The following is a 47072-nucleotide window of genomic DNA, read 5'->3' as shown; positions in this document are numbered from 1 at the left end:
CCCGCATCGGTCTCGGGGTCAGGCCTTCGGGCGTCCCATCGCCCGGTACGTCCAGCCGGCCTCGCGCCACACCGCGGGGTCCAGTGCGTTGCGGCCGTCCAGGATGATCCGCCGTCCCGCGACCTCGCCCAGCGCCGTCACGTCCAGCTCCCGGAATTCGCGCCACTCCGTCAGGTGCAGCACGACGTCCGCCCCGCGCACCGCGTCCAGCGCCGTGTCCGCGTAGCCGAGGGTCGGGAAGAGCCGTCGGGCGTTGTCCATGCCCTTCGGGTCGAAGACCGTGACCTGGCCGCCCTGCAGATGGATCTGCCCGGCCACGTTCAGCGCCGGCGAGTCGCGTACGTCGTCGGAGTCCGGCTTGAAGGTGGCGCCGAGCACGGCGACGCGCGTGCCGAGGAACGAGCCCCCGCCCACCGCCTCGCGGGCCAGCTCCACCATGTGGCCGCGCCGGCGCATGTTGATGGAGTCGACCTCACGGAGGAAGGTCAGCGCCTGGTCGGCGCCCAGCTCGCCGGCGCGTGCCATGAAGGCGCGGATGTCCTTGGGCAGACAGCCCCCGCCGAAGCCGATCCCGGCCCGCAGGAACTTCTTCCCGATGCGCTCGTCGTGGCCGATCGCCTCGGCGAGCTTCACGACGTCGCCGTCGGCCGCCTCGCAGACCTCGGCCATCGCGTTGATGAAGGAGATCTTGGTGGCGAGGAAGGAGTTGGCGGAGGTCTTCACCAGCTCGGCGGTCGGGAAGTCCGTCACCACGAAGGGGGACCCCTCGGCGATCGGCCCGGCGTACACCTCGCGCAGCAGTTTCTCGGCCCGCTCGCTCTCCACCCCGATCACGAGCCGGTCCGGGTGCAGCGTGTCCTTCACCGCGAAGCCCTCGCGCAGGAACTCCGGGTTCCAGGCCAGCTCCGCGTCCGTGCCCACCGGCGCCAGCTCCGCCAGCCGGGCCGCCAGCCGGGCGGCGGAGCCCACCGGGACGGTGGACTTGCCCACGACCAGGGCGGGACGGGTCAGCTGCGGGGCCAGGGACTCGAAGGCGCTGTCCACGTAGCTCATGTCGCAGGCGTACTCGCCGTGCTTCTGGGGAGTGTTCACGCAGACGAAGTGCACATCGCCGAAGGCGCCGATCTCCTCCCAGGAGGTGGTGAACCGCAGCCGCCCCGTGGATCCCTCGATGCCCGCGACATGCTTCTGAAGGATCTCCTCGAGACCCGGCTCGTACATCGGCACCCGGCCGGCCGAGAGCATCTCGATCTTCTCGGGCACGACGTCGAGTCCGAGGACTTCGAAGCCCAGCTCCGCCATGGCCGCAGCATGGGTGGCGCCGAGGTAGCCGGTGCCGATCACGGTGATCCTGAGGGCCATGGGTGCTCCTGAACGATGCGGACAGACGTGCGGAGCCGAGCATATCCGTGGCGTGCGGAGCGCTGTTTTCCGGTCGCCTCCGGTCTGTCGGCAAGCTCACGTGCCCGGCCCGTATGCCTCGGCTCGGACGGGCCACTAAAATTGGGTTACTTAACGGTAGTTAGCATCCTTGGGGAGTGAACATCTTGGCGGGTTCGACCGATTTCGACCTGTACCGTCCGGCCGAGGAGCACGACATGCTCCGCGAGACGATCCGTTCGCTGGCCGAGGCGAAGATCGCTCCGCACGCCGCCGCGGTCGACGAGGAGGGCCGCTTCCCGAGGGAGGCGCTGGACGCGCTGGTCGCCTCGGACCTGCACGCGGTCCACGTCCCGGAGGAGTACGGCGGTGCGGGCGCCGACGCGCTCGCCACCGTGATCGTGATCGAGGAGGTGGCCCGCGTCTGCGCGTCCTCCTCCCTGATTCCGGCCGTGAACAAGCTGGGTTCGCTCCCGGTCATCCTCTCCGGCTCCGAGGACCTCAAGAAGAAGTACCTGGGCCCGCTGGCCAAGGGCGACGCGATGTTCTCGTACGCCCTCTCCGAGCCGGACGCCGGCTCCGACGCGGCGGGCATGAAGACCAAGGCCGTGCGCGACGGCGACTTCTGGGTCCTCAACGGCGTGAAGCGCTGGATCACCAACGCGGGCGAGTCCGAGTACTACACGGTCATGGCCGTCACCGACCCGGCCAAGCGCTCCAAGGGCATCTCGGCGTTCGTCGTCGAGAAGTCGGACGAGGGCGTCTCCTTCGGCGCCCCGGAGAAGAAGCTCGGCATCAAGGGCTCCCCGACGCGCGAGGTCTACCTCGACAACGTCCGCATCCCCGCCGACCGCATGATCGGCGAGGAGGGCACCGGCTTCGCCACCGCGATGAAGACCCTGGACCACACCCGCATCACGATCGCGGCCCAGGCACTCGGCATCGCGCAGGGCGCCCTGGACTACGCCAAGGGCTACGTCCAGGAGCGCAAGCAGTTCGGCAAGCCGATCGGCGACTTCCAGGGCATCCAGTTCATGCTGGCCGACATGGCGATGAAGCTGGAGGCGGCCCGCCAGCTCACCTACAGCGCCGCCGCCAAGTCCGAGCGCCTCGACGGCGACCTGACCTTCTTCGGCGCCGCGGCCAAGTGCTTCGCCTCCGACGTCGCCATGGAGGTCACCACGGACGCCGTCCAGCTCCTCGGCGGCTACGGCTACACCCGTGACTACCCGGTCGAGCGCATGATGCGCGACGCCAAGATCACCCAGATCTACGAGGGCACCAACCAGGTCCAGCGGATCGTCATGGCCCGCAACCTGCCGTAGCCTCACGCGCGCCGCAGCGCACCGAGGCCCCCCGGCGGACGCCGGGGGGCCTCGGTGCGTCGGGCGTCAGCAGTGCTTGGTCGCCCCGTTGTCGTTCAGGTTGCCGTCGTAGATCCACCCGTTGATCTGCGTGCCGTCGATGCGCGCGTGGGTCCAGGTGTTGCCCGCGGAGTTGACTACGTAGCAGTGGTAGTAGAGCTTCGCGCCGTAGACGGTGGCCGTCGTGGGGCAGCCCTCGTTCGGGCCGGTGCGCAGCGGCGCGGAGCTGCCGGACACGTATCCGTAGCCGGCGTCCTGGTTGGACCACGACGGGTGCGTGCACGCGTCGGCACCGGCGACCGCCGCGCCCGCGGTCGGAGCGGAGACGAGGGTCGCCGAGGCTGCCAGGAGGGGCAGGGCGAGTGCGGTCCACATCTTGCGTCTCATCGTGTTCCCCGTTCGGTGACCGGCCGCCGGGTTGCGGCCTTCGGTTCTGGACAGGACGTGACGCTAGAGGCCGGCGTGACGAAGGTGACAGGTCCATACCAGCCAGCAGGTTCCCGGGAGCTGAACACGGCGGAAAGGCGGCGCAACCTTCGCGGGCGGATGCTTGCGGTCTGCACGTATGTGCGGAGCCGGCTGTGCCGTCCGACCGGATCTGTTCCCTGCCCGCAGCCCGTGCGAGGGAGGAAGGCCGGCCTCCGCCGGGGCCCGCGGCCGAGAACGCCGCATGCGCAAGCGGAAGGGCGTCCTCATCCCGCGGAAGAGCTGCGGGCCGGCCCGTCCGCCGGAAAGGCCGTCGAACGGACGGCGCACCTCTCGCGCGGCCTCCGTGCGGGGCGGTGACACCTTCCCCCTGGCGCACCCTCCACGGGTGCGCCCGTACAGGCGGAGAGGGCGGGCCGGGGATCGACCCCCGGCCCGCCCTCTTTGCCTGTGCTCCCGGTCAACTGCCCTTGACCGTGACCTTCTCGTCGTTCTTCAGCTGCTCCACGAGCTGCTTGACCTTGTCCTTGTCCCAGACGAGGTTGCCGTTCACGCTCTGGCCCGTGAGCGGGATGTTCATCGACGTGCCCTCGCCGCCGGTGACGCCCTTCATCGCGAAGAACATGTTGCCGAGCGACCAGAGGGACATGTCCTTGTCCACGACCAGGGTGTCCAGGCCCGCGCCCATCGTCGGGTAGAGCTTGAACGGGTTGAGGATCGTCGACGGGGTCGCCGTCTGGGAGGCCAGGGCCGCGAGGAACTTCTGCTGGTTCTTCGTGCGGTCCAGGTCGCTGCCCGCGAAGGCGTACCGGGTGCGGACGAAGGCGAGGGACTGCTCGCCGTTCAGTGTCTGCTTGCCGGCCTGGAAGTCGGCGCCGGACTTCTTGTCCTTGAACGCCTTGGGGATGTCCATCTCGACGCCGCCGATGGCGTCCACGATGTTGGCGAAGCCGCCGAAGCCGATCTCGACGTAGTGGTCGATGCGCAGCCCGGTGTTGAACTCGACCGTGCGGACGAGCAGCTCAGGGCCGTCCTCCGCGTAGGCGGCGTTCAGCTTGGTCGTACGGCCGGTCCCCTCGAACTTCTTGCCGGACTCGGAGCCGACGAAGCTGGGGATCTCGACGTTCGAGTCACGGGGCAGCGAGATCAGCGTCGGGCCGCCGGAGCCGTCGTGCAGGATCATCATCGAGTCGGTCCGCTTGCCCTCGGCGGAGCCGGTGTGCAGCTTCTTCTTGTCCTCGGCCGTCATGCCCTCGCGGCTGTCGGAGCCCACGACCAGGTAGTTCGTGCCGTCGCCCTCGGAGGGACGGTCGATGACCTTGGAGAGGTCGACCTCACGCTTGAGCTTGCCGTCGGCCCAGAAGTACGTGCCGACGGAGACGGCGAGCACGACGACCACCAGGGTCAGGACGCCGACCTTGATCCTGCGGCCCCAGTCCGGGGCGGCGCGGGGCTGGACGTAGCCGCTGTCACCGCCGCGGCGGCCACCACCGCCCTGTCCGCCGCCCTGGCCGCCCCCGTAGACCTGGCCCGTGTTGTAACCGCTGTCGTAGCCGGGGGTCTCCCCGTAGCCGTCGTGGCCCTGACTCGGCTGCGGCGGGATCCGGGGAGGGGACTGCGGAGGCGCGGGGCGCCGCCGGACGTGCGGCATGGCGCGGGCGCTCTCGGGCTGCGGGCTCGCACTGCCCCGCCCGTAGCGCTCGTCGGGTCCGCCGTTGCGTCCTTCGGGCCAATCGCTCATGCGGTCCAGTGTGCCGTCTCGCCCTGTGGCTCTTACAGGGTGTGCGGGAGATCGGGTCACGGCTGTTGCGAAGCTGATGCAATGCAACCGGGTGCAAGCCCCCGCATAAGGTGGACGGCATGACAGATCAGCCCCAGCCACCGGAGGGCGATATTCCGGCCAAGCCGACCTCGGCCTCCCGCACCACCCTCAGCCACATCATGACCGGCAACGACACCAACCTCCTGGGTACGGTGCACGGCGGTGTGATCATGAAGCTGGTCGACGACGCCGCCGGAGCGGTCGCGGGTCGGCACTCCGGCGGTCCGGCCGTGACGGCCTCGATGGACGAGATGGTCTTCCTGGAGCCGGTTCGCGTGGGTGACCTCGTCCACGTCCGTGCCCAGGTGAACTGGACCGGCCGCTCCTCGATGGAGGTCGGCGTCCGTGTCATGGCCGAGCGGTGGAACGAGTCGACCCCCGCGCAGCAGGTCGGCAGCGCCTACCTGGTGTTCGCCGCCGTCGACGAGGAGGGCAAGCCCCGCGCCGTACCGCAGGTGGCGCCGGAGACGGAGCGTGACAAGCGGCGCTACCAGGAGGCCCAGATCCGCCGCACGCACCGCCTCGCGCGGCGCCGCGCGATCAAGGAGCTGAGGGAGCGGCGCGCCGCCGAGGGCATCGACGACTGATCTCTCCTCTCCTTCCGGTGGCTCCAGGGCGGCTCAAGGCTGACTCCCGGGCGGTGGACGCTCCGGCGGGGCCGGTGGCCGACGCCGGGTGTATCGATGCTTGATTGACTAGCGGTGCTAGGATCTGTTCATGTCGCTACGCGAACGCAAGGAACGTGAGCGGGCCGCCCGCAACGAGCTGATCGTGACCACCGCCCGGGAGCTCGCCGAGGCGCACGGGTGGGACGCCGTCACGACGCGCCGGCTCGCCGAGCAGATCGAGTACAGCCAGCCGGTCCTCTACAGCCACTTCCGCGGCAAGAAGGAGATCGTGGGCGCGGTCGCGCTGGAGGGGGTCGCCGAACTGACGGCGGCTCTGCGCGCCGCGGTGCACCCGGAGCCCACGGCCCGGGAGTCGGTGGTGGCACTGGCCCGCGCCTACACCGACTACGCCCTGCGCCATCCCGCCGTGTACGACGCGATCTTCAGCCTCGACAACGGACTCCTGTACGCCGACGAGGCCACGCCCGCGCCGTTGCGCGAGGCGTTCCAGGCGATGCTGGACCCGCTCGCCGGCCATGCCGGTCCCGACGAGCCCGGGCTCTTCGTCGAGACGTTCTGGGCCGCGCTGCACGGGCTGGTCGCCCTCACCCGCGCGGGGCGGCTGCCCGCGGACCGGGTCCAGGACCGCCTCACGATCCTGGTCGACCGCTTCGTCCCCCGCTGAGAATGCCGGGGCAGGCAGGCAGGCAGGCAGGCAGGCAGGCAGGCAGCCCGCCCCGGTCACGGGCGGACCGACCGCGCCGGCCCCGGTCACGGGCAGACCACCTGGTCGCCCGTGACCGAGCCGAACTCGCCCCGCTGCGGATCCTCGGCCTTCACCCGCTTCACCTTGGTGAAGTCCGAGCCCGCCGTGACCTCCATCGTCGCGCCCTGTCCCTTCACCGCCCTCAGCTCGCAGCCGGGCAGTGCCGTGGCCAGGGACTTCGCCGACCGGTCCCACCGCGGGTCGTAGGTGACCTGGGTGCGGGTCAGGTTGCTCGGTCCGCCGTTCAGCGGGGCTCGGGTGGTGTTGAATCCGGTGGCGCGCAGGGCCGCGTCGACGTCCTGGCCCAGCCCGTCCTTGGGCGTCCCGTTGTAGACCTGCACCCGGATCTGTTCCGGGGCCACGTCGACGAGCGTCGCCCTGGGCTGCTTCGGCACGTGCGGGGCGAGCGGCCGGTCCTCGCGCAGGGCCTGGAACATCTTCTTCGACTCCGCGGCGTCCCACTTCACGGTGGAGCCGATGCCCTTGACCGGGAAGCCCTTCTCCTCGAGGGGGACGGAGGCGAATTCGGACGAGGCCGGGGTGAAGCCGCGCATGGCCTTGCCGAGCTCCAGCATCTGCTCCGTACCGAAGCCCTTGTCGGCGCGGACCGACTCGAGCATCGACGCGGCGACCTGCTGGAACTTCATCGGGTTCATCAGCACACCGCTGCTGGTCGTCTGCTTGATCAGCGCGGCCATGAACTTCTGCTGGCGCTGCATCCGGCCCAGGTCGGCCGCTCCGTCGAGGTGCCGGGAGCGCACGTACTGGAGGGACCGGCCGCCGTCGAGCCGGTGGGTGCCGGCGGTCAGGTCCAGCCCGGTGTAGGAGTCCTTGAGCGGCTTGGCGGTGCAGATCTCCACCCCGCCCAGGGTGTCGACCGTCTTCATGAAACTGGTGAAGTCGACCTCCAGATAATGGTCGATCTTGACACCCGTCATCTGCTCGACCGTCCGCACCGTGAGGTGGGGTCCGCCCTCGGCGTAGGCGGCGTTCAGCTTCACCGGATGGGCGGAGTGTTCCTTGCCCGTGGTGCCGTCGGTGTGGGCCGGGAGCTCGGCGTAGCTGTCGCGCGGAAGACTGACGACGCTGGCCCGCTGCTTGTCCGCCGAGACGTGGACGAGCATGAGGGTGTCGGTGCAGTGGCAGGGGGCACCGCCCAGCCTGTACTTCTTCTTCTCCGCCGGGGTGATCTTGTCGCGGCCGTCGGTGCCGACGAGCAGGAAGTTCATCCCGTGGCCGCCCTGAGGGCGGTTCTTCATGTCCTTGAACGGGTCCACCCGGTCGATCCCCGTCTCCAGGCCGCTCACCACGGCATGGCCGATCCCGCCGGCGCCGAGCACCAGCACGGAGAGTCCGGTGGCGACCCGCATGCCCCACCGGGGCGGCGGCTTCCGCGCGCCGGCCCGCTTCCGTGGCGTGGCGCGGCCGCCGGGCTTCGTCGAGGTCCTGCGCTGCGGTGAATCGGTGCGGGGGTGCGGTGGACGGGGCGATCGGTGCGGTGTGGGCACGAGGGACACCTCCGCGGTGCGAGTGGGACTTTCGCACGGTAGGCCCATACGATCTGCGGACCGGGGAGAGACCCGGCGGCGCGCGCCGCTGTCCCCCGTTCGCGGTAACGTGGCGGCCGAGTCACGCCGCCTCCTGGGGTGCGAAACCCCCCGGAACCCTGGCACCCCCGAGGACCCCCCGAGGACCACATGTCTGCCGCGCAGTACCCCGCCGTCTCCGTGATCATGCCGGTGCTCAACGAGGAACGCCATCTCCGGAACTCGGTCCGGCACATCCTGGAGCAGGAGTACGCCGGCGAGATGGAGGTGGTGATCGCACTCGGCCCCTCGGACGACCGTACGGACGAGATCGCCGCCGAGCTGGTCCGGGAGGACTCCCGGGTCCACACCGTCCCCAACCCGACGGGTCGCACCCCGGCCGCGCTCAACGCCGCGATCAAGGCGTCACATCACCCGATCGTGGTACGGGTGGACGGCCACGGCATGCTCTCGCCGAACTACATCGCGACGGCGGTCCGGCTCCTGGAGGAGACCGGCGCGCAGAACGTCGGCGGCATCATGCACGCCGAGGGCGAGAACGCCTGGGAGGAGGCCGTCGCCGCGGCGATGACCTCGAAGATCGGCGTCGGCAACGCGGCCTTCCACACCGGCGGGAGCGCGGGCCCGGCCGAGACCGTGTATCTGGGTGTGTTCCGCAGGGAGGCGCTGGAGCGGGCCGACGGCTACAACGTGGAGTTCATCCGCGCCCAGGACTGGGAGCTGAACTTCCGCATCCGCGAGGCGGGCGGCCTGATCTGGTTCTCGCCCGAGCTGAAGGTGCAGTACCGCCCGAGGCCCAGCGTGCGCGCCCTCTCCAAGCAGTACAAGGAGTACGGCCGCTGGCGCCACGTCGTGGCCCGCTACCACTCCGGCTCGATCAACCTGCGCTACCTCGCCCCGCCGGCCGCCGTCTGCGCGATAGCGGCCGGCATCGTCGTGGGCGCCGCCGTCACCCCGTGGGCGTTCGTCGTGCCCGCCGGATACGCCGCGGCCATCGTCGCCGGGTCGCTGCCCGCCGGGAAGGGCCTGTCCCTGAAGGCGCGGGCGCAGATCCCGGTGGCCCTGGCCACCATGCACATGTCGTGGGGGTACGGCTTCCTGACCAGTCCCCGCTCGCTCGCGAAGAAGGTCATCGCCAGCCGCCGCCCGGCCGTCCGGGAGCAGCCGGTCTGACCGCCTGGACCTGCGAGAAGGGCCCCGCCGGCGGCGCCGGCGGGGCCCTTCTCGCACCTACGGCGTCACCAGGTGTAGTTCGGGTTGACGTGCATGCACGCCTCCTCGTCCGCGCCGTTGAGGGGGTTCGCCGAGTCCGGCGTCTTCTCCTCGGCGGCCTTGGCCGGGTACGCCTCGTCCTTGCGCCAGTCGGCGCCCACGGCCAGGACGATGCCCGAGACGTCGGTCGACTTCTTCACCTGGGAGACCGGGATACCGAGCGCCTTGGCGGCCGCCTGGGCGTCGCCTTCCAGGTCCGCGCTGGGATAGAGGAGGCCGGTCCTGGCGGCGGGCTCGACGTTCTGCGAGTCGACCGACGCCTTGGCGAAGCCCGCCTCCGTGAGCAGGTCCTTGACCGTGCTCGCACGGCCCTGGGCGGGCCCGAGGGTGTCCGTGCCGGTGGCGTTGCGCACGCTGACCGCGATCTCGTCGGCGGGGGCCGCCGCATCCTCGGTGACGGGCGTCTTGCGCTTGGACGCCTTGCCGTCCAGCGGGATGTCCTCACGGATCATCCGGAACACCTGCTCGGCCTCGTCGGCCTTCGGGTACACGCGCCCGGCGAAGTTCCCCGTGCCGTAGACGTTGGGCATGGTGGTCATCGTGATGCGGTCGGTCGGTGCCTTCTTGAGCTCCCCGGCCAGGTCGTAGAGCTTCTTGACCGTGTCGAGGCCCTTGTCGACCGTCAGCGCGCTGGTGGCCGCCTCGGCGAGGTCCATCAGCTTTCCGGGGTCGGTGAGCTTGGTGCCCGTGCGCAGCTCGCGGACCATCGAGTTCAGGTACTGGTGCTGGGCCTTGGTCCGGCCGAGGTCCGTGTTGTCCTCGAAGCCGTAGCGGGTACGCAGCCACTGGAGGGCCTGCTCGCCCTTGACCGACGTGGTGCCCTCCTCCAACTTCAGCCCCGATCCCTTCCCGTCGCTGCTGCGCGAGTGCACGTTGGCGTCGACACAGACGGGGACACCGCCGACCGCGTCGGCCATGGAGACCACACCGGCGAAGTCGATCATCATGAAGTGGTCGATGGTGATGCCGGTCAGCTCGTACCAGGTGGCCACCGCGCAGCCGGGGCCGCCGCGGCCGAGGCTCTCGTTGGTCTGGACGTCGAGCGTGCTGGCCGCGTAGACCTTGCCCGAATCGGGGTCGGTGCACTTGGGCATCTTCAGCATGGTGTCGCGCGGCATGCTGACGACCGAGATGTTGCTGCGGTCCGCGGAGAGGTGGAGCAGCATCTGCACGTCGGCGAGCGGCGTGCCGCCGAAGGTCTCCTTCGCGCCGCCCAGCTTCTGGTTGGCCTCGGAGTCACGGGCGTCGGACCCGATGAGCAGGATGTTCAGAGGGGTCTGTCCGGCGGCGTTGGCCTTGTGGTCGGCCATGTCCTTGTCGCCGAGCGTCAGATCCGCCTTCTTGATGTTCCCGTTGAGGTGCTTGTAGTACACGTAACCGGCGCCGCCGGTGCCGAGTATCAGCAGCGCGAGGACGGACGCCACCCAGCGCAGTACGCGCCGCTTACCGCTCTTGGGGGCTCGGCGGTCGGGCCGTACCGGTGATCCGTGCTCCGGCGGGGCGGAGCTGCCGCGCCGGCCGTGGCCGCTCCGTCCGGCCCGGCCTGCGGGGGTGTCCGCCCCGTCGCGACGGCCACGCGGCCGTGTCTCCTTCCCGCGCACACTGCTCCGTCCCACCAGGACCCCCCTGCTTCTCAGAATTCCGCTGTGGCGCGAGGACTGTCGTCACCTCGCGCATTCCGCCGTGTCGGCACTGGCCCTCTGGATGTCTTCCGGCGCCTTTGCCGGTCCGGTGAGGGGGACTCCCGCGCCCTTGAAGTCGGCGCCCAGGGTCAGCACCATCGCCTGAAGGCCCTCGGCGTCGGCCGTTCCCTGCTTGAGCGCGGTGGCGGGCAGGCCCATGATGTCCGCGAGCGCGCGGGCCTGGTCCGCCTGGTCCGGCGCGTACGCCAGCGTCGTCCTGTCGATCTTCGCCGGGGCGTTCGCCTTGTTCGTGGACTGCGGTACGCCCTGCTCGTTCTGCAGCCAGGCGACGGTCGCGCTCGCCGCACCCACGATCCGGCCGCCGTTGAGGACGTCGACACGGACGTCGGCCGGCTCGGCCCGGCTGCCCTTGAGGACGGCTTCCTGCTTGCTCTTCGCCGCCTGCTCCTTCTTCTTCACCTCGGTGAGCGAGGTGTCGGAACGCATCATCGCGAAGAGCTGTTCGGCCTTCTCCGGTTCCTCGACCACGGTGACGGGCGTCGGCTCCGCCGGGTTGTCCTTCACCGGCATCGTGACGAAGGTGATGTTCTTCGTGTCGATCCTGCCGAGTTCCCGGGCGAGCGAGGTCAGCTTCTTGATGGAGCCGATCCCGGAGTCGACGGTGAGCGCCTTGGTCGCCGCGTCCGCGAGCTTGTAGAGCTTGCCCGGGTCGGTGAGGGTGTCGTCGGACTTCATCTGCCGGATCATGGAGCCGATGAACTGCTGCTGGGCCTTGATCCGGTCCAGGTCGCTCTGGTTCTCGAAGGCGTGCCGGGTACGGACGAAGGCCAGCGCGTCCTCGCCCTCGATCGTGGACTCGCCCTTCGGCAGGTCGAGGTGCGAGTCGGGGTCCTTGACGGCCTGGGCCACGCAGACCTTGACGCCGCCGACGGCGGTGGAGAGCGTCTTGACCGCGTTGAAGTCGACCATCATGAAGTGGTCGACCGCCAGGCCGGTGATCTCCTTGACGGTGCGCATCGTGCAGCCGGGGTCGCGTCCCTCCTGCCCGAGGCTCTCGTTGAAGCGCACGGACCCCGAGCCGGGTATGACCTTCTGCGAACCGTCCTCCTGCTTGGTGCTGCAGTCGGGGACGTCCGTGATCAGGTCCCGGGGGATGCTCATCGCCGTCGCGTTCGTGCGGTCCGCGGAGACGTGGAAGAGGATGTTGGTGTCGGCGTGGCCCGTGCTGCCCTTGTCGCCGTATCCCTCGTTCCCCGTGCCGGTCCGCTTGTCCGTGCCGATGATCAGGATGTTGAGCGGGCCCTCGCCGGAGACGCTCTTGTTGCCGGCGTCACCGACGTCGACGGTGTCCAGGTTGCCGTTGAACTTCTCGTAGAGGGCGTACGCCCCCGCCGATCCCGCGACCACGACGAAGGCCAGCACGCCGCCGGTCCACAGCAGGGCCTTCCTGCGCCGCGACTTCGGGGGCCTGCGATCGCGGCGGCCGGACGGCGGCCGGCCGCCGCGATCGTCACCCGCCGGGCGGCGGTTCCGCTGGGCGGGCACCTCGCCGCGGGAGGCCGTGGACTCACGTCGGCCTCCGGACCTCTCCGGTGTGCGGGAGGAACCGGATGACTCTCTTCCGGAGTTGCCCGGTCGCACTTCGTAAGCGCCGGTCCGCGGGTTGAGGACCCACTGGTCGGCGGGATCGATATCGTCCGCCCGCCCACGGCTATGCGCGTCCACGGTTGCCTGAATCCTCCGTCGGTGCCACGCGAGGCGCCTCCCCCGACAGGGCCCTCGGTCGCTCGCTCCGGGCGCGTGCGATCGGGGGACCGAGAGCGCCGGATCGCGTCACACTATCCGGCGGAATCGGCCACAGGGGGCGCGGGTGACACATTCCACGCTCTTTACAACCGGGCATTCTGCCTTTTCCGCTCCGATATCCGTCCATCACTTGGGAATTGCTTTACGTGCCGCACGGGTCGTCCGCCGCATTCGAGCCCGAATAGGTGGGGGCGGGGGTCGGACTCGCCTCCGTGTCGCCGGGCTTCTGGCCGGACGGGTCCTTCTCGGAGCTGTGACCCGCCTGTGAATCCCCGGAATTGATGGTGTCGGCCGGGACGACGGTGACGGGTTCGTCCTTCCGGAGCTGGGTGAACAGCCTGTCCGCGTCCGGTTGTACGAGCTCGTCGCGGTTCGGGTCGGCGCGGTAGGAGGTGCGGGGGACCGTCAGGAACTGCACCTTCTCCGTCGGCACGTTCCGCATCCCGCGCACCAGGTCGTACAGGTCCCGCAGGGAGTCGAGGCCCGGGTCGGTGGTGAGCGACTTGGTCGCCGCGTCCAGGACCGGGTAGAGCCGCGTCGGGTTCAGCAGCACGCCGTTGCTCTGCATCTTGTTGACGAGAGCCCCCAGGAACTTCTGCTGACGGTCCATGCGCTCGGTGTCGCTGCCGTCGCCGATCGACTTGCGGGCGCGTACGTATCCCAGGGCCTCCTCGCCGTCGAGCTTCTGGCGACCCGCGGGCAGCTTGAGATGGGCGTCGTCGTCGTCGACCGGATCCTTGAGGCAGACCTCGACGCCGTCCACCGCGTCGACCATGTCCTTGAACCCGTTGAAGTCGATGACCATGTGGTGGTCGACGCGAATGCCCGTCATCTTCTCGACCGTACGGATCGTGCAGGCCGTGCCGCCCATCTCGAAGGCCCAGTTGAACTGGGCGAACTGCGCCTTCGTGGCCTTGCCGTCGTCCTTGTGGCAGCTGGGGATCTCGGCCATCAGGTCGCGGGGGATCGACACCGCCGTCGCGCTCCTGCGGTCGGCCGCGAGGTGGAGCAGGATCGTGGTGTCCGAGCGCTGGCTTCCGCCGTCGTCCCGTCCGTAGGCACTGTTCTCGCCGGAGCGGGTGTCGGAGCCGATGAGCAGGATGTTCTGGGCGTCCCGCGCGATCGGCAGCGGACGGTCCTTCTCGTACGCCTTGAGCTCGGCGGCCGCGCTCGTGTCGGTCGTGATGTTGGCGTCCAGCTTCTTGTACAGCCACCAGCCGACCCCGGCGGCGACCAGCACGAGGAACGAGGCGGCGAGAGCGGTCCAGCGCAGCCAGTGGCGCCTGCCGCTCCGGGGGTCGCGCGCGGGACGCGCGGACCAGGTCCCGTCTCCGCCACCCGCGTCTCCGCCACCCGCGTCTCCGCCACCCGTGTCTCCGCCGCCCGTGCCGGTGTCGCCCGTGCCGCCGCCCCCCGGACCGCCGTCTTCGTCCGCGCCGGTTCCGCTTCCGCCGGACGCCGAGGCCCGGGACGTCTCTGCGGAGGCGTCGTCCCGCGGGGGCGCGCCGGACGCGTCCTGCGACCCGTCGGCCGGCTCGCCCCCGGCCGGGTGGTCCGGGCGTTCCGGTTCGGCCGGGGGGCCGGGGCTGTCGCTCACGTCTGCGTCCATCCTTCACGGTCGGCGGCGCGATGGGCCGCCGGTCGCAGAAGTAGACGGCTGAACCTCACGCTTGGTTGTGCATCCAGAGGGCATTCCCGGGAGGTGCTTCGTACCGCCCGATCATGTACCGCCGTCGGTGATCAGTCCCGGGGGCTCGGCCCGCCATGGGCCGGACGGGTGGCCTTCAGGGCGCTTGTCATACCGCGGTGTTGGTGATCCGCTCGCTTTCGACCCGCTTCGCCAGCCCTTCGGCGTCCAGCCGGTCCAGGTGGCGGCAGAGCACCACGGAGCCCCCCGCGGCCAGCGGTGCGAAGAGACCGGCGGACAGTCCCTCCCAGCTGTCGTACGTGTGTCCCGTCAGCAGCCTGGACCCCGGGCCGAGCCCCAGCCGCGCCGCGTCCTGGCGGGCACGGGCGACCAGCTGGTCCGCCGTCAGGCCGGCGCCGTCCACGGTCAGCGCGGGGGCCGCCGGGTCCACCGGGGCGAACGGTGCGAAGCGGTCGCCCTGGCCCGGCACCTCCACGGCGTAGTCGGCGAAGCCCTCCGGGGTCTGCGGGAACCGGCCGCCCAGCGGGCGCAGGGCCAGCGCGATCCGCTCACCGCGGCAGGCGAGTGCCCGGTCGAGCGTGTCCGGCCCGCTGACCGCCAGATCGGCGAAGGCCGGGTCGCCCTGGACCTCCGCGACCACACCCACCGACGAGCAGGCGAGCAGCCAGACGGCCGACTGCCAGTGGGCGGGGAGCAGCAGGGCCAGCCGGTCGCCCGGCTCGGCGGCCAGGTCGCCCTGGAGCAGATTGGCGGTCTTGGCCACCCAATTGGCGAAGGTGGCCACCGACAGTTCGACGCGCTCTCCGGTTGCGTCGTCGTAGAAGGTGACGAGGGGGCGTGCCGGGTCCGCGGCGAGCGCGGATCGCAGCAGGTCGGCGGGGGTGCGATCACTGGCGTTCATCCGCGCAAGGGTACGCGGCGGGCGCGCGCCCGACCGGGCGTGACGGGTGCCCCGTACACCGGTTCGGCATACGGGGCGTCAGGTCGACGCGACTGCACTCCAGTAGCCGGAAATGCCGGACTCTGTGAAGGATTTCCTGTATGCGTGCACTTCTTGCAACCTCGATCGGCGTCACCTGCGCGACGGCACTCACCCTTCCGCTCGCCGCGCCGGCACCCGCCGCCCCCGTCCAGGCCACGGTCGCACAGGCGCCCGCCGCCCCCGCCGAACCCGCGGGCTCGACCCAGTCACTGCCCCTACGGCCGCTCACCGCGGTCCCGCGGGCCACCGGCGGACCCACCGAATCCGTCAACCCCGAGGCCGCGCGGGGGCTCCTCCGTCGCGAGGCACACCGCTTCTCGCTCGTCGGCGTGGTCTGGGACGACGCCGACACCGAACTCCACGGGACCGTCCAGGTCCGTACCCGCGGGGCCGGCACCACCAGGTGGTCCGGCTGGCAGTCCCTCGAGACGCACAACACCGACCACGCCGCCGACCCGGGCAGCCCCGAGCGCGAATCGGGCACGGTGCGGGGCTCGACCGCCCCGCTCTGGGTCGGCGACTCGGACGGCGTCGAGGTGCGCGTCCGCGCCGAGAACGCCGGACCGCGCAGCGGCGCCGCCGACGCCGCACCCCTCCCCGCCGGCCTGCGGGTGGAGCTCGTCGACCCGGGCGACGACGCGGAGGAGCCGCGCGCCGACCACACCGTCACCCCGCCGGCGGGCACCGCCACACCCGCCACGGCCGCCCAGCCCGGTGCGCTCCCCGAGTCACCGGGCCTCGGCCTGGCCGCGGCCGAGAGCTCCGCGGTCAACGCGGACCTCGCACCGCTCGGCGCCCTGAAGATCCCGGCCCTCAGCAAGGCGGAGTCCGAGGAGCAGGCCGTCGTCGGAGCAGCGGCCAAGCCCTTCGTGGGCCCCCGTCCCGGCATCGTCACCCGCAAGGGGTGGGGCGCCGACGAGAGCCTGCGGGAGCGCGCCTTCGCCTACACCTCGACCGTCAAGGCCGCCTTCATCCACCACAGCGCCACCGGCAACAACTACACCTGCGCCCAGGCGCCCTCCATCCTGCGCGGTATCTACCGCTACCACGTCAAGAGCAGCGGCTGGCGCGACATCGGCTACAACTTCGCCGTCGACAAGTGCGGAAACATCTACGAAGGACGCGCCGGAGGCGTGACGAAGGCGGTCCTCGGAGCGCACACCCTCGGTTTCAACACGAACAGCATGGGCATCGCCGTACTCGGGACGTACAGCTCGAAGAACCCGCCCGCCGCCGCGGTCACCGCGGTCGCCAAGCTGACCGCCTGGAAGCTCGGTCTGTTCGGCCGCAACCCCAAGGGCAAGGTGACGCTCGTCTCCGGCGGCAGCGGCAAGTACAAGAAGGGCGCCAAGGCCAACCTCAACGTCATCTCCGGGCACCGCGACGGTTTCGCAACCGAATGCCCCGGAGCACGTCTCTACAAGAAGCTCGGCAGCGCCCGGACGACTTCGGCGAAGCTGCAGGGCCGCTGACCGGGAGGGCCCGAACGGTCTGCATACACTGGCCAGCCGAAACGAGGCCCGGCCCCAGCAGGAAGCAGAGACGGTGCTGTGACAGAGGCAAGAGAAGCGATCCTCCTGGTCGGCGGCAAAGGCACCCGGCTGCGTCCGCTCACGGTGCACACCCCGAAGCCGATGGTCCCGGCGGCGGGGGTGCCCTTCCTCACGCACCAACTGGCGCGTGCCAGGGCGGCCGGGGTGCAGCACATCGTGCTCGCGACGTCCTACCTGGCGGAGGTGTTCGAACCGTACTTCGGTGACGGTTCGTCGCTCGGCCTCTCCATCGAGTACGTCACCGAGGACGAACCCCTCGGTACCGGCGGAGCCCTCAGGAACGTGGCGTCGCGGCTGGCCTCGGGCCCGGACGAACCCGTCATCGTGTTCAACGGGGACATCCTCACCGGCCTCGACATCCGGTCCCTGGTCGCGGCCCACACCACCTCCGGGGCGGACGTCTCACTGCACCTCACGCGGGTGGAGGACCCGCGTGCCTTCGGCCTCGTGCCGACGGACGTCACGGGCAGGGTGACGGCCTTCCTGGAGAAGCCGCAGACCCCCGAGGAGATAGTCACCGACCAGATCAACGCGGGGGCGTACGTCTTCCGCCGGTCGGTGATCGACACGATCCCGGAGGGCCGGCCGGTCTCCGTGGAGCGCGAGACCTTCCCCGGGCTCCTGGACTCCGGGGCCCATCTCCAGGGCATGGTCGACTCCACGTACTGGCTGGACCTCGGAACCCCGCAGGCGTTCGTACGCGGCTCGGCCGACCTGGTCCTGGGCCGCGCCCCGTCCCCGGCCGTCCCCGGCCGCTGCGGCGACCGGCTCGTCCTGCCCACCGCCTCCGTGGCCTCCGACGCCAAGCTCACCGGCGGTACGGTCGTCGGCGAGGGCGCGCTCATCGGGGAGGGAGCCAGGATCTCCGGCTCCACCGTGCTGGACGGCGCCGTCGTCGGACCGGGCGCGGTGATCACCGACTCGCTGGTCGGGGCCGGTGCCCGCATCGGCAGCCGCACCGTCCTCACGGGGGCGGTGATCGGTGACGGCGCCCAGGTCGGTGCCGACAACGAACTGCGGGACGGGATCCGTGTCTGGTGCGGTGCGGTCCTCCCGGACGCCTCGGTCCGCTTCTCGTCCGACCAGTGAACGCTCCCCGTCGGCCGTACCCTCGACACGTACCCCCGACGACCTAGGACCCGACCCGTGGCAGGACGCTTCGTACCCCGCACCACCGCCGTGCCCCGGCAGGAGCCCGGGCCCGGTCACGCAGACGCCTCCGTCCCGCCGCTGACCCGGACCTGGACCCCGCCGGGCCCGCTCGACCTGCGGCTGGTCCTGAGCCCGCTGCGGCGCGGTCCGGCGGACCCCGCCTACCGGGCGCTGCCCGACGGAACGTTCTGGCGGGCGACCCGCACCCCGGCGGGCCCCGGCACCCTGCGGGTCTCGGCGGCCACCGACGGCCGGATCGCGGCGGCGGCCTGGGGGCCGGGCGCCCAGTGGCTCCTGGACGGGCTCCCGGCGCTGCTCGGCGCGGACGACACCCCGGACGACTTCCGGCCGCGCCACCGGCTCGTCGCCCTGACGCAGCACCGCCGGCCGGGCCTGCGCCTGCTGCGCACCGGGCTGGTCATGGAGTCCCTGATCCCGTCGGTCCTGGAACAGAAGGTCACCACCGACGAGGCCTACCGCGCCTGGCGGATGCTGCTCCGCACCTACGGCACCCCCGCCCCCGGCCCCGCCGACGGGGCGTTCGGCGGATACGGCCTGTACGTCATGCCGGACGCCCGGGGCTGGTCGCTGATCCCGTCCTGGGAGTGGCACCGCGCGGGCGTCGACGCCAAGCGCTCCGCCACGATCCTGCGCGCGGTCCGGGTGGCCCGGCGGATGGAGGAGGCGGCCGCCATGGACCTCCCCGAGGCGATGGCCCGGCTGCAGCTGATCCCGGGCATCGGTCCCTGGACGGCGGCGGAGACCCTGCAGCGCTCGAACGGAGCGGCCGACGCGGTGACGGTCGGCGACCTCCACCTGCCGGGCATCGTCGGCCACGCGCTCGCGGGCAACAGGAACGCCGACGACGAGGAGATGCTGACGCTCCTCGCCCCGTACGAGGGCCAGCGGCACCGCGCGACCCGTCTGATCATGCTCTCGGGCCGCACCCCGGCCCGCCGGGCCCCCAGGATGACGCCGCGCGACATCGCCCGGCTGTAGCCCCCGCGCGCCGCGTCTCAGCGCACCGCGACGAACGCCCCCGCGTCCCTGGCGGCCCGCTCCGGTGGGGTCCCCTTCGGGTGCCCCACGGCCACCGCGCCCAGCGGATCCCACGCGTCCGGCAGGTCCAGGACCTCACGCACGACGTCCCGGCAGAACATCGTCGAGGACACCCACGCCGAGCCGAGCCGCTCACCCGCGAGCGCCACCAGGAAGTTCTGCACGCCCGCACCGGCGGCGACCACGAACATCTCGCGCTCCGCGGTGTCCCGGCGCTCGTCCCCGTAGGTGTGCGACCCGTCCATCACGAGGCACGGCACCGCCAGATACGGCGCGTTGCGCAGGACGTCGCCCCTCCGCACCCGCTTCGCGACCGACTCCTCGCTGCGCCCGTCCCGTCGCAGGTCCGCGATCCACGCGTCCCGCATGGCGTCCAGCAGCCGGTGCCGCGACTCCTCGGACTCGAGCAGGACGAAACGCCAGGGCGTCGTGTGGTGGGGTGCCGGAGCCGTCACCGCCGCGGCCACCGCGCGCCGCACGGCCCCGGGGTCGACCGGCTCGTCCGTGAACTCACGGACCGTGCGCCGGAGCCCGAGCGCCTCACGGACCGCTTCGGACGTACCGAGCCGGAACATGTCGTCCGCCGCGACCCGCACCATCGCGCGGGCGCCCTCGTCGGGCCCGTCGGAGCCGGCCACCACGTGGGGGAGCCCGCGGACGACCGCCACCGGCAGCCCGGACGCCTTGCCCTTCACCAGGTCGCCGGCCGAGGCCAGTTCGTCGGCCGTGGCCACGACGGTGGCGCTGAGCGGGTTGCCGTGTCCGTCGGTACCGCCCCGGAGGTCGTCGAGCACCCTGACCCCCGCCGCTCCGATCGCCACGTCCGTCAGGCCGTTGCGCCAGGGGCGGCCGAAGGTGTCGGTGACGACGACCCCGACCTCGACACCGAGCGCGTCCCGCAGGCCGTCCCGGATCAGCCGGGCCGAGGCGTCGGGGTCCTCGGGCAGCAGCAGCACCGTCCCGGCCGGGGTGTTCGACGCGTCGACCCCCGCGGCGGCCATGACGAGTCCCTGCCGGTTCTCCACGATCCTGAGCGCCCCGCGCCTGGCCACCACCCGGACCGTCTCGGCGTCGATCGCCGCCTCCCGGTCCGAGGCCTCGACGATCCGGCCCTCGGCCTTGGAGACGATCTTCGAGGTCACGAGCAGGACGTCGCCGTCCACCAGGTCCGGCTCCGTCGTGGCGATCAGCTTCGCGAGGTCGTCCCCCTCCCGCACCTCGGGCATCCCGGGCAGGGCCCACACCCGGTACGAGGGCGCCGTGTCCGCGGAGCCGCCGCTCATGCCCGTACCTCCTCGGCGAGCGCCAGGGCCTGCCTGGCCATCTCGGCGGTCGCGTCCACGTCGGTCATCATCAGCGGGACGGCGCGGCAGCGGATCCCGGCCGCCTCGACCTCGTCGACGGCTCCGGCGTCCACGCTGTCGACGAGCCAGCCGTCGAGCAGCCCCGAACCGTAGTGCTGGGCGACGGCCGTGGCGGTGGCCTCGACGCCCACCGCTGCCAGCACCTTGTCGGCCATGCCCCGTACGGGTGCGTCGCCGACGATGGGGGAGAGCCCGACGACCGGCACCCCGGCCTCGGCGATCGCCTCCCGGATGCCGGGCACGGCGAGGATGGTGCCCACCGACACGACCGGATTCGACGGCGGGAAGACGATGACGTCGGACTCGGCGATGGCCTCCAGCACCCCGGGAGCGGGCTTGGCCTGGTCCGCGCCGACCGGCACGACGGCCTGCGCGGGCACGGAGGCGCGCAGCTTCACCCAGTACTCCTGGAAGTGCACGGCCTTGCTCTCGCCGTCGACGTCCACCGCCACGTGCGTCTCGACGCGGTCGTCGGTCATCGGGATCAGGCGTACGCCCGGCTTCCACCGTGCGCAGAGCGCCTCGGTGACCGCGCTCAGCGGATAGCCCGCGCCGAGCATCTGCGTACGGACGATGTGGGTCGCGAAGTCACGGTCGCCGAGGCCGAACCACTCGGGGCCCACCCCGTACGCCGCGAGTTCGTCCTTGACCCGGAAGCTCTCGTCGGTACGTCCCCAGCCCTGCTCCTCGTCGATGCCACCGCCGAGGGTGTACATCACGGTGTCGAGGTCGGGGCAGACCTTCAGTCCGAACAGATGGATGTCGTCGCCGGTGTTGCCGATCACCGTGATGTCCGCGTCGGGCGCGGCCTGTCTGAGGCCACGCAGGAAACGAGCACCACCGATACCGCCGGCCAGAACCACAATGCGCATGCCCAACAGTCTGTCAGGCGGAGCCTGATCCTTGTGGGGGTGGTGGCGGGCGACGGGCGGGTCGGTCAGGCCGGTACGGCGTCCTCGGTGGTCGCGGAGCACCGCGCCGAGTGCATCGGCATCTCGGTCAGGCCCGGGAAGTAGACGTGCAGACTGACCGCCGGCTCCAAGGAGTCGTTGACGACCTCGTGGACGAATCCCGGGGCGAAGACGCGCTGCGCTCCGGAGTCCAGGGAGTGGGTCCCGCGTGCCGTGTGCTCGGTCAACTCGCCTTCCAGGACGGTGAGTACGCCGGAGGAGGGGCCGTGGTCGTGGCGGCCGCTGCCCTGTCCGGGGACCCAGCTCAGCAGCCACACCTCGTAGCCGGGGCCGGTCTGCAGCCGGTGGTACCAGCGGGTGGTGGTGTCGTACCGGACGAGAGGGGCCCACCGGTCGCGGTCGGCGGCGATGGAGCGGGCGAGGCCGGCGAAGCCGGCCACGGTGGAGGGGTGGGAGCCGGCAGGCCGGAGGAGGTGCTGGACCTCGAGGATGTCGCCGGCGATCGAAAGGTCGCTGTCGCTGTTCATGGGTGCGGTGGTTCCTCGGCATGGGGATACGCGTGCAGGGGGTGTCGCGAAGACCGGAATGCGGTGAAACGGGGCTGGATCAGAGCTGGAGCGCTACGGCTCAACAGCTGTGACAGCTGGAACAGCAACAGCGGGCCTGGGCAGCGGTACGGAACCCACGGACGTGGGCCGTGTGCATCGCTGAGGTCACTGGCATGAGACCAAGCAGACCGGCTGGGGTGCCCATCTGTCAACCCAATGCCCGATTTGGCGGCAATGTTTCACCCCATCCGGTTGCGGGTGATGGAGAAAGGTTTTGGCAGCCGCCGGAGAGGCAAGGTGGCGCATCAACCGCGCCCGTGCGCGTGGGTGATGCGCCGTGACCCTCCTGTGATCTTGGTCGCTTCGGTGATCAAATCGAAACATCGAGGCGGCCTTGCTCGTCTCACCCGGTGAGAGGTGCGGTGGGGCGGCGCTCATGGCATATGTCAGGTTTTTGGTGATTTGAACACTTTCCGCATAGGCTTGGTTCCGCAGAGTGAATACCTAGGCCAATAGCAGATCTTCGCTTGACTGGCCCGAAGCTACACACTTGTAATTTCACTCGTGTCGTTCGGCCGCATCGATAACGGCCGCATCACGGGGACGCAAGAGACAGACGAGGGGCGCACATGACCGAGCTGTTCCAGCAACTGCTGGTCGAGGACGCGGACGAGGAACTCGGCTGGCAGGAGCGCGCACTGTGCGCCCAGACCGACCCCGAGTCCTTCTTTCCTGAGAAGGGCGGCTCCACCCGCGAGGCCAAGAAGGTCTGTCTCGCCTGTGAAGTCCGTTCCGAATGCCTTGAGTACGCCCTCAACAACGACGAACGGTTCGGCATCTGGGGCGGCCTCTCCGAGCGCGAACGCCGGCGCCTGAAGAAGGCGGCCATCTGACACCGCGCACCACGGGCGCCGGGACGGCGATGGCCTGGGGGCCGCACCCTGTACGCAGGGCGCGGCCCCCAGGCCATCGCCATGTCCGGCCATCTCCGGCATCTCCGGTCGTCCCGCGTTCTCGCCGGTCAACCGCTCGGCGCGGGGCGCACAGCCGTACCGTTAGTGTGGGGCCCCGTCCGAGAGACGCGCCAACGCCCCGCCGGGGCGCGCGTGTACACCGATGCAGCCCCCGGGGGGGACCCCCTCCGGACCCGGCCGGAGGGCCCGTACCCCGATGTCCGTGCACAGCCACTCGGCGGCGCCGAACGCGGCCGCCGCCGCCCCAGAGTTTCCCCGCCACGTCGTCACCGCCGTGCTCGTCTCGCACGACGGCGCGCGCTGGCTGCCCCGCGTGCTCGGCGGACTGCTCGGGCAGGAACGCCCCGTACAGAACGTCGTCGCCGCCGACACCGGCAGCGCCGACGACTCCGCCCGCCTGGTCACCGAGGCGCTCGGCGCCGAACGCGTCCTGCACCTGGCGCGGCGTACGAGCTTCGGCACCGCCGTCGACGAGGCGACCCGCACCGCCGGTGTCCTCACCCCCGACGACCTGCCGTACCTGAAGCGCCCCAGCGGGTGGGACCCGGTCACCCGGAGCTGGCGCGACGACGCGTACGACCTCCCGGAGCTCCCGCACGGCGAACCCGTCCAGTGGCTCTGGCTGCTGCACGACGACAGCGCCCCCGAACCGGACGCGCTCGCCGAGATGCTCCGCGTCGTCGACCACGACCAGCACGCCGCGATCGTCGGGCCCAAGCTGCGCGGCTGGTACGACCGCAAGCAGCTCCTCGAGGTCGGCGTCTCCATCGCCAACAGCGGACGCCGCTGGACCGGACTGGACCGCCGCGAGCAGGACCAGGGCCAGCACGACCAGGTCCGTACCGTCCTCTCCGTGTCCTCCGCGGGCATGCTGGTGAGGCGTGACGTCTGGGAGGAGCTCGGCGGCTTCGACCGCAGGCTCCCGCTGATGCGTGACGACGTCGACCTCTGCTGGCGCGCCCACATGGCCGGCCACCGGGTGCTCGTCGCTCCCGACGCGGTGCTGCGGCACGCCGAGGCCTCCGCCAGGGAACGCCGCCCGATCGACTGCGCCGGGCGCTCCGTCGCCAGCCCGCACCGCGTCGACAAGGCCGGCGCCGTCTACACCATGCTGGTCAACGCCCGCGGCAAACAGCTGCCGTGGGCCCTCGTCCGCCTCGTCGTCGGCACTCTGCTGCGCACGCTCGCCTACCTCGTCGGCAAGGTGCCCGGACAGGCACTCGACGAGGTCGCCGGACTCTTCGGCACCCTGCTGCGCCCCGGACGGATCTTTGCCGCGCGCCGCGCCCGCGGACGCGGCGCGGTGGACGCGGCCGAACTGCGTTCCCTGTTCCCGCCGCCCGGCGCCACGGTCCGGGCCACCGTCGAACAGGTCGCGGGAAACTTCGGCAACCGCACCGACTCCGACGCCGGCGGCTCCCGGCACGGAGCGGTCGAGTCCGGGCCCGGCGGCGACGACGCCGACTTCCTGGAGATCGACCAGTTCGCGCGGCTCAAGAAGGTCGGCCGCAAGCCCGGCCCCGTGCTCTTCCTCCTTCTCCTCGTCGTCTCACTCGTGGCCTGCCGGGGTCTGCTCGGCAGCGGCGCCCTCGCGGGCGGCGCCCTGCTGCCCGCCCCCGCCGACGTCTCCGACCTCTGGGCGCGCTACGCCGACGGCTGGCATCCCGTCGGCACCGGCGGAACCCAGTCCGCGCCGCCCTACCTCGGCGTGATCGCGGCGCTCTCGGCGCTGTTCCTCGGCTCCACCGGCTTCGCGCTCACCGTGCTGCTCGTCTGCTCGGTCCCGCTCGCCGGGCTCACCGCGTACTTCGCCTCCCGGCCGCTGATCGAGTCCCGGCTCCTGCGTGCCTGGGCGAGCATCGCGTACGCCTTCCTGCCCGCGGCGACCGGAGCGCTGGCGACCGGCCGTCTCGGCACGGCGGTCCTGGCCGTCCTCCTGCCGCTGATCGCCCGAGCCGCGGTCGCCGCGCACGGGCTGCGCGGCGACGGCTCCACCGCGCGCGGCAGCTGGCGTGCCACCTGGGCGTACACCCTGCTGCTCACCCTGACGACGGCCTTCACCCCGATCGTCTGGCCGCTCGCGGTGGTCCTCGGCATCGGCGTGCTCGTGCTGCGCCGGAACGACATCGTCGCCTACGGCCTGCGCTTCCTGGCCATCGCAGGCACCCCGATCCTGGTCCTCGCACCCTGGTCGCTGTCCCTGCTGACCGGCCCGTCCGGATTCCTGGAGGAAGCCGGGCTCGACACCGGTACGGGCACGGCGTCCGCCCTCGACCTGCTCGGCATCAGCCCCGGCGGCCCCAAGGCGGTGGGCGGCGTCCTCCTGCTGGGCATCGTGCTGGCGGCGCTGGCCGCCCTGATGCGCGGGGAGCGGCAGTTCGCGATCCGCACCACCTGGGCCGTCGTGCTCGTCGCCCTCGTCTTCGCGGGGATCTCGAACGGCTCCACCTGGGCCGGTCCGGCCACCCTCGTCTACGGCATCGCACTGCTCGCCGCCGCTCTGCTCGGCGCGGACGGCGCCCGGCTCCGGGTCGCCGCCCTGAGCTTCGGCTGGCGCCAGCCGGCCGCCGCGCTGATCGCACTGGCCGCCGGGCTCGCCCCGGTCCTCGCCGCGGTCGGCTGGATGATCGGCGGCGCGGCCGGTCCGGTGGAGCGCCGCGACCCCGTGCAGGTGCCCGCCTTCGTCGCGGAGGAGAGCACCACCCGCGACCAGGCGCGCACCCTGGTGCTCGGGAGCACGTCACCGGGGGCCGTCTCCTACAGCCTGGTCCGCGGCTCGGGCGCCCGCCTGGGCGACGCCGAGCTCACCGAGGCCGGCGGCAGCAACACCCGCCTCGACAAGGTCGTCGCCAATCTGGTCGCGGGCTCCGGCGCGGACCAGGGGAGCCAGCTCAGCGGCTTCGCCGTCCGCTACGTCCTCGTACGGGACGGGGCGCCCCGTGAGATGAGCCGCGTGCTGGACTCGACGCCCGGCCTGAGCCGGCTCAGTCAGCTGGACGGCAGCGCCCTGTGGCGGGTCGACCGCCAGGTGTCCCGGCTCGCGATCGTGCCCTCCGGGGCGGACGGCGTGCCCGTACCCGTCGGATCGCTCTCCGTCGACGCGCACACCACGATCCCCGAGGGCGACACCGGCCGTGTGCTGCGGATCGCCGACTCGGCCGACCCGGGCTGGCAGGCCACGCTGAACGGCCGGGTCCTGACCCCGAAGACCGTGGACGGCTGGGCACAGGGATTCGAGCTGCCCACCGAGGGCGGCACGCTCGACCTCACGTACGACGCTCCCCTCACCCACACCGTCTGGGTGTGGACACAGGTGGCGCTCGGCGTCGTCCTGGTGGTGCTGGCCCTCCCGGGCCGCCGCCGGGAGATCGACGACGACCTGCCCGAGGAGACCGAGACCGTTCCGGCCGAGCCGGTCGCCGGGGAGGGACGCCGGGCCCGCAGGCTTCGCGCGGCCGCCCAGGCGGAAGCGGCGGCGGACGAGGAGACCACCGGGGCGGCGTACGGGCAGGACGGTGCGGTGGCCGGGGACGGCGAGACGGCTCCCGGCATGCCGGAACAGGCGCCCGGGGAGTACATCCCGGCGCAGCAGAACACCGACCCGTACGCGGCGGTCCCGGGCGACCAGGACGGCACCGGTACCTATGCGGCGGTCCCCGGGGACCAGGACAGCACCGGTACGTACGCGGCGGTCCCGCAGCAGAACTACGGGGAGTGGGACACACAGCAGTACCAGGGCGCCGACTACGGCCCGTACCAGGGCGGGCAGGACGCGGGCCAGTACTACCAGGCCGATCCCTACCAGCAGGACCCGTACCAGCAGCAGGGCGCGTACGACCCCTACGGCTACGCCCAGCAGCAGCCCTACACCACGGAGACGGGCGAAGCCGCCCCGTACGACGGGCACGACGGGCACGACCAGAACACGGCTCCGGGCCAGGACCCGTGGCAGAACGGCAACGGCAACGGCAACGGCAACGCATCGCGAGGCGAGTCCGAGTGAAGTCCACCCCCCTGTCCCTCATCGCGGGCGTCGTCGCCCTCGCCGCCGTCACCGGTTTCGCCGCGCTCAACGCGCCGGGCGGCGGGGACACGACGCAGGCCGGGGCCGCCGCCCGGCTGCCGGTGGAGCGGTCCAGCCTGCTCTGCCCAGCGCCGAGCACGTCCGACCTGGCGGAGACGGAGTACACCTCCTTCACCCCGAAGGGGGAGAACGGTGGGGAGGCCGGTGCCGCCGAGCTCAAGGCGGCCGAGGCCCTCCCGGTGGACGAGGACGCGACCGGCGAGGACGCGGACGAGGAGGAGGACGCCGACAAGGACAAGGGCGACGCGGACAAGGAGAAGGCGTCGGACGGCAAGCCCGTCGTCTCCCTGAAGGACCTCGGCAAGCCGGTCACGGCCGACACCACGAAGACCGACGCCCCCGCCCTGGTCGGCACCGCCACGGGCAGGTTCGCCCCGGGCTGGACCGCCCAGCAGACCACCACGACCGCCGCCGGCGGCGCCCGCGGCCTGCTCGGCGTCAGCTGCACCGCCCCCGACACGGACTTCTGGTTCCCGGGTGCGAGCACCGCGGCGAGCCGCCAGGACTACGTCCACCTGACGAACCCCGACGACACCGCCGCCGTCGCCGACATCGAGCTGTACGGCGCCGACGGCCCGCTCAAGTCCGATGTCGGGGAAGGCATCACGGTCCCCGCCAGGTCCAGCGTGCCGATGCTGATCTCGACCCTGACCAGCGAGGCCGCCACGAACGTGACCGTGCACGTCACCACACGGACGGGACGCGTCGGCGCGGTCGTGAACGCCGCCGAGGACGAGGTGGGCAGCGACTGGCTGGCCGCCTCCGCCGATCCGGCCGTCACCCAGGTCCTGCCGGGCATCCCGGCCGACGCCACCTCCGTACGCCTGGTGGCCTTCGCGCCCGGGGAGGACGACGCCGACGTGAAGGTCCAGCTCATGGGCAAGAACGCGACGTTCTCACCGGCCGGCAACGCCACCCTGCACATCAAGTCGCAGATGACCGCCGCTCTCGACCTCAAGGACGTCACACGGGGGGAACCCGGCTCGCTCCGGCTCTCCCCGGCCGACGGCAGCAGGACCCCGGTGGTCGCCGCGCTCCGCGTGGTCCGCGGCACCGGCGCCAAGCAGGAGGTCGCGTTCATCCCGGCGACCGAGGCGGTGGGGGAGCGGGCGAGCGTCGCCGACAACCGCGCCAAGGGCTCGGTGCTGTCCCTGACCGCCCCGGGCGCCACGGCCGAGGTCAAGGTCACGGCGTCGGCGGGCAGCGAGAGCGGCGAGGGGACCGTCAAGACCTACACGGTCAAGGGCGGTACGACGCTCGAGGTCACCCCCGAGGCTCCGGCCGGCCTCAAGGGCGGCTACGCCCTGACGGTGGAGACCGAGTCGGGCGGCCCGGTGCACGCCGCCCGCACGCTCAAGATCACGGAGGGCGGCGTCGACATGTTCACCGTGCAGACGCTCCCGGACGACGGGGGCTCGGTCGAGGTGCCCGCGGCGGAGCAGGACCTCTCGGTCCTGGACGACTGAGGTCCGCGCCGCTGACGGGTCTCACTCCTGCCCGTAGCGCGGGTCCACCGACTCGGGCGACAGGCCGAGCAGCTCCGCGACCTGCTCCACCACCACCTCGTGCACCAGCATGGCGCGCTCGTCGCGGCTCTTGGTGCGGATCTCGACGGGACGCCGGTAGACGACGATCTGTGCGGGCCGTCCCTTCGCGGCCGACAGTGCGCGGCCCAGCGGCACGGTGTCCTCGAGCGAACCCGGTACGTCGAGGACCAGGAAGTCGACGTCCGCCAGCTGCGGCCAGCGCCGCTCCAGCCGCTCCACCGAGTCCTGGACGAGATCGCGGAAGCTCTCGGCCCTGCTGACGGACAGCGGCACCTGCGGCGGGGCGACCGGCCCGCGCATGCCGCGGCCATGACGGTCACGGCGACGGGGCCGCGGCTCGGGCGCGTGGGGCGGTACGGGACTGTCCATCACCGACGCAGCGTAACTCTCCCCGGGCCGGGGCGATCACCGCTTCCCGCCGTGCCCGCCGGATGTCCTGAGATGAACATTCCGGCCAGGGCCGAGTGCGGTTCCGGTCCTTGCTCCGATCGCGGACCTCCGTCGTATGACCGCTTATGTTCCCTCCGGGGCCGCGGCCCCGGCCGGGCAGACCGGCGCGGACCGACTGCCGCGCAGGTCGGACCGGTTGCGCAGGAGCCGCGCGGGGCCCGCTCGGCAGGGCGACACGAGGGGGTGAGCCGAGGGAGAGTCGTCGCAGCCCGCTCAAGAGTGCGGTACCGTCCAACATCGTGAGCCCTGTACGTCGCTGTTCGCGAACCGCGTGCGGCCGTCCCGCCGTCGCGACACTGACGTACGTCTATGCCGACTCGACCGCGGTCCTCGGCCCGCTCGCCACCTATGCCGAGCCCCACTGCTACGACCTCTGCGCCGAGCACGGCGAGCGGCTCACCGCGCCGCGCGGCTGGGAAGTCGTCCGGCTCTCCGATCCCTCGGCTCCCACGCGACCCAGCGGTGACGATCTCGAAGCGCTCGCCAACGCCGTGCGCGAGGCTGCCAGGCCCCAGGACCGGCAGCAGGGCGGCAGGGGACCACGAGCGGCCGACCCGGTGGAGGTCGCGCGCCGGGGCCATCTCCGGGTGCTGCGCTCCCCGGACTCCTGACGCGTCCTCCGTCGGCCGCTTTTCCTGTCCCTTCCTGCTTGCCGTCTCCGTCGGCTTCCGGCTCTTCGCTTCCGGGCGTCCCGCTTTCCTGCTTCCGCAGGCCAGGCTCCTGGCGGCGCTGCTGCCCGTCTGCCCCGTCCGTCACTTCTCCGACCGGAATGAAGTTTTCCGGTACGGAGCATTGACGCTGGCTTGTCGTGGACACGACCATTCCCCCACTCGTGAGAGATCGCTTCCGCATCGCGGAATCCGGGGAGGTCTGTGTGTTTGTCCAGCAGCTCGAACCCGTAGCCGATTCGCTCGGTCTGTCCGCTCTCGTCGCTTCCCTGCCGTTGGTGACCGTCCTGGTCCTGCTCGGCGCCGTCCGCATGAAGGCCCACCGCGCCGGACTCATCGGCCTCGCCGTCGCCGTGCTCGTCGGATGGCTGGCCTTCGGCATGCCCGTCGGCCAGACCCTGTCCGCAGGGGCACAGGGCGTCCTCTTCGGGCTCTTCCCCATCATGTGGATCGTCGTCAACGCCCTCTGGGTGTACCGGATGACCGTCCGTACCCAGCACTTCGACATCCTTCGGCGCTCCTTCGGCAGAGTCTCCGACGATCCCCGCATCCAGGCCCTGGTCATCGCCTTCTGCTTCGGCGCGCTCCTGGAAGCGCTGGCGGGCTTCGGCGCACCCGTCGCGATCTGCTCGGTCATGCTCGTCGCGCTCGGCTTCGACCCGGTGAAGGCCGCCGTCGTCTCCCTGGTCGCCAACACCGCGCCCGTCGCCTTCGGCGCCATGGGTACACCCGTGGTGACACTCGCTCAGGTCACCGGTCTGCCGCTGGGCGACGTCGCCACGGTCGTCGGCCGTCAGACGCCGCTCCTCGCGCTCGTCGTCCCGCTGATCCTGGTCTTCCTGGTCGACGGCAGGCGAGGGCTGCGGGAGACCTGGGGGCCCGCGCTCGTCTGCGGAGTGGCCTTCGCCGTCGCCCAGTTCGCCGCCTCCAACTACGTCTCGGCCCAGCTCGCCGACATCGCCGCGGCCCTGGTGGGCGCGGGCGCGCTGATCGCCGTACCCGGAGCCCGCAGGCCCGCCGACGAACCCGTACGCGCGGCCGTCCTGACGGGCGCGCGCAGCGAGGACCTTGACCAGGAGGACCCGCGCCGGGAGGTGCTGCGGGCCTACGCCCCGTACGCACTGATCGTCGCGGTGTTCTCCGTCGCCCAGATCCCGCCCGTCAAGGAGCTGCTGGCCGAGGCGACCCGCGTCTTCGACTGGCCCTTCCTCGACGTCGCGGGACCCGACGGCGAACCGGTGGGCGCCAACGTCTTCACCCTCCCGCTCCTCGGCACGGGCGGCACCCTCGTCCTGCTCGCCGGTCTGGTCACCGCCGTCGTGCTCGGCGTCCGGGCCGGCACCGCGGCGCGGGAGTGGGCGGCCACCGTGCACGAACTGCGTTACGCGATCCTCACCGTGACCTCCGTCCTCGCCCTCGCCTACGTCATGAACCTCTCCGGGCAGGCCGCCACGATCGGCCGGTCCGTCGCCGCGGCAGGCGCCGGACTCGCCTTCCTCTCCCCGGTGCTCGGCTGGTTCGGGGTCGCCGTCTCCGGTTCCGACACCTCGGCCAACGCCCTCTTCGGCGCCCTCCAGGTGTCCGCCGCAGGGGAGTCCGGGCTCTCGCCCGACCTCCTCGCCGCCGCCAACAGCTCCGGGGGAGTGCTGGGCAAGATGATCTCTCCGCAGAACCTGACGATCGCCTGCGCGGCCGTCGGTCTCGCCGGGCGGGAGGGCGACCTGCTGCGCAAGGTCCTGCCGTGGAGCCTCGGGCTGCTGCTGGTGATGTGCCTGATCGTGATGGCGCAGAGCACGGCGGTGCTGGGCTGGATGCTCCCCTGACCGGGGGGCCCGGGGGGGCCGGGTAGTTTGGGCGGTCCGTAAAGACCCCAGGAGGACCGGCCGTGGTTGCTGACCTGTCGCAGCTCGTGAAGGCGTACGACGTGCGCGGAGTCGTGCCCGACCAGTGGGACGAGCCGCTCGCCGAGCTGTTCGGCGCCGCCTTCGTGCAGGTCACCGATGCGGACGCGATCGTGATCGGTCACGACATGCGGCCGTCCTCACCCGGGCTCGCCGCGGCCTTCGCCCGGGGCGCGACGGCCCGCGGCGCCGACGTCACCCTCATCGGGCTCTGCTCGACGGACCAGCTGTACTACGCGTCCGGTGCACTTGACCTGCCCGGAGCGATGTTCACGGCCTCGCACAACCCGGCGCGGTACAACGGCATCAAGCTGTGCCGCGCCGGGGCCGCTCCGGTGGGCCAGGACACCGGCCTGGCCGAGATCCGCACCCTGGTCGAGCAGTGGTCCGAGCACGGCGCGCCCGCCGCGGCCGCCGTCACGCCGGGCACCGTCACCGAGCGCGACACCCTCTCCGACTACGCCGCCCACCTGCTGGGCCTCGTCGCCCTCGACGGGATCCGGCCGCTCAAGGTCGTCGTCGACGCAGGCAACGGCATGGGCGGCCACACCGTCCCCACCGTCTTCGCGGGCCTGCCCCTCGACCTCGTCCCCCTGTACTTCGAGCTCGACGGCACCTTCCCCCACCACGAGGCCAACCCCCTCGACCCGAAGAACATCGTCGACCTCCAGGCCCGCGTCCTCGCGGAGGGCGCCGACCTCGGGCTCGCCTTCGACGGGGACGCCGACCGCTGCTTCGTCGTCGACGAGCGGGGCGAGGGCGTCTCCCCGTCCGCGATCACAGCCCTGGTCGCCGCCCGTGAACTGGCCCGCAACGGCGGCGAGGGCATCGTCATCCACAATCTGATCACCTCCTGGTCGGTCCCCGAGGTCGTCCGGGAGAACGGCGGCACCCCCGTCCGTACCCGCGTCGGCCACTCCTTCATCAAGGCCGAGATGGCCGAGCACGGCGCGATCTTCGGCGGTGAGCACTCCGCGCACTACTACTTCCGCGACTTCTGGAACGCCGATACGGGGATGCTCGCCGCCCTGCACGTCCTGGCCGCCCTCGGCGGTCAGGAGGGCCCGCTCTCCGGACTCCTCGACAGCTACGACCGCTACACCGGCTCCGGCGAGATCAACTCCACCGTCGACGACCAGGCCGACCGGCTGAAGGCGATCAGGGAGGCGTACGAGGGCCGGGACGGCGTGGGATTCGACGAGCTCGACGGGCTGACGGTGACCGGCGCCGACTGGTGGTTCAACCTCCGTGCCTCCAACACCGAGCCGCTGCTGCGCCTGAACGTCGAGGCACGGGACGAGAGGACGATGACGGCCGTACGCGACGAGGTCCTCGCCCTCGTCCGCGCCTGAGCGGTACGGCACGGACGAGGCCCTCGTCCGAGCGCCCGAGCGGTCCGCAACCGGGCGCTCACGCACCGCGGCGCCCGGCCTCTCGGGGCGTGCCCGGGAGCCCAGCCCTCATGAGCCGCTCGGGAGGCCCGTGCCGCCCGCCACCGGCAGACCACCGACGCATGCCCGGCCGGGCAGGGCCTGCCGGGCCGCGACCCTCCCGGCCCGGCGGTAGGCTGACCACGCTCCAAGCTCCGCCGACCCGGACCCACAGGTCCGGACCGGATCCGCACCGCATGCCTGAAGGGACCCACCCCATGCCGCTCGAAGCCGGCCTTCTGGAGATCCTCGCCTGCCCGGCCTGCCACTCCGGGCTCGACGACCGCTCCGCGGCCGAAAGCCCCGAGCTGGTCTGCACCGGCACGGCGTGCGGTCTCGCCTACCCGGTACGGGACGGCATCCCGGTGCTCCTCGTCGACGAGGCCCGCCGCCCCGCGTAACCCGCACCCTGATCAGCACGGTGATCGGAGGCCCACCACATGCTCGACGAGTCGCTGCTCGACGCACCGGAAGCCCTGGCACGAGCCGACCGGCGCGGCCTGCTTCGCGGCGCCGCCGAAGCCGGAGCGCGCGTCCGCACCGCCAGTCGGCACGCCGCCGAGGCGGGAATCGGCACACTGGCCCCCGAAGGGCGGCCCCGGGCCGTCCTCGTCGCGGGCCCCGGCACCGCCGCGTCCGGTGTCGCGGACCTGATCGGCGCCCTCGCGGGCGCCTTTGCACCCGTCACCGCGATCCGTCCCACGGGCGTCGCGGCAGCCGCCGGCGCACTGCGCTGGACGCTGCCGGGCTGGGCCGGATCCGTGGACCTGCTGCTCATCGCCACCGCCGACGGCTCGGAACCCGGACTCGCGCTGCTCGCCGAGCAGGCCTACCGACGCGGCTGCACGGTCGTCGCCGTCGCCCCCGTCCGCTCCCCGCTCCGCGAGGCCGTCGACGGGGTCCACGGACTCGTCGTACCGATGGCCGCCGCCCCGCACGGGGAGTACGACGCCGAGACCTCGGCGGCGGGCCCCGGCACGCTCTGGGCCCTCCTCACCCCGTTGCTCGCCCTGCTGGACCGGGTGGGCCTGATCGACGCGCCCCCGGAGACGCTGCAGAAGGTCGCCGACCGCCTCGACCGCACGGCCGAGCGCTGCGGGCCTGCCATCGCCACGTACAGCAACCCGGCCAAGACGCTCGCCGCGGAACTCGCGGACAGCCTGCCCCTCGTCTGGACGGAGGGCGAGGCCGCCGGCCCCGTCGGACGCCGGTTCGCCGCCGTCCTGGCCGAGCTCGCAGGCCGCCCCGCCCTCGTGGCCGAGCTGCCGCAGGCGCTGCCCTCCCACGGCGGGCTGCTCGCCGGCGCCTTCGCCGCCGGGGGCGACCCCGACGACTTCTTCCGGGACCGGGTGGACGAACCCGAAGCCATGCGCGCCCGCGTCGTCCTCCTCCGCGACCGGCCCACCGGCGGCCTGACCGCGAGCCCGGCCGCCCGCGAGCTGGCCCTGAGCCACGACACGGCCATCAGCGAACTCGAACCGGAGGAAGGCAGCGAGCTCGAAGCCCTCGCCGAGCTCCTCGCGGTCACCGACTTCGCCGCCGTCTACGCATCCCTGGCCTCCGACAACCGGGCCTGACCGCCTCCCTCCCCGGGCACCCACGCCCCGCACCTCCACGAGGACGACAATCTCCATGGACCGGCTCTCCAACACCGTGCGCCCCTACGCCTGGGGGTCCACCACGGCCATACCCGAGCTGCTCGGCACAGCCCCGACCGGCGAACCGCAGGCCGAGATGTGGATGGGAGCCCACCCGGGAGCCCCTTCCCGCCTCACCCGTTCCCCCGGGGCGGACGCCCCGGGCTCCGAAGCGGGCGAGCGGTCCCTCACGGACGTCATCGCGGCGGACCCCCTGCGCGAACTGGGCGCCGCGGCCGTCGGCGCCTTCGGCCCCCGACTCCCCTTCCTGCTCAAGCTCCTCGCAGCCGGCGCCCCGCTGTCGCTCCAGGTCCACCCCGACCTCGCGCAGGCGCAGCAGGGGTACGCCGACGAGGAGCGCCGGGGCGTCCCCGTCGACGCCCCCCACCGCACCTACAAGGACGCCAACCACAAGCCCGAACTGATCTGCGCGCTCACGCCCTTCGACGGACTGTGCGGCTTCCGCAGGCCCACCGAGGCCGCCGACCTGATGGCCGCCCTCGGCGTCGACTCCCTCAAGCCGTACGCGGACCTGCTCAGGGCCCGCCCCGAGGACGGCGCCCTGCGCGAGGTCCTCACGGCGATCCTCACCGCCGACCCGGACGAGATGGCGCACACGGTCGCCGAGGCTGCCGAGGCCGCCGCACGCCTCGGTGGCGCCCACGCCCCGTACGCCCAGATCGCCCGCCACTACCCCGGCGACCCGGGCGTCATCGCGGCCATGCTGCTCAACCACGTACAACTCCAGCCGGGCGAGGCCATGTTCCTCGGTGCGGGCGTGCCGCACGCCTATCTCGGCGGCCTGGGCGTCGAGATCATGGCCAACTCCGACAACGTGCTGCGCTGCGGCCTGACTCCCAAGCACATCGATGTCCCGGAGCTCCTGAGCATCGTCCGCTTCGAGCCCACCGAGCCGGGCATCCTGCGCCCCGAGGCGGCACCGAACGGCGAGGAGCTCTACGAGACGCCGGTCGACGAGTTCCGGCTCTCGCGCTACGTCCTGCCGGCGGGCGGAACCCCCGTCGACCTCACGGCGGCCACCCCGCAGATCCTCCTCTGCACGGCGGGCGCCCCGACGGCCGCGGACCTCTCCCTCGCGCCCGGAGAATCCGTGTTCGTCCCGGCGGACGAAACGGTCGAAGTGGCCGGTACGGGAACGCTCTTCCGTGCGACCGTGATGGTCTGACGTACGGTCCGCACCAGCGGCTGCAACAATGTCCGGCCGTAACGCGGCGCCCGTGCCGCGGCACCGAGGAAGGGACACCACGCACCCATGAGCGCGTCAGGCGGAACCAAGGCGATCGTGGCGGCACTCGCCGCCAACCTCGCGATCGCAGTGGCCAAATTCGTGGCGTTCCTCTTCAGTGGCTCGTCGTCGATGCTGGCGGAGAGCGTCCACTCACTGGCGGACTCGGGCAACCAGGGCCTTCTGCTGCTCGGTGGCAAGAAGGCCCAGCGGGAGGCGACTCCCCAGCACCCCTTCGGTTACGGGCGCGAGCGGTACATCTACGCCTTCCTCGTGTCGATCGTGCTGTTCTCGGTCGGTGGCATGTTCGCGGTCTACGAGGGCTACGAGAAGATCAAGCACCCGCACGAGATCGAGGCCTGGTACTGGCCGGTCGGTGTGCTGGTCTTCGCGATCATCGCCGAGGGCTTCTCCTTCCGTACGGCCATCGCCGAGTCCAACCTGACCCGCGGCAAGCTCTCGTGGACGCAGTTCGTCCGCCGGGCCAAGGCACCCGAGCTTCCGGTCGTCCTCCTGGAGGACCTGGGCGCCCTCATCGGTCTGATCCTGGCACTCGGCGGCGTCGGCCTGGCGCTGGCCACCGGCGACGGTGTCTGGGACGGCATCGGCACCCTGTGCATCGGCATCCTGCTGATCATCATCGCGATCGTCCTCGCCGCCGAGACGAAGTCGCTGCTGCTCGGCGAGGCGGCCGGTGTCGAGGACGTCGAGAAGATCCACGCCTCCGTGGTCGACGGTGACACCGTCACCCGCGTCATCCACATGCGCACGCTCCACCTCGGCCCCGAGGAACTTCTGGTGGCCGCCAAGATCGCTGTCCGGGCCGAGGAGAGCGCCGCCGAGGTCGCCGAGGCGATCAACGCCGCCGAGAGCCGGATCCGCGAGGCCGTCCCGATCGCCCGCGTCATCTACCTCGAGCCCGACATCTACGACGCGTCGGCAGCCGCGGCCGGAACCAACCCGGGCAAGGCTCCCGGCGGCCCCGGCCCTTCCGATGACGCGCCGACGGAATCCGGCCACTGAGCTGCTGGATACCAGCCCCGAACGGCCCCGCGACCCACGCCGCCACCCAGGCGGACTGGGGCTCGCTGGGCCGTTCGGTGTAGATTCGGAGAAGTACCAGACGTCGCTGCTGATGGCGGTCGATCGGTTCGCGCAAGCGGGCCGGCCGAGGGAGAGAGGGCCTCCGACGGACTGCACTGCGGATCGCCCGGGCATTCGTGTGCCCGTGGCCGCCGCAGAGCCAGCCAGTCCACCCTCGACCCATCACGAGGAGCAGCCCGTTATGACGACGGCCGCCAACCGCCAGGACTTCAAGGTCGCCGACCTCTCCCTCGCCCCCTTCGGGCGCAAGGAGATCACCCTCGCCGAGCACGAGATGCCCGGCCTGATGTCGATCCGTAAGGAGTACGCCGCCGCGCAGCCGCTCGCCGGCGCCCGGATCACCGGCTCGCTGCACATGACGGTGCAGACCGCGGTACTCATCGAGACCCTCGTCGCCCTGGGCGCCGAGGTCCGCTGGGCCTCCTGCAACATCTTCTCCACCCAGGACCACGCCGCCGCCGCCATCGCGGTCGGTCCGAACGGCACCCCGGACGCCCCGGCGGGCGTCCCGGTCTTCGCCTGGAAGGGCGAGAGCCTCGAGGAGTACTGGTGGTGCACGGAGCAGGCCCTGACGTGGCCCGGGACCCCCACCGGCGGCCCGAACATGATCCTGGACGACGGCGGTGACGCCACCCTCCTCGTCCACAAGGGCGTCGAGTTCGAGAAGGCCGGCGAGGCCCCGGACCCGTCGACCGCGGACAGCGAGGAGTACGCCTACATCCTCACCCTGCTGAACCGCACCCTCGGCGAGTCCCCGCAGAAGTGGACCCAGCTGGCGTCCGAGATCCGCGGCGTGACCGAGGAGACCACGACCGGCGTGCACCGTCTGTACGAGATGCACCGCGACGGCACCCTCCTTTTCCCGGCGATCAACGTCAACGACGCGGTCACCAAGTCGAAGTTCGACAACAAGTACGGCTGCCGCCACTCGCTGATCGACGGCATCAACCGCGCCACCGACGTCCTGATCGGAGGCAAGACCGCCGTCGTCTGCGGCTACGGCGACGTGGGCAAGGGCTGCGCGGAGTCCCTCCGTGGCCAGGGCGCCCGGGTGATCATCACGGAGATCGACCCGATCTGCGCCCTGCAGGCGGCGATGGACGGTTACCAGGTCGCGACGCTGGACGACGTGGTGGAGACCGCGGACATCTTCGTCACGACCACGGGCAACAAGGACATCATCATGGCCTCCGACATGGCCCGGATGAAGCACCAGGCCATCGTCGGCAACATCGGTCACTTCGACAACGAGATCGACATGGCCGGCCTGGCCAGGATCGACGGCGTCGTCAAGGACGAGGTCAAGCCGCAGGTCCACACATGGACGTTCGCGGACGGCAAGGTCCTGATCGTGCTGTCCGAGGGCCGCCTGCTGAACCTCGGCAACGCCACCGGCCACCCCTCGTTCGTCATGTCCAACTCGTTCGCGGACCAGACCCTGGCCCAGATCGAGCTGTTCACGAAGCCCGAGGCGTACCCGACCGATGTCTACGTGCTGCCGAAGCACCTCGACGAGAAGGTCGCCCGCCTCCACCTCGACGCGCTGGGTGTGAAGCTCACGACCCTGCGCCAGGAGCAGGCCGACTACATCGGCGTACCGGTCGAAGGCCCGTACAAGTCCGACCTCTACCGCTACTGAGCCCGCCGCCGGCCACCGGCCGGCGAGGCTCTCAGCAGCAGGTCCGAGCGCAGGCCCCCGCACCCCCGTGCCGGGGGCCTGCCCCGTACCGCACCCGCACAGCCCGAGGAACCCGAAGGACCCCATGCCCCGCGGACGATATTCGCTCCACGATCTCCACGACCACACCCCCCTCGGCGAAGAACACTTCCACTGCGCGCCCGGCCCCTCCGGCTGGCGCTATGTCTCCCAGACCACGGCCCCCTCGGGCGCCCACCTGGGATCCGTCGATCTGGCCCTGGACGAGCTCGGCCGCCCCATCCGCCTGGCACTGCACGCCGCGAGCTGGCAGATCCGCGGCGCCGCCCTCGACGGGGTCACCTGGGTACGGACCGATCCCACCGGCACCCATGCCACCGAAGGCAATGTCCGCGCCCACGCCTTCTCCGGCACATCTCCCGCGTTCCTCGTCGCCACGGCCCGGCTCCTGCGCCTCACCCCCGATTCCCCCGCGACCCGCGTCCGTCTGGTCACCTTCACGGACCCGGTTCTCGCCCCACGCACCGTCGACCAGTCCTGGTCCCTGCTGAACAGTGAAGCGCACGCCACTGACAACGGACCTCTGATCGTGGACGCGTACCAGGTCAACGCGCTGGACACCGGTGATCAGCATGCTGTCCACATCGCGGGTGACGTGGTGCTGGCGGCGCCGGGAATCGAGCTCGAACACCTCGAATCCCCGCCCTCGGCCATGTCCCGAAGGACGGACGAGCACGAGGACTGACAGGGCCGAGGAGCGGCGTTCAGGCGGGCGGCGCGAATCCCGTCGCGGCCGGACCGGGACGGGACCCCTCGGCCCCGTTGCTGCTCGGGGAAGCAGCCTTCCCGGGAGCGCCGCCGCCTTCCGGCCGGACTTCCGACCGGGGGAAGCCGGAGAGGCTCCCGTCCACGGGTGGGGGGACGGGCGCGGTGACGGACACGGCCGCAGAGCCCGGTGCCCGGCCCGCCGTCGCTGCCACGCGGCGTATGTCGCGCGCCTGCCGCTCGTTCACCACCGCTGCAAGGTAGGCGGCGGCCGGCACCCCCTGCGGCGCGGGAACTCCCGTACACGCCGTGAGGTCCGAGGAGAGCCGCTCGGCCATGGGCCCGCCCACCGCTGCGTCGAGCTCGTTCATCCGCGTCAAGAACTGTCGAATCGCCAGCCAGAGGCCGTCCGGGACACCCGAGAGATCCAGCTGTGCGAAACGGCCCACGAGCCAGGGCGGTGGCGGCGGCACCGCACGCGCCCGGCCGACAGGCACCCGCTCACGCACGACCAGCGTCCCCGCGAACACGTCACCGAGCCGGCGGCCGCGTGCGGAGACCAGGGAAGCGATGCAGCCCACCACCCCGAAGGTCCCCAGGATCTCGACCATGCCCATCGCCCCGCGCACGAGTGCGTGCCGGAACCGGATCGGCCCGCCGTCGTCCCGCACCACACGAAGCCCGCAGGCGAGCTTCCCGAGCGAACGGCCGTGGCTGAGCGTCTCCACCGCCACCGGCCCGCCCACCAGCACCAGAAGAAAGGTGGCGACGGCGATCGCCGCGGTCGCTGCTTCGTCGAGCGTCGCCGACGCCACGGCCAGGCCGATGGACAGCAGGAGGAAAACGGTCAGGAGGACCGCAAGATCGATGGCGATCGCCAGCGCCCGGCTCGGCAGCCTCGCCGGCCGCAACCCCAGTACGACCGCGTCTCCAGTCACGAGCTCATTCATCGCCACCCACCCCTCGCCGCCCTTCCCTGCCCCTCGGGACCACAGTCTGCCAAGCTGACCCGCAGCGCACCGCCGTAGTACGGACCCGTACGCACCCATGCCTGGAGCAGCAGCCGACCATGGATCTCGACGTCTTCGTGACCACCCACCGCATCGAGTGGGACCGCCTGGACCATCTTCTGCACCGCGGGCGCAGCCTGACAGGCGAGGAGGCGGACGAACTCGTCGCCCTGTACCAGCGCACCGCCACCCATCTGTCCCTGATCCAGTCCAGCGCACCCGACCCCCTGCTGACCGCTCGGCTCACCCAGCTCGTGGCCCGCGCGCGCTCCACCGTGACCGGGACCCGTCGCGCATCGTGGCGCGATGCCGCTCGCTTCCTGACCGCGGGCTTCCCCGCGGCCGTCTACCGGTCGCGGCACTGGTGGATCTCGACAGCGGTCCTCTCCGTGCTTCTGGCCGCCGTCATGGGCTGGTGGATCGGCACGCATCCGGAGGTCCAGGCGTCGATCGCCGCTCCGGAGGACCTGCGCGCGCTGACCCGGCCCGGCGGCGAGTACGAGACGTACTACTCCAGCCACCCGGCCGCCTCGTTCGCCGCCCAGGTCTGGACGAACAACGCACAGGCGGCGGCCATGTGCCTGGTGCTGGGGGCCTTCCTCTGCATACCGGTGATCTGGATCCTCTTCATCAACGTGCTCAACCTCGCTGTCGGGATCGGGCTGATGTCCTCCGCGGGCCGTCTGGACACATTCCTCGGGCTCGTCCTGCCGCACGGTCTGCTGGAGCTCACCGCGGTCTTCGTCGCGGCCGGCACAGGTCTCCGTCTCGGCTGGACGGTCATCGACCCGGGCCCGCGCACCCGGCGCTCGGCCCTGGCGCAGCAGGGCCGAGCCGCGATCGGCATGGCCATCGGACTGGCGCTGGTTCTCTTCGTCTCCGGTGTGATCGAAGGCTTCGTCACCCCGTCAGGCCTTCCCACCTGGGCCCGCATCACCATCGGCATCGCGGCTGAGCTGGCCTTTCTCCTCTATGTCTACGTCCTGGGAGGCCGTGCTGCCCGTGCCGGGGACAGCGGGGACCTGGAGATGGCGGAGCGGAGCGCGGAGCTGCCTTCCGCCGCGTGAGGAGCGATGTGCACGGTCGCCCGCTGACCTGCTAGTCTCCTCCTCGCCCACAAAAAACCGTTGACACGGTCCGCGTGGGGAGGTATATTTTAACGGTTGCAACCGAGCTGGACAGGCTCGCTTGGAACCGACTAAGGTTCATCTCGCTCAGGCAAGGGATGTCATCCCCGCTGAGCCGATCGATTCTTCTCTTTGGAGCAGACAAGCCGGATTCGCTTCGGCCGAATTGCTTCTGATAAAGTCGAGTCAGCCGAAAGGCAAAGGCCATTCCACAGGCCGCCGGAATCAAATTCGGACCGGAAACGGAACGGAAAAGGGTCTGGTAAAGTTGGAACCGCCGGAAAGGGAAACGCGAAAGCGAAGAACTGGAAAGCGAATCAGCAGGATCCTGCTTCGGCCGGGAATCGGACACGAAAGAGTCTGATAGAGTCGGAAACGCAAGAACGAAGGGAAGCGCCCGGAGGGGCCCGGTGAAACGGGACCGAAGGAAGCGTCCGTTCCTTGAGAACTCAACAGCGTGCCAAAAGTCAACGCCAGATATGTTGATACCCCGGCCTGCTTCGGCAGGTTGGTGGTTCCTTTGAAAAGTCCTGCCGGCCCTTCACGGTCCGGTAGGCAACAACAGCGAGGACGCTGTGAACGACCGGTCATATTCCGACCTGGTCGTTCCGCTCTCGTGTTGTGATCCCGATTACGGGAAAACATTCACGGAGAGTTTGATCCTGGCTCAGGACGAACGCTGGCGGCGTGCTTAACACATGCAAGTCGAACGATGAAGCCCTTCGGGGTGGATTAGTGGCGAACGGGTGAGTAACACGTGGGCAATCTGCCCTTCACTCTGGGACAAGCCCTGGAAACGGGGTCTAATACCGGATAACACTCTGTCCCTCATGGGGCGGGGTTAAAAGCTCCGGCGGTGAAGGATGAGCCCGCGGCCTATCAGCTTGTTGGTGGGGTAATGGCCTACCAAGGCGACGACGGGTAGCCGGCCTGAGAGGGCGACCGGCCACACTGGGACTGAGACACGGCCCAGACTCCTACGGGAGGCAGCAGTGGGGAATATTGCACAATGGGCGAAAGCCTGATGCAGCGACGCCGCGTGAGGGATGACGGCCTTCGGGTTGTAAACCTCTTTCAGCAGGGAAGAAGCGAAAGTGACGGTACCTGCAGAAGAAGCGCCGGCTAACTACGTGCCAGCAGCCGCGGTAATACGTAGGGCGCAAGCGTTGTCCGGAATTATTGGGCGTAAAGAGCTCGTAGGCGGCTTGTCACGTCGGATGTGAAAGCTCGGGGCTTAACCCCGAGTCTGCATTCGATACGGGCTAGCTAGAGTGTGGTAGGGGAGATCGGAATTCCTGGTGTAGCGGTGAAATGCGCAGATATCAGGAGGAACACCGGTGGCGAAGGCGGATCTCTGGGCCATTACTGACGCTGAGGAGCGAAAGCGTGGGGAGCGAACAGGATTAGATACCCTGGTAGTCCACGCCGTAAACGTTGGGAACTAGGTGTTGGCGACATTCCACGTCGTCGGTGCCGCAGCTAACGCATTAAGTTCCCCGCCTGGGGAGTACGGCCGCAAGGCTAAAACTCAAAGGAATTGACGGGGGCCCGCACAAGCAGCGGAGCATGTGGCTTAATTCGACGCAACGCGAAGAACCTTACCAAGGCTTGACATATACCGGAAAGCATCAGAGATGGTGCCCCCCTTGTGGTCGGTATACAGGTGGTGCATGGCTGTCGTCAGCTCGTGTCGTGAGATGTTGGGTTAAGTCCCGCAACGAGCGCAACCCTTGTTCTGTGTTGCCAGCATGCCCTTCGGGGTGATGGGGACTCACAGGAGACTGCCGGGGTCAACTCGGAGGAAGGTGGGGACGACGTCAAGTCATCATGCCCCTTATGTCTTGGGCTGCACACGTGCTACAATGGCCGGTACAATGAGCTGCGATGCCGCGAGGCGGAGCGAATCTCAAAAAGCCGGTCTCAGTTCGGATTGGGGTCTGCAACTCGACCCCATGAAGTCGGAGTTGCTAGTAATCGCAGATCAGCATTGCTGCGGTGAATACGTTCCCGGGCCTTGTACACACCGCCCGTCACGTCACGAAAGTCGGTAACACCCGAAGCCGGTGGCCCAACCCCTTGTGGGAGGGAGCTGTCGAAGGTGGGACTGGCGATTGGGACGAAGTCGTAACAAGGTAGCCGTACCGGAAGGTGCGGCTGGATCACCTCCTTTCTAAGGAGCATCTAGATTCTCTTCGGGGAATCCAGAGGCCATTTCGTCGGCAAATGTTCGACGGTGGTTGCTCATGGGTGGAACGTTGACTATTCGGCACGACAGGTTGTTTTTGCGAGTACTGCTTCGGCGTGGAAAGTGAGAATGGATCGGTCGGGTCGGGCACGCTGTTGGGTATCTGAAGGTACGGGCTCGTTTGAGTCTGTCCCTTTGGTTGCCGGCCCCAGTGAACTCGCCTGTAAGGGTGGGGTGATGGGTGGCTGGTCGTTGTTTGAGAACTGCACAGTGGACGCGAGCATCTGTGGCCAAGTTTTTAAGGGCGCACGGTGGATGCCTTGGCACCAGGAACCGATGAAGGACGTGGGAGGCCACGATAGTCCCCGGGGAGCTGTCAACCAAGCTTTGATCCGGGGGTTTCCGAATGGGGAAACCCGGCAGTCGTCATGGGCTGTCACCCGCTGCTGAACACATAGGCAGTGTGGAGGGAACGCGGGGAAGTGAAACATCTCAGTACCCGCAGGAAGAGAAAACAACCGTGATTCCGGGAGTAGTGGCGAGCGAAACTGGATGAGGCCAAACCGTATGCGTGTGATACCCGGCAGGGGTTGCGCATGCGGGGTTGTGGGAGTTCTCTTGATCAATCTGCCGATTGGTCGGCAAGTCAGAAACCGTTGGTGTAGGCGAAGGACATGCGAAAGGTCCGGCGTAGAGGGTAAGACCCCCGTAGCTGAAACATCAACGGCTTGCTTGAGAACCACCCAAGTAGCACGGGGCCCGAGAAATCCCGTGTGAATCTGGCGGGACCACCCGCTAAGCCTAAATATTCCCTGGTGACCGATAGCGGATAGTACCGTGAGGGAATGGTGAAAAGTACCGCGGGAGCGGAGTGAAATAGTACCTGAAACCGTGTGCCTACAAGCCGTGGGAGCGTCGCTGTATGTGCTTGCACATGCAGTCGTGACTGCGTGCCTTTTGAAGAATGAGCCTGCGAGTTAGCGGTGTGTAGCGAGGTTAACCCGTGTGGGGAAGCCGTAGCGAAAGCGAGTCCGAATAGGGCGATTGAGTTGCACGCTCTAGACCCGAAGCGGAGTGATCTAGCCATGGGCAGGTTGAAGCGGAGGTAAGACTTCGTGGAGGACCGAACCCACCAGGGTTGAAAACCTGGGGGATGACCTGTGGTTAGGGGTGAAAGGCCAATCAAACTCCGTGATAGCTGGTTCTCCCCGAAATGCATTTAGGTGCAGCGTCGTGTGTTTCTTGCCGGAGGTAGAGCACTGGATAGGCGATGGGCCCTACCGGGTTACTGACCTTAGCCAAACTCCGAATGCCGGTAAGTGAGAGCACGGCAGTGAGACTGTGGGGGATAAGCTCCATGGTCGAGAGGGAAACAGCCCAGAGCATCGACTAAGGCCCCTAAGCGTACGCTAAGTGGGAAAGGATGTGGAGTCGCAGAGACAACCAGGAGGTTGGCTTAGAAGCAGCCACCCTTGAAAGAGTGCGTAATAGCTCACTGGTCAAGTGATTCCGCGCCGACAATGTAGCGGGGCTCAAGCGTACCGCCGAAGTCGTGTCATTCATACACATATCCTCAACGGGAGTATGGATGGGTAGGGGAGCGTCGTGTGCCGGGTGAAGCAGCCGCGGAAGCGAGTTGTGGACGGTTCACGAGTGAGAATGCAGGCATGAGTAGCGATACACACGTGAGAAACGTGTGCGCCGATTGACTAAGGGTTCCTGGGTCAAGCTGATCTGCCCAGGGTAAGTCGGGACCTAAGGCGAGGCCGACAGGCGTAGTCGATGGACAACCGGTTGATATTCCGGTACCCGCTTTGAAACGCCCAATACTGAATCAGGCGATGCTAAGTCCGTGAAGCCGGCCCGATCTCTTCGGAGTTGAGGGTAGTGGTGGAGCCGACGAACCAGACTTGTACTAGGTAAGCGATGGGGTGACGCAGGAAGGTAGTCCAACCCGGGCGATGGTTGTTCCCGGGGTAAGGGTGTAGGCCGTGTGGTAGGTAAATCCGTCACACATTAAGGCTGAGACCTGATGCCGAGCCGATTGTGGTGAAGTGGATGATCCTATGCTGTCGAGAAAAGCCTCTAGCGAGTTTCATGGCGGCCCGTACCCTAAACCGACTCAGGTAGTCAGGTAGAGAATACCGAGGCGTTCGGGTGAACTATGGTTAAGGAACTCGGCAAAATGCCCCCGTAACTTCGGGAGAAGGGGGGCCATCACTGGTGATCCGATTTACTCGGTGAGCTGGGGGTGGCCGCAGAGACCAGCGAGAAGCGACTGTTTACTAAAAACACAGGTCCGTGCGAAGCCGTAAGGCGATGTATACGGACTGACGCCTGCCCGGTGCTGGAACGTTAAGGGGACCGGTTAGTGCACTTTCGGGTGTGCGAAGCTGAGAACTTAAGCGCCAGTAAACGGCGGTGGTAACTATAACCATCCTAAGGTAGCGAAATTCCTTGTCGGGTAAGTTCCGACCTGCACGAATGGCGTAACGACTTCTCGACTGTCTCAACCATAGGCCCGGTGAAATTGCACTACGAGTAAAGATGCTCGTTTCGCGCAGCAGGACGGAAAGACCCCGGGACCTTTACTATAGTTTGATATTGGTGTTCGGTTCGGCTTGTGTAGGATAGGTGGGAGACTTTGAAGCGGCCACGCCAGTGGTTGTGGAGTCGTCGTTGAAATACCACTCTGGTCGTGCTGGATGTCTAACCTGGGTCCGTGATCCGGATCAGGGACAGTGTCTGATGGGTAGTTTAACTGGGGCGGTTGCCTCCTAAAGAGTAACGGAGGCGCCCAAAGGTTCCCTCAGCCTGGTTGGCAATCAGGTGTTGAGTGTAAGTGCACAAGGGAGCTTGACTGTGAGACCGACGGGTCGAGCAGGGACGAAAGTCGGGACTAGTGATCCGGCAGTGGCTTGTGGAAGCGCTGTCGCTCAACGGATAAAAGGTACCCCGGGGATAACAGGCTGATCTTCCCCAAGAGTCCATATCGACGGGATGGTTTGGCACCTCGATGTCGGCTCGTCGCATCCTGGGGCTGGAGTCGGTCCCAAGGGTTGGGCTGTTCGCCCATTAAAGCGGTACGCGAGCTGGGTTTAGAACGTCGTGAGACAGTTCGGTCCCTATCCGCTGTGCGCGTAGGAATATTGAGAAGGGCTGTCCCTAGTACGAGAGGACCGGGACGGACGAACCTCTGGTGTGCCAGTTGTCCTGCCAAGGGCATGGCTGGTTGGCTACGTTCGGAAAGGATAACCGCTGAAAGCATCTAAGCGGGAAGCCTGCTTCGAGATGAGTATTCCCACCACCTTGAGTGGTTAAGGCTCCCAGTAGACGACTGGGTTGATAGGCCAGATGTGGAAGCCCGGTAACGGGTGGAGCTGACTGGTACTAATAGGCCGAGGGCTTGTCCTCAGTTGCTCGCGTCCACTGTGTT

The 47072-nt window shown here is 69.9% G+C and carries 33 protein-coding genes and 2 rRNA genes; 22 read left to right on the top strand and 13 right to left on the bottom strand.

What is annotated here, in order from left to right:
• Nucleotides 1-18: 18 nt before the first annotated feature.
• Nucleotides 19-1362 carry a UDP-glucose/GDP-mannose dehydrogenase family protein gene (locus B9S57_RS32680; protein WP_103760778.1) on the bottom strand — a complete coding sequence of 448 codons (1344 nt, stop codon included), beginning with the start codon at nt 1360-1362 and terminating at the stop codon, nt 19-21.
• A 185-nt stretch (nt 1363-1547) separates the two neighbouring features.
• On the opposite strand from B9S57_RS32680, the gene B9S57_RS32675 reads away from it, so the two are divergent.
• A complete protein-coding gene (locus B9S57_RS32675; protein ID WP_103760835.1) occupies nt 1548-2705 on the top strand; it encodes an acyl-CoA dehydrogenase in 1158 nt (385 codons plus the stop codon).
• 66 nt (nt 2706-2771) lie between these two features.
• On the opposite strand, the gene B9S57_RS32670 is transcribed toward B9S57_RS32675, so the two are convergent.
• On the bottom strand, nt 2772-3131 hold the full coding sequence (locus tag B9S57_RS32670; protein ID WP_103760777.1) for a hypothetical protein: 360 nt from the start codon (nt 3129-3131) through the stop codon (nt 2772-2774).
• A gap of 499 nt (nt 3132-3630) precedes the next feature.
• On the bottom strand, nt 3631-4911 hold the full coding sequence (locus B9S57_RS32665) for an LCP family protein (protein WP_103760776.1): 1281 nt from the start codon (nt 4909-4911) through the stop codon (nt 3631-3633).
• 119 nt (nt 4912-5030) lie between these two features.
• Between B9S57_RS32665 and B9S57_RS32660 the strand changes: the two genes are divergently transcribed.
• Both B9S57_RS32660 and B9S57_RS32655 read left to right on the top strand, forming a co-directional pair.
• Complete coding sequence (locus B9S57_RS32660; RefSeq protein ID WP_103760775.1) at nt 5031-5579, top strand: acyl-CoA thioesterase; 549 nt, start codon at nt 5031-5033, stop codon at nt 5577-5579.
• Between the two features lie 130 nt (nt 5580-5709).
• The gene (locus tag B9S57_RS32655; RefSeq protein ID WP_103760774.1) at nt 5710-6285 is read left to right on the top strand and encodes a TetR/AcrR family transcriptional regulator; all 576 of its coding nucleotides are present in this window, start codon (nt 5710-5712) and stop codon (nt 6283-6285) included.
• An 86-nt stretch (nt 6286-6371) separates the two neighbouring features.
• Here B9S57_RS32655 and B9S57_RS32650 read toward each other — a convergent pair whose 3' ends face one another.
• Nucleotides 6372-7736: an LCP family protein gene (locus B9S57_RS32650; protein ID WP_103760773.1), complete on the bottom strand. Its 1365-nt coding sequence runs from the start codon at nt 7734-7736 to the stop codon at nt 6372-6374.
• A gap of 327 nt (nt 7737-8063) precedes the next feature.
• Here B9S57_RS32650 and B9S57_RS32645 point away from each other — a divergent pair, with 327 nt between their 5' ends.
• Nucleotides 8064-9086: a glycosyltransferase family 2 protein gene (locus B9S57_RS32645; RefSeq protein WP_103760772.1), complete on the top strand. Its 1023-nt coding sequence runs from the start codon at nt 8064-8066 to the stop codon at nt 9084-9086.
• Nucleotides 9087-9151: 65 nt separating this feature from the next.
• On the opposite strand, the gene B9S57_RS32640 is transcribed toward B9S57_RS32645, so the two are convergent.
• From B9S57_RS32640 to B9S57_RS32625, 4 genes are all read right to left on the bottom strand, one after another.
• Entirely contained in the window at nt 9152-10801 is a 1650-nt protein-coding gene (locus tag B9S57_RS32640) for an LCP family protein (RefSeq protein ID WP_103760771.1), read from the bottom strand.
• 48 nt (nt 10802-10849) lie between these two features.
• Nucleotides 10850-12553, bottom strand: a complete 1704-nt coding sequence (locus B9S57_RS32635; protein ID WP_103760770.1) for an LCP family protein — start codon at nt 12551-12553, stop codon at nt 10850-10852.
• A gap of 223 nt (nt 12554-12776) precedes the next feature.
• Nucleotides 12777-14243 (bottom strand): LCP family protein, encoded by a 1467-nt coding sequence (locus tag B9S57_RS32630; protein ID WP_103760769.1) that lies wholly within the window; start codon nt 14241-14243, stop codon nt 12777-12779.
• A gap of 187 nt (nt 14244-14430) precedes the next feature.
• The gene (locus B9S57_RS32625) at nt 14431-15183 is read right to left on the bottom strand and encodes a TIGR03089 family protein (protein ID WP_103760768.1); all 753 of its coding nucleotides are present in this window, start codon (nt 15181-15183) and stop codon (nt 14431-14433) included.
• 140 nt (nt 15184-15323) lie between these two features.
• On the opposite strand from B9S57_RS32625, the gene B9S57_RS32620 reads away from it, so the two are divergent.
• The 3 genes from B9S57_RS32620 (at nt 15324) to B9S57_RS32610 (ending at nt 18968) form a co-directional block, all read left to right on the top strand.
• Nucleotides 15324-16736, top strand: a complete 1413-nt coding sequence (locus tag B9S57_RS32620) for an N-acetylmuramoyl-L-alanine amidase (protein ID WP_103760767.1) — start codon at nt 15324-15326, stop codon at nt 16734-16736.
• 78 nt (nt 16737-16814) lie between these two features.
• The gene (locus B9S57_RS32615) at nt 16815-17906 is read left to right on the top strand and encodes a sugar phosphate nucleotidyltransferase (protein WP_103760766.1); all 1092 of its coding nucleotides are present in this window, start codon (nt 16815-16817) and stop codon (nt 17904-17906) included.
• A 57-nt stretch (nt 17907-17963) separates the two neighbouring features.
• Complete coding sequence (locus tag B9S57_RS32610) at nt 17964-18968, top strand: DNA-3-methyladenine glycosylase (protein WP_103760765.1); 1005 nt, start codon at nt 17964-17966, stop codon at nt 18966-18968.
• Nucleotides 18969-18985: 17 nt separating this feature from the next.
• Here the strand turns inward: B9S57_RS32610 and B9S57_RS32605 are convergent, their stop codons facing one another.
• The 3 genes from B9S57_RS32605 to B9S57_RS32595 form a co-directional block, all read right to left on the bottom strand.
• A complete protein-coding gene (locus B9S57_RS32605; protein WP_103760764.1) occupies nt 18986-20311 on the bottom strand; it encodes a coenzyme F420-0:L-glutamate ligase in 1326 nt (441 codons plus the stop codon).
• Nucleotides 20308-21264 carry a 2-phospho-L-lactate transferase gene (cofD, locus tag B9S57_RS32600; RefSeq protein ID WP_103760763.1) on the bottom strand — a complete coding sequence of 319 codons (957 nt, stop codon included), beginning with the start codon at nt 21262-21264 and terminating at the stop codon, nt 20308-20310. Before cofD ends, B9S57_RS32605 begins: the two co-directional genes overlap by 4 nt.
• 65 nt (nt 21265-21329) lie before the next feature.
• Nucleotides 21330-21830, bottom strand: a complete 501-nt coding sequence (locus B9S57_RS32595) for a cysteine dioxygenase family protein (RefSeq protein WP_103760762.1) — start codon at nt 21828-21830, stop codon at nt 21330-21332.
• Between the two features lie 650 nt (nt 21831-22480).
• Between B9S57_RS32595 and B9S57_RS32585 the strand changes: the two genes are divergently transcribed.
• The 3 genes from B9S57_RS32585 to B9S57_RS32575 all read left to right on the top strand — a co-directional run bounded on the left by B9S57_RS32585 (nt 22481) and on the right by B9S57_RS32575 (nt 28375).
• Nucleotides 22481-22744 (top strand): WhiB family transcriptional regulator, encoded by a 264-nt coding sequence (locus B9S57_RS32585; protein WP_031093859.1) that lies wholly within the window; start codon nt 22481-22483, stop codon nt 22742-22744.
• Between the two features lie 277 nt (nt 22745-23021).
• Nucleotides 23022-26828, top strand: a complete 3807-nt coding sequence (locus B9S57_RS32580) for a glycosyltransferase (protein WP_103760761.1) — start codon at nt 23022-23024, stop codon at nt 26826-26828.
• Complete coding sequence (locus B9S57_RS32575; protein ID WP_103760760.1) at nt 26825-28375, top strand: DUF5719 family protein; 1551 nt, start codon at nt 26825-26827, stop codon at nt 28373-28375. Before B9S57_RS32580 ends, B9S57_RS32575 begins: the two co-directional genes overlap by 4 nt.
• A gap of 21 nt (nt 28376-28396) precedes the next feature.
• On the opposite strand, the gene B9S57_RS32570 is transcribed toward B9S57_RS32575, so the two are convergent.
• Nucleotides 28397-28825 (bottom strand): metallopeptidase family protein, encoded by a 429-nt coding sequence (locus tag B9S57_RS32570; protein ID WP_103760759.1) that lies wholly within the window; start codon nt 28823-28825, stop codon nt 28397-28399.
• A gap of 320 nt (nt 28826-29145) precedes the next feature.
• Between B9S57_RS32570 and B9S57_RS32565 the strand changes: the two genes are divergently transcribed.
• The 9 genes from B9S57_RS32565 to B9S57_RS32525 all read left to right on the top strand — a co-directional run bounded on the left by B9S57_RS32565 (nt 29146) and on the right by B9S57_RS32525 (nt 39294).
• Nucleotides 29146-29517, top strand: coding sequence for a DUF3499 domain-containing protein (locus tag B9S57_RS32565; RefSeq protein ID WP_053929176.1), 372 nt, complete (start codon nt 29146-29148; stop codon nt 29515-29517).
• Nucleotides 29518-29780: 263 nt separating this feature from the next.
• Nucleotides 29781-31397, top strand: coding sequence for an L-lactate permease (locus tag B9S57_RS32560; RefSeq protein WP_103760758.1), 1617 nt, complete (start codon nt 29781-29783; stop codon nt 31395-31397).
• A gap of 62 nt (nt 31398-31459) precedes the next feature.
• On the top strand, nt 31460-32827 hold the full coding sequence (locus B9S57_RS32555) for a phosphomannomutase/phosphoglucomutase (protein ID WP_103760757.1): 1368 nt from the start codon (nt 31460-31462) through the stop codon (nt 32825-32827).
• 296 nt (nt 32828-33123) lie between these two features.
• Nucleotides 33124-33306 carry a Trm112 family protein gene (locus B9S57_RS32550; protein WP_103760756.1) on the top strand — a complete coding sequence of 61 codons (183 nt, stop codon included), beginning with the start codon at nt 33124-33126 and terminating at the stop codon, nt 33304-33306.
• 39 nt (nt 33307-33345) lie between these two features.
• Nucleotides 33346-34482 (top strand): SIS domain-containing protein, encoded by a 1137-nt coding sequence (locus B9S57_RS32545; protein ID WP_103760755.1) that lies wholly within the window; start codon nt 33346-33348, stop codon nt 34480-34482.
• Between the two features lie 55 nt (nt 34483-34537).
• A complete protein-coding gene (gene manA / locus B9S57_RS32540; RefSeq protein ID WP_103760754.1) occupies nt 34538-35728 on the top strand; it encodes a mannose-6-phosphate isomerase, class I in 1191 nt (396 codons plus the stop codon).
• A gap of 87 nt (nt 35729-35815) precedes the next feature.
• Nucleotides 35816-36811, top strand: coding sequence for a cation diffusion facilitator family transporter (locus tag B9S57_RS32535; protein WP_103760753.1), 996 nt, complete (start codon nt 35816-35818; stop codon nt 36809-36811).
• Nucleotides 36812-37073: 262 nt separating this feature from the next.
• On the top strand, nt 37074-38531 hold the full coding sequence (ahcY, locus tag B9S57_RS32530) for an adenosylhomocysteinase (RefSeq protein WP_103760752.1): 1458 nt from the start codon (nt 37074-37076) through the stop codon (nt 38529-38531).
• Nucleotides 38532-38655: 124 nt separating this feature from the next.
• Nucleotides 38656-39294, top strand: coding sequence for a hypothetical protein (locus B9S57_RS32525; RefSeq protein ID WP_103760751.1), 639 nt, complete (start codon nt 38656-38658; stop codon nt 39292-39294).
• A gap of 19 nt (nt 39295-39313) precedes the next feature.
• On the opposite strand, the gene B9S57_RS32520 is transcribed toward B9S57_RS32525, so the two are convergent.
• Nucleotides 39314-40264 carry an RDD family protein gene (locus tag B9S57_RS32520; RefSeq protein WP_103760750.1) on the bottom strand — a complete coding sequence of 317 codons (951 nt, stop codon included), beginning with the start codon at nt 40262-40264 and terminating at the stop codon, nt 39314-39316.
• A 119-nt stretch (nt 40265-40383) separates the two neighbouring features.
• Here B9S57_RS32520 and B9S57_RS32515 point away from each other — a divergent pair, with 119 nt between their 5' ends.
• From B9S57_RS32515 to B9S57_RS32500, 3 genes are all read left to right on the top strand, one after another.
• Nucleotides 40384-41391, top strand: a complete 1008-nt coding sequence (locus B9S57_RS32515) for a stage II sporulation protein M (RefSeq protein ID WP_103760749.1) — start codon at nt 40384-40386, stop codon at nt 41389-41391.
• A gap of 704 nt (nt 41392-42095) precedes the next feature.
• Nucleotides 42096-43621, top strand: a 16S ribosomal RNA gene (locus B9S57_RS32505).
• Nucleotides 43622-43924: 303 nt separating this feature from the next.
• Nucleotides 43925-47050, top strand: a 23S ribosomal RNA gene (locus B9S57_RS32500).
• Together the 16S and 23S rRNA genes form the textbook arrangement of a ribosomal RNA operon.
• The last annotated feature ends 22 nt before the right edge of the window (nt 47051-47072 follow it).

Source organism: Streptomyces sp. SM10, assembly GCF_002910915.1.
Classification (GTDB): Bacteria; Actinomycetota; Actinomycetes; order Streptomycetales; family Streptomycetaceae; genus Streptomyces.
The sequence above is the reverse complement of the archived record's forward strand: the minus strand, read 5'-3'. Positions and strand labels throughout refer to the sequence as shown.

Bases quoted from the DNA above. Each gene is read 5' to 3' on its own strand.
- B9S57_RS32680 (WP_103760778.1), bottom strand. From the start codon at position 1,362: ATGGCCCTCAGGATCACCGTGATCGGCACCGGCTACCTCGGCGCCACC.
- B9S57_RS32670 (WP_103760777.1), bottom strand. From the start codon at position 3,131: ATGAGACGCAAGATGTGGACCGCACTCGCCCTGCCCCTCCTGGCAGCC.
- B9S57_RS32665 (WP_103760776.1), bottom strand. From the start codon at position 4,911: ATGAGCGATTGGCCCGAAGGACGCAACGGCGGACCCGACGAGCGCTAC.
- B9S57_RS32660 (WP_103760775.1), top strand. From the start codon at position 5,031: ATGACAGATCAGCCCCAGCCACCGGAGGGCGATATTCCGGCCAAGCCG.
- B9S57_RS32655 (WP_103760774.1), top strand. From the start codon at position 5,710: ATGTCGCTACGCGAACGCAAGGAACGTGAGCGGGCCGCCCGCAACGAG.
- B9S57_RS32650 (WP_103760773.1), bottom strand. From the start codon at position 7,736: ATGCGGGTCGCCACCGGACTCTCCGTGCTGGTGCTCGGCGCCGGCGGG.
- B9S57_RS32645 (WP_103760772.1), top strand. From the start codon at position 8,064: ATGTCTGCCGCGCAGTACCCCGCCGTCTCCGTGATCATGCCGGTGCTC.
- B9S57_RS32630 (WP_103760769.1), bottom strand. From the start codon at position 14,243: ATGGACGCAGACGTGAGCGACAGCCCCGGCCCCCCGGCCGAACCGGAA.
- B9S57_RS32625 (WP_103760768.1), bottom strand. From the start codon at position 15,183: ATGAACGCCAGTGATCGCACCCCCGCCGACCTGCTGCGATCCGCGCTC.
- B9S57_RS32620 (WP_103760767.1), top strand. From the start codon at position 15,324: ATGCGTGCACTTCTTGCAACCTCGATCGGCGTCACCTGCGCGACGGCA.
- B9S57_RS32605 (WP_103760764.1), bottom strand. From the start codon at position 20,311: ATGAGCGGCGGCTCCGCGGACACGGCGCCCTCGTACCGGGTGTGGGCC.
- cofD (WP_103760763.1), bottom strand. From the start codon at position 21,264: ATGCGCATTGTGGTTCTGGCCGGCGGTATCGGTGGTGCTCGTTTCCTG.
- B9S57_RS32595 (WP_103760762.1), bottom strand. From the start codon at position 21,830: ATGAACAGCGACAGCGACCTTTCGATCGCCGGCGACATCCTCGAGGTC.
- B9S57_RS32585 (WP_031093859.1), top strand. From the start codon at position 22,481: ATGACCGAGCTGTTCCAGCAACTGCTGGTCGAGGACGCGGACGAGGAA.
- B9S57_RS32580 (WP_103760761.1), top strand. From the start codon at position 23,022: ATGTCCGTGCACAGCCACTCGGCGGCGCCGAACGCGGCCGCCGCCGCC.
- B9S57_RS32570 (WP_103760759.1), bottom strand. From the start codon at position 28,825: ATGGACAGTCCCGTACCGCCCCACGCGCCCGAGCCGCGGCCCCGTCGC.
- B9S57_RS32550 (WP_103760756.1), top strand. From the start codon at position 33,124: ATGCCGCTCGAAGCCGGCCTTCTGGAGATCCTCGCCTGCCCGGCCTGC.
- B9S57_RS32545 (WP_103760755.1), top strand. From the start codon at position 33,346: ATGCTCGACGAGTCGCTGCTCGACGCACCGGAAGCCCTGGCACGAGCC.
- manA (WP_103760754.1), top strand. From the start codon at position 34,538: ATGGACCGGCTCTCCAACACCGTGCGCCCCTACGCCTGGGGGTCCACC.
- B9S57_RS32535 (WP_103760753.1), top strand. From the start codon at position 35,816: ATGAGCGCGTCAGGCGGAACCAAGGCGATCGTGGCGGCACTCGCCGCC.
- ahcY (WP_103760752.1), top strand. From the start codon at position 37,074: ATGACGACGGCCGCCAACCGCCAGGACTTCAAGGTCGCCGACCTCTCC.
- B9S57_RS32525 (WP_103760751.1), top strand. From the start codon at position 38,656: ATGCCCCGCGGACGATATTCGCTCCACGATCTCCACGACCACACCCCC.
- B9S57_RS32520 (WP_103760750.1), bottom strand. From the start codon at position 40,264: ATGAATGAGCTCGTGACTGGAGACGCGGTCGTACTGGGGTTGCGGCCG.
- B9S57_RS32515 (WP_103760749.1), top strand. From the start codon at position 40,384: ATGGATCTCGACGTCTTCGTGACCACCCACCGCATCGAGTGGGACCGC.